The following is a 41,067-nucleotide window of genomic DNA, read 5'->3' on the forward strand; positions in this document are numbered from 1 at the left end:
CGCGACATCCCCCTGGTCACCGTGACGGTCACTGAGCACCGTGCCCATCGCTGCCGATGTGACGTGAGAAGGGGAGCTTCCATGGGGGAAGCCGGGGCCGGACGGACCGACAAGGAAGTTCTCCCTCGCGCTCATCGCGCGCTTCAGCGACGCCATCGCCGTGAACACGTGGAACACCTACCCCTGTGGAAGCCCGCGCTCGCCGAGGCCGGGATCATTCCACCGGGTGCCGAGGATGCGAAGCAGTGGCAGTGGGAGGCCGCGCCGAAGGACGGCTTCCACGTACTGCGCCACACCTGTGCCTCGATCATGTCGGAGGCGGGGGAGTCCGTGGTGACGTTGGCGCGATGGCTCGGGCACTCCTCGCCGGCCGTCACGCTCGGTTACTACGCTCACTTCATGCCGGAGGCCGGGAGTAAGGGGCGCACAGCGATCGACGGGCTGCTCGGGCAGCCGGGAGATCAGTGTGCCGGCCGAAACTCCCCGGATTCTTCCCGGGGCTGACCGTGGCCGACTTCCCGCACCACGGTGGTCCGGAGGAGGTCGTGGATTGCAAGGTCAAGGGATCGCGTAGCCTGGCGAAATGCTGACCGAGGTCACCGCAACCCGCTACATCACGCCCCTGCGCGAGGGCGGCTCGCTGCCGGGACTGATCGAGGCCGACGACCTCGGCACCTACGTCCTCAAGTTCACCGGTGCGGGCCAGGGCCGCAAGACCCTGGTCGCCGAGATCGTCTGCGGGGAACTCGCCCGACGGCTGGGGTTCAGGGTGCCGCGCCTGGTGACGGTCGAACTCGATCCGGTCCTGGGGCTGGGCGAACCCGACGAACAGGTCCAGGAACTCCTCAAGTCCAGCGGGGGCACCAATCTGGGCATGGGCTTCCTCTCCGGCGCGCTCGGCTTCGACCCGCTCGCCTTCGAGGTGAGCCCTGAGGAAGCCGGGCGGGTCGTCTGGTTCGACGCGCTGGTGAACAACGTCGACCGTTCCTGGCGCAACCCCAACCTGCTCCGCCGAGGCGGCGAACTCTGGCTCATCGACCACGGCGCGACCATGATCTGGCACCACAACTGGCCCGGTGTGGAGCGCTCCGTCGCCCGACCCTACGACGCCTCCGATCATGCCATGAGGACCTTCGGGCCGGACGTGGCCGCCGCGGCGGCGGAGCTCGCGCCGCACGTCACCGCGGACCTGCTTGCCGAGGTCACCGCAAAGATCCCCGACGTATGGCTGGCCGGTGAACCCGGATTCGACACGCCGGACGAGCTCCGCCAGGCCTACGCGCGCGCCCTGCTCGCCCGCGCGGCCACCGTCCACGAGCGCGTCCACGGTATCGGGGAGAAGGAGAACCAGTGAGCGACCGCAGCGACCGCAGCGACCGCAGCGACCGGATCGACCGGACCGACCGGCATGTCTTCGAGTACGCGCTGCTGCGGGTCGTGCCGCGGATCGAACGGGGCGAGTGCGTCAACGCCGGGGTGATCGTGTACTGCCGTCACGAGGCGTTCGTCGGGGCCGGCACTCACCTCGACGCGTCCCGGCTGCTGGCACTCGACCCGCTCGTGGACCTGGCCGGCGTCCGGGCCGCGCTGCGTGCCGTCGAGGGGGTGTGCGCGGGTGGTGACGCGGCGGGTCAGGCTGCCGGCGACGACGCCGGCCGGCGTTTTCGCTGGCTGATCGCCCCGCGCTCCACCATCGTCCAGCCCGGTCCCGTGCACACCGGGCTCACCGCCGATCCGGCGGCCGAGGTGCAGCGACTGCTCGACCTGCTTGTGCGCTGACCCGACGGGCCGGCACGGCGAACCACCACGGCGAACCACCACGGCGGGCTGCCGCAGCAGGAGGCTGCGGCGGCCCGCCGCTCAGAGGTGCACGGGAGTGGGACGGCGTACGGACGTACGGGTGTCGACCCGCGCGTCAGCTGCGACGGCGCTTCACCCGGTAACCGGTCGTGGCGAGGACGCCGGCCGCGAAGGCCGGGCCGACTCCCGTGTCCCAGTCGTTCGGTCCGGCGGCCGACGAGACGCCCAGCCCGCCCTCCACACCGTGCGTCGGCGCGACCGTGGCGGGGGCGGTCACCAGGGGGGCCCTCGTCGACGCGAGGGGAGTCGCGGGTGTGGCGGGTGCGGTCGGAGTCGGGGATGCGGCGGTGGTGGCCGCCGGACGGGGAGCGCTGGTGGAGGAGGTGAGGGAGCCGCCACGGCGGGGAAGGGCCTCGCAGGCGACGTTGTCGTCGGGGCCCTGGTCCTCGTCGGGTCGGTCGGGGTCACCCCGGTCCAAATGGAACAGGGCCTGCGCTTCTTCCCGGTAGGTGAAGTCCGCGCAGTCCAGGTCCTGGGCGTGAGCGGGGTGGGCCACCGGCAGTGTCGCGGCGAGCGCGATGAGCATGCCGAGGGTACCGGTGAGTCGGCGCATGATGTGCCTCCTTTCCGGCCGCGAGTGGCTTGCGCTTCGACGCTGGGCGCGCCCCCGTGCCGGGGCGCGCAGCTATAGGCCGATCGGGTGGTGTTCGCGGGACCCGGGCAGGGCACGGAACCGGGCGGACGTGGTCTGCCCGGTTCCGGCGGGCCGGGGAATGGATCACACAGCAGGGTGGACCGTTGACACCGGGTGCCAGGGCTTCTAGCGTCACGTCTGCTGAAGGTACTAAGCGGTCGCTCACCCATCTGGGCGGGTCGCAGGAGCCGCATCCCAAGGTCGAGGAGAAGCAGCGATGTCCACCACTGAGCAGCAGCGGGTCGCCGTCGTCACCGGTGCCGCGCGCGGTATCGGCGCCGCCACCGCCGTACGACTGGCCGCCGAGGGTCGCGCGGTCGCCGTGATCGACCTCGACGAGGGAGCCTGCAAGGACACCGTCGAGAAGATCACCACCGCCGGTGGCAGGGCGCTGGCGGTCGGTTGCGACGTCTCGGACGAGGCGCAGGTCGAGGCCGCCGTCGCAAGGATCGCCGAGGAGCTCGGCGCGCCGACCATCCTGGTCAACAACGCGGGCGTGCTGCGCGACAATCTGCTCTTCAAGATGAGTGCCTCGGACTGGGACACGGTCATGAACGTGCACCTGCGCGGCGCCTTCCTGATGTCGAAGGCATGCCAGAAGCACATGGTGGACGCCGGCTTCGGCCGCATCGTCAACCTGTCCTCCTCCTCCGCGCTCGGCAACCGCGGCCAGGTCAACTACTCCGCGGCCAAGGCGGGCCTGCAAGGCTTCACCAAGACCCTCGCCAAGGAACTCGGCAAGTTCGGCGTGACCGCCAACTCCGTCGCCCCCGGCTTCATCGCCACCGAGATGACCAAGGCCACCGCCGACCGTGTGGGCATGGGCTTCGAGGACTTCAAGGCCGCCGCCGCCACCCAGATCCCGGTGGCCCGGGTCGGCGAGCCGGAGGACGTCGCCAACGCCATCGCCTTCTTCACCGGTGAGGCCGCCGGATTCGTCTCCGGCCAGGTGCTGTACGTGGCGGGCGGACCGCTCGACTGAGGAACGCCGCGACCCGGGACCGCTCAAGCTCGCGCACGACCGCGCTGTGCGGCCCGGGACGGCCGGGGGGCCGCTCGCGGGCGGGCCCGGGGACGACAAGGAACGACTCGACAAGGCACGACCAGGGGACAGGGAACATGACTTCAGTGGAACTCTCGGGCAAGGTCGCCCTGATCACCGGGGCCAGCCGCGGCATCGGGCTCGGTGTCGCCGAGGCGCTGGTGGCGCGCGGTGACCGCGTCTGCATCACCGGCCGCAACGAGGACACCCTCAAGGAGGCCGTCGAGAAGCTCGGCGCCGACCGGGTCATCGGCGTCGCCGGCAAGGCGCACGACGAGGACCATCAGGCCGTCGCCGTCGAGCGCACGATGGAGGCCTTCGGCCGGGTCGACTTCCTCGTCAACAACGCCGGCACCAACCCGGTGTTCGGGCCGATCGCCGACCTCGACCTGAACGTGGCGCGCAAGGTGTTCGAGACCAACGTCATCTCGGCGCTCGGCTTCGCCCAGCGGACCTGGCACGCCTGGCAGAAGGACAACGGCGGGGCGATCGTCAACATCGCCTCCCTCGCGGGCGTCGCGCCCTCGCCCTTCATCGCCGCGTACGGCGTGAGCAAGGCAGCGCTGATCAACCTGACCGGGCAGCTGGCGCACGAGTTCGCGCCGATGGTACGGGTCAACGCGATCGCCCCGGCGGTGGTGAAGACCAAGTTCGCCCAAGCGCTGTACGAGAGCCGGGAGGAGGAGGTCGTCGCGTCCTACCCGCTGGGCCGGCTCGGTGTGCCGTCCGACATCGGCGGGGCCGCCGCGTTCCTCACCTCGGACCAGTCGGCCTGGGTCACCGGTCAGACCCTGGTGATCGACGGCGGCATCCTCCTGAACGCCGGCGTGTGCTGAGCCCGGCGCGCGGTGCCCCGGCGCGCGTGGAGCCCGCGGGTGCTGAGCCGTTGTGGTGCGGGCCGCAATGATTCCGGTAAGGGCGTCCGTTGACGAAACGGCGCCCGTTCCGGTGTTTTCGAAGACGGGTGGACCGATGACAACGTAGTCAACGCAGAGTGACAACATGATCTACAACGAGTTGATCTCGACGGGCATGCGAAGGAGGGTACGAGGACGAAATACCGCGGTATCGTCTGCCGACTCTTGGGACGGCAGATCGAGGAGCGTGCGCGTGTTCAAACGGAACCGATGCCTGCGAGGGGTGGCGGCCATCGCGTCGATATCGTCCTTGGCCACCGGTTGCGGTGTGCTGACGTCCGGCACGCCGGACAACGGGAAGCCGATCGTCGTGGGGACCACCAGCCCGCCGAGCACTCTCGACCCCGCCGCATCCTGGGACGGCTCCTGGGAGCTGTTCCGCAACATCTACCAGACGCTGCTGAGCTACCCGATCGGCGCGAGCACGCCCCAGCCGGACGCCGCCGAGGGCTGCGAGTTCTCCGACGACTCCCACCAGGTGTTCCGCTGCGAACTGCGTGAGGGGCTGAAGTTCTCCGACGGCAGCACGCTCGACGCCAAGGCGGTCAAGTACTCCGTCGACCGTATCCGCAAGATCAACGTCAACGGCGGTCCGGCCGGTCTGCTGGGCAGCCTCGAACGGGTGCAGGCGCCGAGCGACCGCGAAGTGGTCTTCCACCTCAACAAGCCCGACGCGACCTTCCCGTTCGTGCTCGCCACGCCGGCGCTGTCGATCGTCTCCCCGAAGGCATACCCGGCCGACGCCCTGCGCGAGGACTCCGGCATCGTCGGCTCCGGGCCCTACGACCTCCAGTCGTACGACGAGGGCAACGAGGCCCGGCTTGTCCGCAACGAGCAGTACGAGGGCTATGCCGAGCAGCAGAACAGCGCCGTGACGATCCGCTACTTCCAGGACTCCGCCGAGATGGTCAAGTCGCTGCGGGAGGACGGGATCGACCTCATCTACCGAGGTCTCGCCGCGGACGACGTCGTCGAATTCCAGGGCAAGGCCTCCAAGGAGGAGGAGATCAGGCTGGTGGAGGGCGTCGGCACCAGCATCAACTACCTGGTGTTCAACCCGAAGGACCCCTGGGCGGGCAAGAAGCCGGTGCGCCAGGCCATCGCCCAGCTCGTCGACCGGGGCGCGATCGCGCACAAGGTCTACCGGGACACCGTTGATCCGCTGTACTCGATGGTTCCCAAGGGGCTGACCGGCCACACCACCGGCTTCTTCGACGACTACGGCGACCCCAGCGTCGACAAGGCCCGGCGGATCCTCACCGAGGCGGGCATCACCGAGCCGGTGCCGCTCACCCTCTGGTACACCACGGACCGCTACGGCTCCGAGACCAAGCTGGAGTTCCAGGAGCTGGAGCACCAGCTGGAAGCTTCCGGGCTGTTCGAGATCACCCTCGAGAGCCGCCCCTGGAATACGTACGTCGAGGGTTACCAGAAGGGCGAGTACCCGGTGTTCGGGCGTGGCTGGTCCCCCGACTTCCCGGACGCCGACAACTTCATCGCCCCGTTCATCGGCGAGCAGAATGCGCTCGGCACGCCCTACGAGGCGCGCGAGATCAGCAACGTCCTGCTGCCCCGGTCCCGCCGGGAGAGCCACCGCGGCAACGTCGTGAAGGACTTCGAGGACGCCCAGCAGATCCTCGTGGACGACGCGCGGCTGCTGCCGCTGTGGCAGGGCCGGCAGTACGTCGCGGCGAGCCGGGACATCTCGGGTGCGGAGCAGGCGCTGGACCCGTCGACGATCATGATGATGTGGCAGCTCTCTCGCAAGACCAGCTGGTAGCCGGTCCGGGGGCTCGTTGTCAGTGGTCGCCTGTAGGTTCTGAGGCATGGAAGCGACCGCAATCGTGAGGACGTCGACGTGACCGACATCGCCATGCTGCCCGAGTCCTGGCGCGGGGTTCTGGGTAACGAGCTGCAGCAGCCCTACTTCAAGGAGCTGACCGAGTTCGTCGAGGAGGAGCGGGCGAAGGGCCCCGTCCATCCGCCCCGCGAGGAGGTCTTCGCGGCACTGGACGCGACGCCGTACGACAAGGTGAAGGTCCTGATCCTCGGCCAGGACCCCTACCACGGCGAGGGTCAGGGACACGGCCTGTGCTTCTCGGTGCGGCCCGGGGTGCGGATCCCGCCGTCGCTGCGGAACATCTACAAGGAGATGCACGCGGATCTGGGCACGCCCGCCCCGGACAACGGCTATCTGATGCCGTGGGCCGAACAGGGTGTGCTGCTGCTCAACGCGGTGCTCACGGTGCGCGGCGGCGAGGCCAACTCGCACAAGGGGCGGGGCTGGGAGCGGTTCACCGACGCGGTCATCCGCGCCGTGGCCGACCGGTCCGACCCGGCGGTGTTCGTGCTCTGGGGCAACTACGCGCAGAAGAAGCTGCCGCTGATCGACGAGAGCCGCCATGTGGTGGTCAAGGGGGCACACCCGTCGCCGCTGTCGGCGAAGAAGTTCTTCGGCTCCCGTCCGTTCACACAGATCAACGAGGCGGTGGCGGCGCAGGGCCACGAGCCGATCGACTGGACCATCCCGAACCTGGGCTGACGCCCGCCGGTCCGGGGCGCGCCCGGTTCCCGGCGGCAGGGGCGGTCCGGTGCGTCGCGGGGCGGTTCGACCCGGATCGCCCCTGCCTGCCGGTAGCGTCGGGAGCGACGATCCGGCGAGCGGTACGGAGGGCGTGGTGGCGGACGGGCAGAAGCAGGCGGCGCCGGATTCCGTACTGACGCGGATCGGGCAGGTCGTGATGCTGCACCACGCGGGGGACCGGGAGGAGGCGAGGCATCGTCTCCTCGGGCTGTGGAGGGAGATCGGCGCCCACGGCGACGCCATGCACCGCTGCACACTCGCCCACTACCTGGCCGACACCCAGGACGACCCCGAGGACGAACTCGCCTGGGACCTGAGGGCGCTGGCGGCAGCGAACGAGGCAGAGGGCGAAGCCGCCGGCGACCGCTCCGCCGGGTACGAGGGCATGCCCGCGGTGCGTGCCCTCTATCCCTCCCTGCACCTCAACCTCGCCGCCGACTACGCCCGGCTCGCCCGCCCCGACGCCGCCCGCACCCACCTCCACCGGGCCCGCGGCGCCGCCCGCGTCCTCGCCGACGACACCTACGGCGACAGGGTCCGGGCCGCCATCCTGCGCATGGAGATCCGACTGGACGAGGAGCGCGGGACGGCCGGGGGGTGGGGGCCGCCGAGGCAGCGTCCGTAGGGCAGGCATTGCGGCGGTCAACGCCCGTACGTCTCCTCGCAGATGGCCGCCTCCGGGCTGTCCGCGGGCCAGCGGCCGTACTTCCTGCCCAGGGCGCATACCCCCGCCCGCCCGCGCAGGTCGCGGCGGACCGCATCCGCGGCCTCGGAAACCTCCGCGGCGGATGCTCGTGGTGGGACGGCCCTGCCGTCGGCCGGGCCGCCGGGGGCCGGCCGCGGGTTCCGGTCGTCGAACGGCGCGGTCCGCTGCGGTGCGGGTGCCGTGGGGGTGGCACGGTGCGAGGAGGGCGCGGGCGGCTTCGTGGGCCGCGACGGAGCGATCATCTCCAGGGCCTCGCGCGCAGGTGCCTGGACCGCCTGCCGCGTCCGGCCGTCCGGGCGCGGCTCCGACAACCGGGCCGCGCCGGCGGGTGGGCCGGGCGCGGGGGGACGCTGAACCGTCACACAGCCCGCGAGAGCGGAAACCGCCACGGTCACCAGCAGTGCTGCTGTGGTCGTCTTTCGATGCACCCACGTCACTCTGCTGCCTCCGGCCGCCCGCGGGCCGGAGGACGGGCGGAGGATGCCCCGCAAGGGTGATCTCCGACCCCGTACGGGGGTCATGAAAGTGCCGAGGGTGACGCGCGGTCGGGCCCCGGCCGGAGAACGGAGGGGAGGCGGGCGTACTGCGATCAGGGACGCGCCCCGCCGGCCCGCCCGGTGCTGTCGTCAGTCGCCGGTGGCACCGTCGAGCCGCTCGCGGAGCAGGTCGGCGTGGCCGTTGTGACGCGCGTACTCCTCGATCATGTGGGTGTGGATCCAGCGCAGGGTGATCCGCTCGCCGAACCGGTGCCGCCCCGCGGCCAGGTCGTCCAGACCGAAGCCGGCCGCGTTGCGCCGGGCGATGTCGATCTCGGCCTGCCAGGTGGTGTACGCCTCCTGCCAGGTCTCCGCCCCGGTGAGGTGGAACTCGCCGTCCGGGTCGGCCTCGTTGTAGTGGAGCGGGTCGGCGTCCTCGCCCGCGAGTACCCTGCGGTACCAGCCGCGCTCGACGTCCGCCATGTGCCGTACCAGCCCCATCAGGGACAGCTCGGACGGCGGCACCGAGGCGGTGCGCAGTTGTTCGTCGGTCAGGTCCTCGCACTTCCGGGCGAGGGTTTGACGGTGGTAGTCGAGCCAGCCCTCCAGCATGGTGCGGTCGTCGGCATCCATGGCGGGTTCGTGGCGCTGGGTCGTCATACCCGCATTCTTTCCGGTCGCGGAGGTCCGCCGCCAGAGCTTTTCAGTCGTCAGGCGTCTGTCGGGCGGCGAGCATCCCGTCCAGCAGCTCCCGCAGACTCGCCCGCACCTCCTCCAGGGTGGGCACGCGCGCGCTGAACGAGCCGGCCACGCAGGAGAACATCAGCCCGTCCGCCCAGGCGATCAGCGACAGCGAGTGCCGGTCCGGATCCGTGGAGCCGAGCCCGGTGACCAGGCCGGTGAGCAGGTCGCGGAACTGGGCGCCGGCCGCGTCGAAGTGGGCCCGCAACTCGGGGCGGCGGGTGGCCTCCAGGGCCAGTTCGTAGCGGGCGAGGGTCAGTTCGCGGTTCCGGGCCAGGTCGGCGGCCAGCTGGGCAGGCACGTCGATGGCGGCGAAGTCCCGGCGGTGGCGGGCGGTCTCGGCGATCACGTAGGCGTCGCGGGCGTCGGTCTTGTCCTCGCCCCGGTAGGCGCCGGACATCCGGTTGACCGTGCGGCCGGGCACGTAGACGGCCCGCTGGCCGTGGGCTGCGAGCAGGGCCAGCAGCAGCGCGGAAGCCGTGCCGGAAATGTCCACCGCCCAGGACACCTCGTCGGCCAGGTCCAGGATCTCGCCCATGGCGGCCAGGATCGCCGTCTCGTCGTTCTCGATCTTCTTCGACCACAAGGTCGCGCCGGTCTCATCGACCACCGCAGCCCAGTGGTGGCCTTTACCGGCATCGACACCGGCCCATACCCGGGCCTGTCGCTCGCTCACTCGCCCCTCCTCGTTCCGCACGGCTTGCCGTCGGCCCGAGGAACACCCCGCTGTCATCTCCGTAATCAGCGACCGCACGAAGCGCGCACATCTCAATCAGCAGCCAGGGTGCCCCGGAGGGCCGGGCGGCCACTCCTCGGAAGCCACTGAAGGCAAGAAGCCATAAGCCACACCCGGCCCTCCCGGGCCGCCTAACAACTTACGGAGGAGCCATGGCGCAGGCACAGGTGAAGCGGGCCGTCGTGATCGGCGGGGGGATCGGCGGTCTGACCGCGGCGGCAGCCCTGCACCGGCGCGGGACGAGGGTGACCGTGCTGGAGCGGTCCGGCTCCCTCGAGCCGGTCGGCTCCGCCATCTCCCTCGCCCCCAACGCGCTGCGCGCACTGGACGTCATCGGGCTCGGCGACGACATCCGCGCCCTGTCCGCCTGGCAGGGCGACGGGGGACTGCGCGCCCCGGGCGGGCGCTGGCTCGCCCGGTCCAGCGCGGACGCCGCGGCCGAGCGCTTCGGCGGGCCTCTCGTCCTGCTCCACCGCGCCACCCTCATCGACCACTTGGCCGGACAGGTCCCGGCGGACACCGTCCGCACGGCCGCCGCCGCGCACCTCGTCGATCCGGGAGACCCCGGCGACCCCGCTCGGCCCGCCCGCGTGGGCACCGCCGACGGCGAACTCGAGGCCGACCTGGTGGTGGCCGCCGACGGCATCCACTCCGCCGTGCGCCACGCGCTCTTCCCGCACCACCCCGGACCGGTGTACTCCGGCTTCACCACCTGGCGGATGGTGGTCCCGCTGTCCGGCGTGCGGTTCGCCTCGCACGAGACCTGGGGGCCGGGCCGTCTCTGGGGCACGCATCCGCTCAAGGACGGTCGCGTCTACGCGTACGCCGCCGCCCTGGCCCCCGCCGGGGAGAACGCCGCCGACGACGAGCGCGCCGAACTGCTGCGCCGCTACGGCGACTGGCACGACCCGATCCCCGCCGTGCTGGCCGCCGTCCGGCCCGAGGACGTGCTGCGGCACGACGTCCATCACATCGCCGAGCCGCTGCCCGCCTACCACCACGGCCGGGTCGCCCTGGTCGGTGACGCCGCGCACGCGATGCCGCCCACCCTCGGCCAGGGTGGCAACCAGGCCGTCGAGGACGCGGTCACCCTCGCCCACCGTGCCGACGACCTGCCCGCGTACACCGCCGACCGGCTGCCCCGCACGACCGGCATCGCCCGCCGGGCGGTGAAGGCGGCCCGCCTCAACCTGATGACCGACCACGCCGGGATCGCCGTACGCGACACCGTGATCGCCGTGCTTTCGAGGACCGTCCCGGGACTGCTCCTGAGGAGCTTCGACGAGGTCGCCTCCTGGCGGCCGCCGACGTCGGACGCCGTATCCTTCGGGGCAGAACCACGACAGTGATCACGGCTGTGACGGTCACGGCGGTGACGGAGCCAGTGACCGCGGCCGTGCCCGTGACAGGCAACCGCTGGAGGAGAACACCCCGTGAAGGTCGGCTGCATCGGACTCGGCGACATCGCGCAGAAGGCCTACCTTCCGGTGCTCGCCACCCGGCCCGGCGTGGAGCTGCACCTGCAGACCCGCACCCCCGCGACGCTCACCCGCGTCGCCGACGGCCTCCACCTCCCGCCCGGACAGCGGCACGCCGACCTCGACGCCCTGCTCGCCCAGGATCTCGACGCCGCCTTCGTGCACGCTCCGACCCGGGTCCATCCGGAGATCGTGACCCGGCTGCTCGAGGCGGGCGTACCGACGTACGTCGACAAGCCGCTCGCCTACGAACTCGCCGACTCCGCGCGCCTCGTGGCCCTCGCCGAGAAGCGGGGCACGAGCCTCGCCGTCGGCTTCAACCGGCGCTTCGCCCCCGGCTACGCGCAGTGCGCCGACCACCCGCGCGAGCTGATCCTGCTGCAGAAGAACCGGATCGGGCTGCCGGAGGAACCGCGCACGATGATCCTCGACGACTTCATCCACGTCGTCGACACCCTGCGCTTCCTGGTTCCCGGCCCGATCGACGACGTGACCGTGCGGGCCCGCACCGAGGACGGGCTGCTGCACCATGTGGTGCTCCAGCTCGCCGGGGACGGCTTCACCGCCCTCGGCGTGATGAACAGGCTCAGCGGCTCGGCCGAGGAGATCCTCGAGGTCTCCGGCCAGGACACCAAGCGGCAGGTGGTCAACCTCGCCGAGGTGATCGACCACAAGGGCCGGCCCACCGTGCGCCGGCGCGGCGACTGGGTACCGGTGGCGCGTCAGCGCGGAATCGAGCAGGTGGTGCTCGCCTTCCTGGACGCGGTCGGCGAGGGCAGGACGCTCAGTGCCCGGGATGCGCTGGCGACCCATGAGCTGTGCGAGCGTGTGGTGCGTGAGGTTCAGGAGCGGGCCGCCGCCTGAGCCGCACGGCCCGTACGCCCTCGGTGGCCCCCCACGCGGCCAGGAACAGCAGCGCCGCGTGCAGCGGCCAGTCGCCGAAGCGGACGTAGGGCGTGGTGCCGTGGGCGAGCGGGACGTCGTACACCCGCGTGGTGCTCGCGTCCGTGCCGAGCCACGGCCCGACCCGTCCGCCGTCCGGGCCGTGGACGGCGGACACACCGGTCAGCGTCGCGTGCACCATCGGCCGCCCGGTCTCGGCGGCGCGCAGCGCGGCGAGCGAGGCGTGCTGCTCGGGCGCCCAGCTCTGCTGGAACGTCGACGTCGACGACTGGGCGACCAGGACATCGGCACCGTCATCGGCCAGATTCCGGCTCATGTCCGGGAAAGCGGACTCGAAGCACACCATCGGGCCGATCCGCAGCCCGCCGCCCGCGCCCATCACCACCTGCCCGGTACCGCGCCTGCGGTCCTCGCTCGCCGCCTCACCCACGGACGTCGCCCAGCCCAGCAGGGAGCGGGCCGGGATGTACTCCCCGAACGGAACCAGGCGCATCTTGTCGTACCGGTCCCCGGTGAGACCGTCGGGGCCGACCAGCACCGAACTCTTGTGGATGCCGGGCCGGTCGGAGCGCCGCGCGTCCACGTTGACCAGGATCTTGGCGCCCGTCGTGCGGGACAGCGCGGCGAGCCGCCGCGCCAGGTCGGGCCGGGCGCCGAGGTCGAATCCGACGCTGCTCTCGCCCCAGACGACCAGGTCGACGCCTTGGCCCGCGAGTCGGCGGGTGAGCCGCTCCTCGCGATCGAAGCGCCGGTCCGCACTGTCCGGCCCGGAGACGACGCCCGGCTGGACGACCGCGATCCTCGTCCGGCCGTCGACCTGCGCGACAGACGCTCCCACCCATGCGACGGACGTGACCACGCCCACGGCGACCAGACCGGCCACGGCAGGCACCCTCGCCTGCCGCACGACGAGCAGCACGGCCACGGCGACGTTCAGCAGCACCACCAGGAAGCTGAGCAGCCATACTCCGCCGACCGACGCCAGCCGCAGCGCCGCCGTCACCTGCCACTGACTCGCACCGAGCACGCCCCAGGGGCCACCCAGCGCCTCCCAGGAACGGACCAGCTCGACGGCCGACCAGGCCGACGGCAGCACGACCAGCGCGGCCGTGACCCGCCCCCGCGACGGCACCCCGCCCAGCAGCCGCCGCACCAGCCACCCCCAGGGCGCCCACAGGAGGCCGAGCAGGGCCGCGAGGACGAACGTGAACACATGCAGGTTCGGCAGCAGCCAGTGGTGCATCGCGAGCATGAAGCCGAACCCACCCCACCAGCCGTCGAACGCGGCGCGGCGGCCGGTGGGCGCGGTGCGCGCCAGCGCGATCCACGGCACCAGCGCGACGTAGGAGAACCACCACAGGGACGGCGCCGGGAAGGCCAGTACGGGCAGGGCACCCGCGACCGCGGCGACGGCCGAGCGCCCCCACGGGGAGGCGAGCCAGTGGCCGAGCGTCTTCAACGGCGCCTCCCTGCCCCGTGCGTGCCTCCAGTGTGCGCCCCGGACAAGATCCGGGACAGGGCGTGTCGGCTCAGTGGACCACGGGTGCCGCGGACCGGGCGGGAAGGCACCGCCACTTCTCGCGCACGACCACCTCGTGCAACCGCCAGCCCTCGTCCGTGCGCAGCATCCCGAACGCGTACCGCCCCCCGCACACGAAATCCGGCGCGGCGGACCCGTCCCCGCCACCGGCAACCGCGCCCATCGGTTTCACGTAGTCCGCCTGCACCCGGGCGGTGTCACCGGTGTCCTGCTCCCAGACCCCGAAGCGCACCCGCCGGTTCACGATCAGATGCTGCCGCATCGGAAACACCCGCAGGCTCTCCGCGAGCCAGGCCGCCACCTTCCCGACGTCGCCCTCGATGCCGCCGGCCGAGCGGTAGTCGGCCCGCCCGTCCGACGTGAACAGTCCTCGGTACGTCTCCCAGTCCCCGTCGTCGACCGCCACCGCGTACTCGGTGACGACCTCGTCCACGGCCAGCCTGTCCCGCACGGTCGCAAGCTCCACACGCTGCGTCATCGGCTCAGTGTTGGCCATCGCAGGCCCGGAACCAAGAGCCCTGCGCGGATATTCACCCGACGTGAATGTCTGCTTCCACCCGCCCGGCAGCAGGCACGGGTGCGGCCGTGCGTGTGTCAGGCTGTGGATCTTCGGTTGTCGGGGTGGGCTGCTGCTCGGAGGTTTGTATGAAGAGGCTTGTCACTGTGGTGACCGGCGGTGGTCGGGGGATCGGGGCCGCTGTCTGCCTGCGGCTCGCGGGGGAGGGGCATGACGTGGTGGTGGGGTACGTGCGGGACGCCTCGGCGGCGGAGCGGGTGGCGGAGGGGGTGCGTGCGGCCGGTGCGCGGGCCGTCACCGTGCGGGGGGACACGTCCGACGAGGCAGATGTCGAGCGTCTGTTCGATGTGACGGAACGGGAACTGGGGCCGGTGACGGGGCTGGTGAACAACGCGGCGGTGACCGGGCCGCTGGGGCGGTTCACCGATGTCGACCCCGCGACCCTGCGCCGGGTCGTCGATGTCAACCTGATGGGGACACTGCTGTGCTCGCGCCGCGCCGCACAGCTCATGACGCCCCGGGGCGAGGGAACGATCGTGAACATCTCGTCGGGGGCCGCCACTCTCGGCAGTCCCGGCGAGTACGTCCACTACGCGGCGACCAAAGCCGCCGTCGACACCCTCACGGTGGGACTCGCCAAGGAACTCGGACCGGTCGGCATCCGCGTCAACGCGGTCGCGCCGGGCGTGATCGACACGGGGATGCACGCCGCCATGGGCGCCCCGGACCGGGCCCGGCAGGCCGGCGCCGCGGTGCCCCTGTGCCGCCCGGGGCAGCCGGAGGAGATCGCCGCGGCGGTCGCCTGGCTGATGTCGCCGGACGCCTCGTACACGACGGGGGCGGTGCTGCGGGTGGCGGGCGGGCGCTGAGCGTGTGCCTGTCCCGGCGCGTGGCCGGGGCCGACGCGACGGCGGGGGTTCAGGCCGCCTTGACGACCTGGTCGCGAATCGCCGCCGCCCACTCGACCACCAGGAGTTCGTACTCCGCGCGCTCCTGGGCCGACAGGGAGCCGCCCGCGCGCAGCCACAGCGCTCGGATGCGCTCGTTGACCTCGGCGGCCGACCGCACGGAACCAGGGGTCACGCAATCGGGGGACATGCCGAACAGCCTAGGGCCACGCGCTGACAGCGCGCTACCGGACGACTACCCGTCACCTATGGGTTCGGTCACGTCTCCCACGGACGGCCGGGTCACGGACGGCCGGGTCAGCCCGCCGACTCCGCCGCGTGCGGGCTGAGGGCGCCCACGGCCACCAGGACGAGGATGACGATGCCGAGCGCGATGCGGTACCAGACGAACGGCATGAAGCTCTTGGTGGTGATGAACTTCATGAACCACGCAATCACCGCGTAGCCGACCGCGAAGGCCACGACCGTGGCGAAGATCGTCGGACCCCAGGTGACATGGCCGCCCTCGGTGGCGCCCTTCAGCTCGAAGAGACCGGAGGCGAGGACGGCGGGAACCGCGAGCAGGAAGGAGTAGCGGGCTGCTGCCTCGCGCCTGTACCCCATGAACAGGCCGCCGCTGATGGTCGCGCCGGAGCGGGAGACACCCGGAATGAGCGCCAGGGCCTGGCAGAACCCGTAGATCAGACCGTCCTTGACGGTCAGGTTGTCGAGCGACTTGAGCTGCTTCGGCGAGCGGTGCCGGCCGCCCTGCTCGTCCCGCGCCGCCAGCCGGTCGGCGACACCGAGGACGATGCCCATGCCGATCAGCATCACCGCGGTGAGCCGCAGGTCGCGGAACGGTCCCTCGATCTGGTCCTTCAGCGTCAGACCGAGGATTCCGATCGGGAGCGAGCCGACGATGACGAGCCAGCCCATCCGGGCGTCGGGGTCCCGGCGCATCTCCTTGTTGGTGAGCGAGCGCGTCCAGGCCGACAGGATCCGCGCGATGTCCTTGCGGAAGTAGATCAGCACGGCGGCTTCCGTGCCGATCTGGGTGATCGCGGTGAAGGCCGCGCCCGGGTCCTCCCAGCCGGAGAAGGCCGCGGTCAGCCGCAGATGCGCGCTGGAGGAGACGGGAAGGAACTCGGTCAGCCCTTGGACGAGTCCGAGGATGAGAGATTCAAACCAAGACATGAGGCAGTGGTGTCCAAGTGCGGATCGCGGGAGGGGATGACGCAAGCATGCCGAAACGCCATGTGCGATGAATGGTGATCAGGCGTGCCGAGGGGGAAGCGTAGCGCCCCAAGATGACGACCTTGACGCCAGGGGCCGGGCCGAGCGTCGGACCGGCGCCCCTGCCCGGCCTCACCGTGTCCGCAACCGGTGCCGCTTGCGCCAGGCCACCACCGCGCCCACCAGACCCGGCACGGTGATGCAGGCCAGCGCGATCAGGAAGGCCGGGGACGTCGGCGTGGAGGCGCGGGCACCGGCGACGGCGTAGGCGGCGGTGTTCGGGATCGAGCCGAGCCCCGTCGCCAGCAGGAACGGCAGCAGACCCATCCGGGAGACGGCGGCGCAGTAGTTCGACGCGGCGAACGGCACCCCCGGGAACAGCCGCGCCGCCAGCATCGAGCGGAAGCCGTGCCGGCTCAGCTGGTTGTCCGCCGCCTTCAGCCAGCGCCCTCGCAGCAGCGGACGCAGCGCTTCCTGGCCGAGCGCCCGCCCGAGGCAGAACGCGAGCCCGGCACCGAGCACCGTGCCGCCCAGAGCGGCGCCGAGTCCCAACTGGCTGCCGAACAACGCGCCCGCGGCGAGGTTCAGGATCGGGCGTGGTACGAACGCCACCGTGCACACCCCGTAGGCCACCGCGTACGCAACGACCGCCGCGGCACCGCCGAGCTGTGACGGCAGACCGTCGGTCAGCAGCTTCTGCGGCTCCAGGAGCAGCATGGCCGAGGCCGCGGAGGCGAGCAGCACGACCAGCAGGGACAGGCGCGACCAGGGGGACAGCAGGACTCCAGCGCAGCGTGCGGTGAGACCCGCCGAGGGTGGCGCCGCGGGGACGACGACTACGGCGGTGGTGAGCTGTGCGGCGGAGGCCCGGGGAGAGGCCGTAGCGGTGCCCCCAGAGCGGTTGGTGGCATCGAGCATTCGGTGACACTAACCGACGAAGGTGACCGGCCGCCGTAGTCTGCGTCTCAGAGGTGCCACAGCGGCCGGAACACCCAGGGCGTGACACGCCGCGTGGGAGGGCCCGACCGCGTACCGCGGAAAACCATTCGACGCCGGGCGCGGTGCACGCCAGGATCGACGACATGTTCCGGCACGCAGCCTTCCCCCTCGCAGCATCCGCCACCGCGGATGCCTCGAAGGCTGCCGTCCGTGCCCTCGCGGTTCTCGCAGTCGCAGTCGCAGTCGCAGTCGCAGCCGCTGTCGACGGCGCCCGAAGCTGACCCTCCCCGGATCGTCCGGCGGACCCCCCAGGGGGAGGGTCGGCAGGTTCCTCGGGGTCCCCGTCCCGGCCGCGCGCCCATCCGACCGCGCCGGGGCCGGTCACACGTCATCACCGAGAGACCTCGAGGTACCGCCATGTCCAAGACGGCGTACGTCCGCACCAAACCGCATCTGAACATCGGCACGATGGGCCATGTCGACCACGGCAAGACCACCCTGACCGCCGCCATCACCAAGGTCCTCGCCGAGCGAGGATCCGCCGGCTTCGTGCCGTTCGACCGCATCGACCGGGCGCCCGAGGAGGCGGCGCGCGGCATCACCATCAACATCGCGCACGTCGAGTACGAGACCGACACCCGGCACTACGCGCACGTCGACATGCCCGGCCACGCCGACTACGTCAAGAACATGGTCACCGGCGCCGCGCAGCTCGACGGGGCGATCCTCGTGGTCTCCGCGCTCGACGGGATCATGCCGCAGACCGCCGAACACGTGCTGCTCGCCCGGCAGGTGGGCGTCGACCACATCGTCGTGGCCCTCAACAAGGCCGACGCGGGCGACGAGGAGCTGACCGACCTGGTCGAGCTGGAGATCCGCGAGCTGCTCTCCGCGCACGGCTACGGCGGAGACTCCGCGCCCGTCGTACGGGTCTCGGGGCTGAAGGCGCTGGAGGGCGACCCGCGCTGGACGGCGTCGATCGATGCGCTGCTCGACGCGGTGGACACCTATGTGCCCATGCCCGAGCGGTACGTGGACGCGCCGTTCCTGCTCCCGGTGGAGAACGTGCTCACCATCACCGGCCGGGGCACCGTGGTCACCGGCGCGGTGGAGCGCGGCACGGTCCGTCCCGGCGACCGTGTCGAGGTGCTCGGCGCCGGGGTGGAGTCGGTGGTGACCGGCTTGGAGACCTTCGGCAAGCCGATGGAGGAGGCGCAGGCCGGGGACAACGTGGCGCTCCTGCTGCGCGGGGTGCCGCGGGACGCGGTGCGACGCGGGCATGTGGTGGCCGCGCCGGGCAGTGTGGTGCCGAGCCGGAGTTTCACGGCGCGGGTGTACGTGCTGTCGGCCCGTGAGGGCGGCCGTACGACTCCGGTGGCGACCGGCTACCGGCCGCAGTTCTACATCCGCACCGCGGACGTCGTCGGCGACGTCGACCTCGGGGAGACGGCGCTCGCGCGACCCGGCGGCACGGTCACGATGACCGTGCGACTGGGACGCGACGTACCCCTGGAGCCCGGGCTCGGGTTCGCCATCCGTGAGGGCGGGAGGACCGTCGGGGCCGGCACGGTGACGGCGGTCGGCTGAGTGCACGCGGGTGCCCGCTCCGGAAGAGGGTGGGCACCCGCGTGCACAACCGGACAGTCGCACGACGACGGCACAATGGGACGTCGAACCCTCCCTGGTTGAAGCAGGGGGAATCCCGGCTCAAGCCGCTCGTTCGCTCAGCGAGCGCACGAGTCCGACGCTCTCGGCGCCGGCCGGGACGGAACCTGCCCGATTGCCCTTCAGGACAAAGGAGTTGCGCGTGCTTGGCCCTCACAACGCACGACGGTCAGCCTACCCGGCCGGGTGGGCGATTCTGTGCTTTTGGGGAGGTTTCCGGTGAACGAGTCCCTCCCCGTGACCCGCGCCGTCGGTCACGGCACCGCGAAGCTGATGCCCGACGTCGACCGAGAGCGGGCCTGGCTGCTGACGGTCGACGGGGCACCGCAGTCCTACGTCGACCTGGACGAGCCGGCCCATCTGGAGTTCGAGTACATCCGGCGGCTCGGGCACGTGCTGGACACCCTCGCCGAGCCGGGGCACCCGCTGGACGCGCTGCACCTCGGCGGCGGCGCGCTCACCCTGCCCCGCTACCTGGCCGCGACCCGCCCCGGCTCCCGGCAGGACGTCGTCGAGTTCGACCGGGAGCTGCTGGACCTGGTCGCCGAGCAGTTGCCGCTGCCGAAGGGGGCGGACGTCACGCTGCACGCGGCGGACGCCCGTGCCTGGCTGGAGGCCGCCCCCGACGCCTCGGCGGACGTCCTGGTCGCCGATGTCTTCGGCGGCTCACGCGTCCCGGCGCACCTGACCTCCGTCGCCTACGCCCGTGAGGCCGCCCGGGTCCTGCGGGCCGACGGCGTCTACCTCGGCAACCTCGCCGACGCGGCCCCCTTCGCCTTCCTGCGCTCCCAACTGGCCACGCTGGGTACGGTGTTCGAGGAACTGGTGCTGATCGCCGAGCCGGGAGTGCTGCGCGGGCGCCGTTTCGGCAACGCCGTCCTCGCCGCCGCGCACCGTCCCCTCGACATCGCGGCCCTGGCCCGGCGCACCGCCGCCGACGCCTTCCCCGCCCGCGTCGAGCACGGCGCGGCCCTGCGAAACTTCACCGGCGGGGCACGGCCGGTGCGGGACGCGGACGCCGTACCGTCACCCGAGCCCCCCGACGGGGCGTTCGGCATCGACTGACCCCTTGCCGCCGGCGTCCGGGGCCGCCCCGGTGACGGGCACCGTCCGGCGCCGCAGATTGCGTACGTCCGGCACACACAGCACCGCCGCCGTGACCACGACGACCAGCGCGGCGCAGCCCCACAGCGCCTCCGTGCGCCCGAACGCGGTCTCCGCGGGGCCCGCCAGCGCCATCGCGGCTGGCACCAGGGCGACGGACCCGAACCAGTCGTAGGCCGACACCCGGGACAGCTTCTCCTCCGGGATCTCCTGGTGAAGCGCCGTCATCCAGGAAACTCCGAACACCTCCACGGTCACTCCGGTCACGCACATCACCGCGCACAGGACCGCCACCGGTACCGGCACGGCGAGCGCGGCGGACGGCAGGGCCAGCGGGAACACGCACAGGGTGCCGACGAACAGCAGGCGGCGCGGTTTCCAGCGGGTCATCAGCAGCGCGCCCAGCACCGTGCCCGCGCCGAAGAAGGCGAGGGCCAGACCCCAGGGCGCCGCGCCGCCCAGATGGTCCCGGGCGACGAGCGGACCGTAGACCGCGTCGGCGGCGCCGACCACGGCGTTGGCGAGGGAGAACTGGATGACGATGCCCCACAGCCAGGGCCGGCCGGAGAACTCCCGCCAGCCGTCGCGGAGGTCGGAGAGCAGACCACCGCCCGGGGCGCGCGCAGGTATGTGCTTCACGTCGAGGAAGGCCCGCAGCGCCGCCGCGACCGCGAAGGCCGCCGCGTCCGCCGCGAGTACCCAGCCCGGCCCCATCGCCGCGATCATGAGGCCGCCGAGGGCGGTGCCGCCGAGTGTCGCGCCCTGCATCGCCATCCGGAACACCGCGAACGCCCGGCCGGCCTGCTCGCCCTCGACCGAGGAGAGCAGCATGCCCTCGGCGGCCGGCCCGAAGAACGCCTGGCCGACTCCGCCGAGCGCGCTGAGCAGCATCATCTGCCACAGTTGGGCCTCGCCTGCCAAGACCAGCGTCGCGAACGCGGCCTGCGAGACACAGTTGAGGACATTGGCCGCGACCATCACATGGTGGCGCGGCAGCCGGTCCGCGACGGCGCCGCCGATCAGCAGGAACAGCACCAGCGGCAGGGTGCGGGCGGCGGCCACCAGGCCCACGTCGCCGCCGTCCCCGCCCGCCCCCAGCACGGCGAACGCGGAGGCGATCAGCGCGCCGTGACTGCCCAGGTTCGTCACCACGGCGGACGCGGTCAGCAGTGTGTAGTTGCGGCCCGCCCAGGCGGGGCGGCGGGGGGAGGAGACGGTGGTCGGCACCTCGTGACTATCGCCGGGGCGGGGCCGACTTGCCAAATGTGTCGCCCCGTGCGCCGAGGGCTCCCCCGCCTGCTACGACTCGGTCGGTGCTTCCTCGGTGAGGCGTACCGTGCTGAGGATCTTCTGTACGGTCTTCTCCGGGATCTCGTCCTTGACGCCCTTGGCGCCGTACAGGTTCCAGGTGACGAAGTCCCCGGCACCGTTCTTGAACCCGAAGGCGATCGCCTTGCCCTCGCTGTCGCACTTGCCGTTCTGGGGCGTGTTCTCCGAGTGCGCCGTGGCGACGCTTCCCTTGAGGCCCGAGGCGGTCGTGTACGCCTTCGGCTTCTCGAACTTCACGCTCTTCTTGTCGGGCTGGGTGTAGCCGCCGTAGATCCACCACGGCACACGGGTCTCCGCGGCCTGGTCCGTGGTCTTGGCGCCGTTCTCACCCCGGGTGCCGGCGGTGACGAGGGCGGTGTCGTCCTCGCGGCCGTCCTTGTCGTCGTCGCTCGTGCACCACTTGGACTTCAGATAGGCAGGGGCGGTGACGGTGGTGCGGTCCAGCTCACCGTCCTTCTCCTCCCATTCGAAGCCCACGCTGGTGCCGGGATCCTCGATCTCCCAGTCGGCGGGGACGTCGAACTTGGTGCCGAAGCGTGTGTTCGTGACGACCTGCCAGCCCGGAACCGTCGCCTTCTCGGCGTCGCCGCCCCGCGGATTGTCGTCGGAGCCGGAGGCGGAGGCGCTCGGCTCCGTGGAGGGCTTCTCGGACGCGCTCACGGACGGCTTCGCGCTCTTCTCGTCGGCGGTGTCGTCCTTGTCACCGCCCAGCACCAGGAAGCCGGTGACACCGGCGGCCACGAGCACGGCCGCCGCGGCCACGATGGCCACGATCTTCGTCTGCTTCCCGCCGCCCCCGCCCTGCGGCGGCTGAGGTATGCCCACAGTGTCCGGCGTCCCCCACTGCTGCGCGTAAGGGTTCGGCTGCTGGGTGCCGGGCTGCTGATACGGATTCGGCTGTTGGTACCCCGGCTGCTGATACGGATTGTTCGACTGCGGGTTCTGCTCGCCCCCGGGCGGCTGGTTTCCTGGCCACATGGTGAGCCACCCTAGCCCGGCCAGTGACACGATTCGGTCACTGCCCGTTGACAGGGACGTAGCAACCCGGAGCCGGAGGCAACCCGGAGCGACCGCACCACGCCGGGTCCCCGTGCGGCCGCGCATCCCCTGCCGGTCTCCACCGATCCGGTCTGCGTCGGCACGGATCGGAGCGCGGCGCGAGGGTGGGGCGGCGCATGGTCGGCCACCGACTTCGAGACCTGGCCAAGAATGCCTACCCGCGAGTAACATGCGCTCATGAGCCACGACCGGATGACCATCGGCGAGATGCTCGCCGCCACGGTGCCCATGGCCCGGACCCTCAACCTCGAGTTCCTGGAGACCACTGCGGAACGGGCGGTGGTGTCCCTGCCGGACCAGGACGACTATCACAACCACGTGGGCGGCCCGCACGCCGGCGCGATGTTCACCCTGGGGGAGTCGGCGAGCGGTGCCGTCGTGCTCGCCGCGTTCGGGGAGCAGCTCGCACGGGCCGTGCCGCTCGCGGTCCGCGCCGAGATCGCCTACCGGAAACTGGCGATGGGCCCCGTCACCGCCACCGCGACGCTGGGCCGTCCGGCCGCCGAGGTCGTGGCCGAGCTGGACGAGGGCCGGCGTCCCGAGTTCCCGGTGTCGATCGCGATCCGGCGCGAGGACGGCGCCATGACCGGCGAGATGACGGTCGTCTGGACCCTGCGCCCGGGCGGCTGACACCTGCCCGCGGTGGCCTGCCGCACCGGGTCCCGGGCCCCGGGTGCCCGCTTCAGACGCCGCTGCCCGCCCCGTAGGGGCCGTACAGGTCCAGCAACCGGATCCGGGCGGAGTGCAACCGGTGGGCGACCACATGGCCCACCCACTGGGCGAGGTCCCGCCCGAGGGCCGGCTCGTCCTCGCCCAGAGCGCGGACTGACGCGGCGTCGAGCTCGTAGGCCCGTACCGGGGTGGCCGCCTCGGCGCCCAGATGCCAGACGTGCGGGCTGTACAGCCAGGACCAGCCGACGAGTTCGTTGTGCCCGAGACGCTCGATGACGGCGGCCCGGCGGCCGGGGACGTGCATGTCGAGTTCGACGGTGCCGGTACGGATGACCCAGAACCGGTCCGCGTGGCCACCCTCCTCGAACAGCCGGGTCCCTTGCGGGAAGGACACCTCTCGGGCGGTCTCCAGCAGCTTCGCCCGATGCTCGGCGGGCAGGGCGCGCGGCATGCTGGGGGACGGGGGAGCGAACATTGCGGGCCTCCCTTACGGGATGGGCGGACTGCCGGTGCGGTGTGCGGGGTGGTTCCGGTGCGGTTCCAGCCTCCTGCGGAATCCCGGCCGGGGCCATGGGCCATATGGCCCTGATCGAGGGCGCCCCTCACGACGCCGGTGCGCCCGGACCGGGACGGGCCCGTCGGCACCCGGACGTGACTCCGTACCCTGGGGCGGGATCTTCAGCCCCGTGGGGACCTGTGGCCCATGTCGGCAGGCCGCCCGGCCCACCGATACTGAAGGTATTCGCAGCGACAGAAGTCCTGACGGCAGTTCTGACGGCAGCTTTGACGGCAGTTCTGACGGCAGCTCCGACAGCAGGAGGTACACGCCATGCCCCGCACCATCACCATCGGCCTCGACGGTTCCGCCGAGAGCCGGGCCGCGGCCGAGTGGGCGGCCCGCGAGGCGAAGCTGCGCGGCCTGCCGCTCCGGTTGATCGAGGTCCGAGAGCCCCTTCCGGAGCCGGTCGCGCAGGCACCGTTCCTCGGCGCGGAGACCGGCCGGCAGCGGAACGGGGGCGGCGAGGCGGAGGCGTCTTCGGCCGACGGCTGGGGGACGACGCCGGATGAGACCGCGGCGGGGCTGCGGCTGCGCCACCCCGGGGTCGAGGTCACCGCGGAACAGGTCACCGGCCGGCCCCACGAGGTGCTGATCAAGGCCGCGGAGGACGCCGAACTGCTCGTGCTGGGCTCCCGCGGGATGAGCGGCTTCGCCGGATTCCTGGTCGGCTCCGTCGGTCTCGCCGTCGTGGCCCGTACCGAGCGGCCCGTCGTCCTGGTCCGCGCCGGGGAACAGGCCGCCGACGAACACGAGCCGGACCCCGCGGGCATCCCGTCCGCCGCGACCCGTTACCGGCCGGTCCTGCTCGGCGTGGACGCCGACCGGCCCGACGACGCGGTGATCCGTTTCGCGTTCGCCGAGGCCGCCCGGCGGGGCACCGGACTGCGCGTCCTGCACGGCTGGAACCTGCCGCCGTACTACGTCCACGGACTGCCGGCCGACCCGGAGGTGTACCGGGCTGTCGCCGGCCGGCAGACCGCGACGCTCGCGAAGGCGCTCCGCCCCTGGCGAGCGGAGTTCGAGGATGTCGACGTCGTGGAGGAGTCCTTCGGCGGCAGCCCGTCCATCCGGCTCATCGACGCGTCACGGGAGGCCTCTCTCGTCGTGGTCGGGCGGCGCGTCCGCCGCAACCCGTTCGGCATCCGCATCGGGCCGATCGCCCATGCCGTGCTGCACCACTCCGCGGCCCCGGTCGCGGTCGTCGCACACGACTGATCCGGTCATCCGGAGGAAGAGCACGGGACGGGGGAGGAGGACGGGAGGGCCCCGTGCTCCGATTGCGCCATATGCCGTCGTCCGGCCTCCCCGGAAAACGGGGCAGGCGGAAACTGGTACTCCCTGCCCCTGACACCACCCCTGATCCCGTGCGCGCTCCCCTCTCCCGTCACCCCTGCTTCTCCCCGCCGCTCGTCCCGCGCGCCTGATCGCCTCGACCACCCGGATCACCCCCCGTCGATCACCCACGGAGCCAGCCATGCCCGAGGACCAGGACACCCGGACCGCACCGACCGACGAGGATCTGCGCACGCTGGACGCCCACTGGCGCGCCGCCAACTACCTGGCTGCGGGCCAGATCTACCTGCTGGCGAACCCGCTGCTCACCGAGCCACTCAGGCCCGAGCACATCAAGCCGAGGCTGCTCGGGCACTGGGGCACCTCACCCGGTCTGAACCTGGTGTACACCCACTTGAACCGGGTGATCGGCGCCCGCGGACTGGACGCGCTGTGCGTCTGGGGACCGGGCCACGGCGGCCCCTCCGTGCTGGCCAACTCCTGGCTGGAGGGCAGCTACAGCGAGAAGTACCCGGACGTCGGCCGGGACGCCCCGGGCATGGCACGGCTGTTCCGGCAGTTCTCCTTCCCCGGCGGTGTCCCCAGCCACGTCGCCCCGGAGGTCCCCGGCTCGATCCACGAGGGCGGCGAACTCGGCTACTCCCTCGCCCACGCCTACGGCGCCGCCCTCGACAACCCCGGCCTGCTGGTCGCCTGCGTGATCGGCGACGGCGAGGCCGAGACCGGACCGCTGGCCGCGTCCTGGCACTCCAACAAGTTCCTCGACCCGGTGCACGACGGTGCCGTCCTGCCGATCCTGCACCTCAACGGTTACAAGATCGCCAACCCGACCGTCCTGTCCCGCATCCCCGAGGCCGAACTCGACGCGCTGCTGCGCGGCTACGGGCACGAGCCGATCCATGTGGCGGGCGACGACCCCGCCACCGTTCACCGGGTGATGGCCCAGGCCATGGACACCGCCCTGGACCGCATCGCGACGGCGCAGCGCGCCGCCCGTGAGGGCGGCGCGACCGGACGGGTGTCCTGGCCGGTGATCGTGCTGCGCACCCCGAAGGGCTGGACCGGGCCGGCCGAGGTGGACGGCGTGCCCGTGGAGAACACCTGGCGCTCCCACCAGGTGCCGCTGCCGGGAGTCCGCGAGAATCCGGAGCATCTGCACCAACTGGAGGCATGGCTGCGGTCGTACCGGCCCGAGGAGCTCTTCGACGCGGAGGGCCGGCCCGTCGCGGACGTCCTTGCCTGTGTTCCCGAAGGCGCGCGCAGACTCGGTGCCACCCCGTACGCCAACGGCGGGCTGCTGCTGCGCGAACTGCCGATGCCGGACCTCGGCGACTTCGCCGTCCCCGTCGACAAGCCCGGCACCACCCTCCACGAACCCACCCGCGTCCTCGGCGACCTCCTGAGGCAGGTCGTGAAGGACACCGCCGGCCGACGGGACTTCCGGCTCGTCGGCCCCGACGAAACGGCGTCCAACCGGCTGCAGGCCGTCTACGACGTCAGCGGCAAGGCCTGGCAGGCCGGCACCCTCGACGTCGACGAGCACCTCGACCCGCACGGCCGGGTGATGGAGATCCTCTCCGAACACCTCTGCCAGGGCTGGCTCGAGGGCTATCTGCTCACCGGACGACACGGCCTGTTCTCCTGCTACGAGGCGTTCGTGCACATCGTCGACTCGATGGCCAACCAGCACATCAAGTGGCTGAAGACCTCCCGCGAACTGCCCTGGCGCGCACCCATCGCCTCCCTCAACTACCTGCTCACCTCGCACGTGTGGCGCCAGGACCACAACGGTTTCTCCCATCAGGACCCCGGCTTCGTCGACCACGTGCTCAACAAGAGCCCCGAGGTCGTACGGGTCTACCTGCCGCCGGACGCCAACACCCTGCTGTCGGTCGCGGACCACGCGCTGCGCAGCCGCGACTACGTCAACGTCGTCGTGGCCGGCAAACAGCCCTGCTTCGACTGGCTGTCCATGGACGCGGCCCGCGTCCACTGCGCACGCGGTGCCGGGATCTGGGAGTGGGCCGGCACCGAGAACGGCGGTACACCCGACGTGGTGCTGGGCTGCGCGGGGGACGTGCCCACCCAGGAGGTGCTGGCCGCGGCCCAGCTGCTGCGCCGTCACCTGCCGGAACTGGCGGTCCGCGTCGTCAACGTCGTCGACCTCACCCGGCTGCTGCCCCGCGAGGAACACCCCCACGGCATGACCGACTTCGAGTACGACGGCCTGTTCACCACCGACAAGCCGGTCATCTTCGCCTACCACGGCTACCCGTGGCTGATCCACCGCCTCGCCTACCGGCGCACCGGGCACGAGCACCTGCACGTCCGCGGCTACAAGGAGTCCGGGACGACCACCACGCCGTTCGACATGGTGGTCCGCAACGACCTGGACCGCTACCGGCTGGTCATGGACGTCATCGACCGCGTCCCGGGCCTCGCGGTCCGAGCCGCCGCCGTACGCCAGCGGATGGCCGACGCCCGCACCCTGCACCACGACTGGATCCGCGCACACGGTACCGACCTGCCCGAGGTCGCCGAATGGAGCTGGAACGCCTGAGCGCCGCGGCCCACCCACCGTTGCCCCGGACAGGCCCTTGGAGTGAGCCTTTGAACAACACGCGGGTCCACGCCCCGGTAGTGCCGGCCTCGGCGCCTGCTCGGTGCGACGTCGCCGCAGGTCAGCCACTTCCAGCACATGGCGCAGGCGCAGAACCGAAATCGGCGTGTTACTGATCCGCACGCCTTTAGGGGTGCTTTCGGAATGCTGGGTGCTTGCGGGTGAGGGGCATGCAGGGGGTGAGTCGGGGAAGCCGTCGTGCCTGTGGTCTCGGGTTTCCGGCGGGTCCGTGGGCGGCGGGTCCGTGGAGCCGGGTGAGGGCGGATTCGGCGACCCGCCGGGCGTGGCCCGGGTTTGAGCCGTGCGGCTGTCCGTGCCGGGCGAGCTTCGGGACGATGCCGTGCTCGCGCGGGCGGCGGCGGTACAGCTTGTGGTCGTGGCCGCGGTCGGCAATGCGGTGCGCGGGGCTTGCGCCGGGGTCGGCCTCGTTCGTCCCGCACGGGCGGCATGCCGTCGGTCAGTGGTGGGAGGGTCGTGTCCCGCGTCGTGGTGGAGGGGATCAGGCGTGCCGCGTTCCGGTACGAGGCCCCTGCCGGTCTCCCAAGAGGCGGCGGTCCACGAGGCGTTCCGCTGAGGCGGGTTGGATGGTGTCCCGCCAAGTGGTGTAGTGGATCAAGGTGGCGGAATCCGCAGGCCAGGGACGGTGCCCACGTCCTGTCGGGAGTCCAGCGTCCGACCGGCGGCTTCCTGGGCTGCTTCCTCCACAGAGAACGCCACGGACTCCGACCGGAACGCGTAGTGCCTTGATCCGCTCCACCACGACGCGGGACACGACCGCGGGCTGAACGCCCGGTCCGGCGGAGCCGCCGTCCCCGGCTCGCGGATTCCGGCACCTTGACCGTCCGCACCACCCGGCGGGACGCCACCGTCCGTATCGGTCACGATCGCGGTACAGGGACTGACGAGAACAGCAACTGCCGCACCAGGCATGACGTCTCTCACCGCGAGGTGCCCCGCCCGCCGCGCTGCGAACGAACCCGGATGCCGGGGCACCGGTGCGGGCCCGCAACTGGCCGACCCCTCGCCGGCCGCGCATCGGCACCACAACGTCCGTCTCACCCTCTGCCGCCCCGGCGGCTGACGCGCCCGGAAGGCCGCGCGTGCCACCGTTCGGCCAGCCAGGAGGCAGTGAGGAGGACCGCCAGAGTCACCCCGATCAGCAGCGCACAGCCGGTGAACGCGCTCGCCAGGAAATGGCCGCCCACCCGCGCCACGCCTTGGTAGTAGCCGACGACCACGCTCATCAGCAGCACGTAGCCGCCAACAGCGGTGCCGACCACCTGGCGGATCAGACCGGGCCAGCCCCGCTTGCCCGTGGGCACGGGCCGTGCCGTGTCTCGACGCAGGATCCGCAGGCCGAGGGCCAGATACCCCATGACCAGCAGATAGCCGACCAGCATGAGGATGACGATCAGGTGCAGAGGGATCAGGGCAGGTCCCTCCGATGCAGGAGCTGATTCGTACACCCCTCACTGTCCGTCCCGGAGCAGGAAGTGCCACCCGCGGACAAAAGCATGCCAGCCGAACCACAGCCACAGCGCGAACAGAGCCCACCGCCCCACCGGATAGCGCATGACCGCGCGCAGGGTGTCACTGAGAGTGGGGAATGCGTCATCGGCCCGCAGCAGGCCGATGCCCTCCCAGGCGAACAGGGCGCCGAACAGAACCGCCCAGACCAAATAACCGATCACCGGATGCTCCGCCACCGCGACCTCCCACATACATGCACGCCTGTCCGGCGGCCGCCCCCATGGTTCCGCCTCAGCAAGCGTTTTATCGGTTCCAGCAGCGCGTGGCGGGTCGGGCAATGCCGTGATCAGGAGGCCCGCGCCTGTCTCCTCGCCCCGGACGCTTGCGCCGCCCCCTGCGCGATTCGATTCACACCGCCTTCATCGCCACCGGCCGGAGGCGTCGCGGGCGGCATCGACGCCGGCGGGTAGTGCGGTGAGGGGCGGACTTCGTCCGGCCGACGGGGCTGTCGGCGTCGCCGGTGCGGGACCGGCCGGGCATCAGGCCCCTCCCTGGTGGCCGGAGGCGTGACGCTCGCTCACTATTGCGACGAGAGCACGCGAGACCTTCGGCGCATGGGACGGTCGCGATGGATGGTCCGATGGACGCGGAGCGGGAACGCTCCGGGGACGACGGTGACGGCACAGGCCTGGACCGCAGGCGGTTCCTCGGGGCGACCGCGGCGGCCGGTGTCTGGGCCGCGGGCACGGCGCTGGCAGGCTGTGACACGGCGTCCGGCGGCGACCCGGGCGCGTCGGCCGGCCCGTCCGAGGCTTCCCGTCCGGGCGACTCCGGCTGGCGCATCCGTTCGGCGGGTCCCCCCGAGGCGGTTCTCGGCTATACCGACAAGGTGAGCGTGCTGCCGGGCGAGGACTTCGGACTGTACGTGTCCACCACCGCGCCGGGGTTCCGTGTTTCGGCGTACCGGACGGGCTGGTACAAAGGCGCGCAGGCCCGCCTGGTCTGGCGCTCCGGGAGGGTGGCCGGGCGCGTCCAGAGAGAGCCGGCTCTGGCCCCGAGGACGCGCACGGTGCGGGCGGACTGGGAGCGTACGGTCCTCGTACACACCGACGGCTGGCCGGAGGGCGCCTACCTGCTCCGCCTCGACGCGGAGAACGGTCACCAGCGGTACGTCCCCCTGATCGTCCGCTCGGCGACCGCCAGGGGGAAGACCCTGCTGATCCATGCACCGGCGACCTGGCAGGCGTACAACCTGTGGGGCGGCTACAGCCTTTACGAGGGCGACGACGGATCGTACGGGATGCGTGCCCTGGCCGTCTCCTTCGCCCGGCCCTACGACAGGGACGGAGCCGAGAAGTTCCTGGTGTACGAGCGGGCCGTGGTCGTCCTCGCGGAGCGGCTGGGCATACCGCTGGCGTACACCACCGGCGTCGACATCCACCGCGACCCGGCGGTGCTGCGGGGTGCCGTGTCCGCGGTCACGCTCGGCCACGACGAATACTGGACACCCCAGCAGCGGCAGTCCATGACCCGGGCCCGCGATACCGGAACCAACCTGGCCTTCCTCGGCGCCAACACCTGCTTTCGCCGGATCAGGCTCGAGGACGGGAACCGCACCGTGGTCTGCTACAAGACCGACTACCGCCACGATCCCCTGTATCCCCGCCACGGCGCCCTGGTGACCACCGACTTCCGCCAGGCACCCGACCCCGACCCGGAATCGTCCTTGACGGGAGTCCTCTACGAGGGCTATCCCACAAACGCCCCCTATGTCGTCCGCAACGCCGGTCACTGGCTCTTCACGGGCACCGGAGTGAAGCGGGGCGACTCCTTCCCCCACCTCGTCGGCGTCGAATACGACCGTGTCACGCCGGGAGCGCTTCCGGACGCGCCGCTCGAGATCATCGCTCACTCTCCCCTGGTCTGCAACGGCAGGAGAAGCCACTCCGATTCGGCGTACTACACGGTGCCGAGCGGGGCCGGCGTCTTCGCGTCCGGGACGATGCGGTGGGTCGAGGGCCTCATGGCCGGGACGGGGGAGAACGGCCGCAACCACCACATGGACGCGCGCACCGGAACCTTTGTGACCCGCACCACCGAGAACCTGCTCCGGGCCTTCGCGGAGGGACCGGCCGCCAAGACCAGGCCGGCACCCCGCGACAACGTGCGCGAGGTCTACGGCTCGACGTGAGACGGACGCGCACGCGCCGGCCGACCGGCCCGAACCACGCTAAACGATCATTCTGAAGTCAAGCCGGTGGATTCGGGTTCAGTCTTGGAGCGAGCCTCCGAACAACACGGTGTCCACGCCCCGGTAGTGCCCGCCTCGGCGCCTGCTCGGTGCGACGTCGCCGCAGGTCGGCGACTTCCAGCACATGGCGCAGGCGCAGAACCGAAATCGGTGTGTTACTGATCTGCACGCCCTAAGGCGCACCGTGCACGTCGCGATGCGCCTTCGCCAGCTCCGCGTACATCGTCCCGTTGAGCGTCAGCCCCGCGCGCTCCTCCTCGGTCAGCTCCCGCCGGACCTTCGCCGGGACCCCCGCGACCAGCGAGCCCGGCGGCACCTCCATGCCCTGCGGCACCAGCGCCTGCGCGGCCACCAGGGAACCGGCGCCGATCACCGCGCCGTTGAGTACCGTGGCCCCCATGCCGATCAGGCAGTCGTCCCCGACCGTCGCCCCGTGCACGACGGCGTTGTGCCCGACGGAGACCCGCTCGCCGACCGTGACGGGGAAGCCGGGGTCGGCGTGCAGCGTGCAGTTGTCCTGGACGTTGCTGCTCGCGCCGACCGAGATCGTCTCCACGTCACCGCGCAGGACCGCGCCGTACCAGACGCTCGCGCCCGCCCCCAGCGTCACGCCCCCGATCACCGCGGCCGTGGGTGCCACGAAGGCGGTCGGGTCCACCTGCGGTTGCCTGCCGCCGATGCCGGTGATCAGCGCCTTGTGCGTCATCGTCGCCTCCTGGTCGGGTGATGACAGGCACCGTACGCCAGAGTGGTGGGGTGAAGATCACAGGGAGCACGATGCGTGGGTGCCACGCCCGGCGACTACGGTGAGCGGGTGCCGAAAAGCAGGAACACGTTCTCGTCCTGGCCGCGCCGCCTCGCGCAGCGCGCGGTCCACACGGGCTGGGCCTGGGTGCAGCGCACGGGCTCGGTGACCGCCGAGCGCCCCGGCCGCCTCCGCTTCGGCGCGATGGGTACAGGCACCAGGCTCGCCTTCCCGCTCGGCACCGTCTTCGGCGAACCCTGGATCCATCTCGGTGCCCACTGCATCATCGGCGAACAGGTCACACTGACCGCCGGCCTGATGCCCGGCCTCGAGCTGGGACCCGACCCGATCCTCCACCTCGGCGACGGCGTCGTCCTGGGCCGAGGCAGCCATGTCATCGCCGACACCACCGTCAGCATCGGCAGCGACTGCTACTTCGGGCCGTACGTCTACATCACGTCCACCAACCACTCCTACGACGATCCGCACGAGCCCATCGGCAAGCAGTGGCCGCGGATGGACCCGGTGGAGATCGGCCCCGGCTGCTGGATCGGCACCGGGGCGGTGATCCTCCCGGGCGCGCGGATCGGGCGAAACGTGGTGGTGGCCGCGGGCGCGGTGGTGCGGGGCACGGTTCCCGACCACGCCGTGGTCGCGGGCGCCCCGGCCCGGGTCGTACGCCGCTGGACTCCCGACGAGGGGTGGCAGCCGCCGCTGCGCACGCCGGCGCCGGTGCCGATCCCCGAGGGCGTCACACCGGAGCAGTTGCGGGCGCTGTCGGCGCTGGAAGAGGAGGCCGTGGCCCGGCTCGCCGAGCTGGACGATCACGGCCCGTACCGGCCGGCCGGGGGCGGCGCGGACCGGCTGGTCGAGCTGGAGCCCGGCAGCTGAGGCCGGTACCCCGCACACCTACGGCAACCGCGGCGGCGAACCGACAGAGATGATCATGACGGTTCCGATCCCACCCGTGCGCTGAGACCCCCCGCCCGCAGCCGCCGCACGGCTGTTACCGTGCCGCCATGCGCGCACCCATCGGCACCTTCGACCACGCCACCCCCGCCCCCGACTGCCTCGACGAACTCACCGCGCCGGTCGCCGCGGCCGTCCGCGCCTGGAGCGGCAGCGTCCCCGCCGAGCAGATCCTCTACGTCGACACGGACCCGCGCTGGGCCGACACCGCCGTCTTCGTCGAGCACTACGGCCAGGACCTCCTCGAACGCTCGGCGAACTGCGTGGTCGTGGCGGGCAAGCGGGGCGGCGAGAGCACCCTCGCCGCCTGCGTCGTCCTGTCCACCACCCGGGCCGACGTCAACGGCATCGTGCGCCGCCGGCTCGGTGCCCGCAAGGCGTCGTTCGCCCCGATGGACACGGCGACGGAGGAGACCGGCATGGAGTACGGCGGCATCACCCCGATCGGGCTCCCCGCCGACTGGCCGGTGCTCGTGGACGCGGCCGTCGTCGACCTGCCGTACGTCCTGGTCGGCAGCGGGCGCCGGCAGGGCAAACTCCTCGTGCCGGGCAAGGCCTTCGCCGAACTGCCCGGCGCGGTCGTGCTGGAAGGGCTGGGAACGGCCTGATCTCCGGTTGCTCACGGAGATCGCGTCGGGCCGGCCGAGTCGCATCGGCCGCACCGGTCATGCCGCCGCGTGGTGGGCCAGGAGCAGGTGCGGGTCGTGCTCGCCCGGGGCGGGTTCCGGGTCGGCGTGGACCAGGGCCGCGGCCAGCTGGGGTACGGCGTGCAGCAGGGCGTGCTCGGCGTCGACCGTGATGCGGTGGGCCTCCCGCACGGTCGCCCCGCCGTCCACCACGACCGCCACCTCGGCCCGCAGTCGGTGTCCGATCCAGCGCAGCCGCAGCTCGCCCACCCCGCGCACACCGGGAACCTGCCGCAGTGCCTGCTCGGCCCGGTCCACGAGCGCCGGGTCGACGGCGTCCATCACCCGCCGGAACACCTCCCGCGCCGCGTCCCGCAGCACCAGGACGATCGCCGTCATGATCGCCAGTCCCACGATCGGGTCGGCGAGCTGCCACCCCAGGGCCGCCCCGCCCGCGCCCAGCAGCACGGCGAGTGAGGTGAACCCGTCCGTCCGGGCGTGCAGCCCGTCGGCGACCAGCGCGGCCGAGCCGATGGCCCGGCCGACCCGGATGCGGTAGCGGGCCACCCACTCGTTGCCCGCGAACCCGACGAGTGCGGCGACGGCGACCACCGGTACGTGGTGCATCGGACGCGGGTCGAGGAGCCGGTCCACCGCCGTCCAGCCCGCGAAGGCCGCGGAGGCGGCGATCGTCAGCACGATCACGATGCCCGCCAGGTCCTCGGCCCGGCCGTAACCGTAGGTGAAGCGGCGGGTGGCGGCCCGTCGGCCCAGCACGAAGGCGATCCCGAGCGGTACGGCGGTCAGCGCGTCCGCGGTGTTGTGCACCGTGTCGCCGAGCAGCGCGACCGAGCCCGAGACGGCCACCACGACCGCCTGCGCCAGCGCCGTCGCGCCGAGCACCGCCAGCGAGACCCACAGCGCCCGCAGACCGCGGGCCGAGGACTCGAGGGCGGAGTCGAGCTTGTCCGCGGTCTCGTGGGAGTGCGGGGTGAACAGATGGCGGAGACGGTGGCCGAGCCGGAGACGGTCATGGCGGCGTGAGGACGCGCCGGGGTGCTCGTGGGGGTGCCCCGGCGGCTGCTCATGACCGTGGCTGTGTCCGTGCCGGTGTCCGGACTCCTGGTCCTGGCGATGCTCGTGCCGGTCGCTCACGTGGATCCCCTTCCGGTCGCGAGGTGGACGGGCTGCCGCCCACAGGACCATTATGTGCGTATGAGCGCACGCATGCACCTATCACCTGCGCACGATGTGCAGCCACGCACTCCCGGCGACGAGCAGTTCGCGCTCGCGGCGGAACTCCTCGCCCTGCTCGGCGACCGCACCCGGCTGGCCCTCCTGCATGCCCTGACCGGTGGCGAGGCCGACGTCAGCACACTCACCGAGGTGTGCGGGGCGGCGCGACCCGCGGTCAGTCAGCATCTGGCGCGGCTGCGCCTCGCGGGGCTGGTGGACACGCGCAAAGAGGGCCGCAGGGTGATCTACTCACTGCGCGACGGACACCTGCGGCGGCTGGTGGAGGAGGCGCTGAACGTCGCCGACCACCGGCTGAGCGACCGGCCCCCGCACGACTGACGGCATCAGCGGGGCGCCCCGTGCCGTTCCGGTGCCGCTCAGTGCTCAGGGTGCAGGTCCGCCCGGACCAGCAACGGGTGTGGGTAAAACCGGTGATGGCTGCCCGTCAGCTCCTGGTGAGGGAGGCGGCACCGCTCCCCGCCGAAGCGGAATCCGAGCCGTGCACCCCGGTCCGGTCCGGCAGGTTCCGCGCCGGGCCCCGCCGTCCCGGCGGGACCCGCACCCGACCTGGACCAAAGCCCCTCCCGGCCGTGCGGGGAAGGAGCACACTTGCAGGAGAGGGATGTGCAGTGTGGCAGTGCATGTCCGCTGGAGGTGATCCGGATGCCCAAGACCCGGTCGCAGTCGCGGTACGCCCCGGACCGAGGACTCACCACCCGCATGGTGACGACGATGTTCCTGATCGGGCTGCTCTATGTGGTCTTCGTCGGCGTTCTGCTGGCCCTCCTGAAGAACGCGTGGCCCGTCATCCTGCTGATCGCGGGCGTCCTGTTCATCGCGCAGTTCTGGTTCAGTGACCGGATCGCGGCCTTCAGCATGGGCGCGCGCGAGGTCACCCCCGAGCAGGCTCCCGGGCTGCACGGCACCGTGGACCGCGTCTGTGCCCTCGCCGACATCCCCAAGCCGCGGGTGGCGATCGCCGACAGTGATCTGCCGAACGCCTTCGCCACCGGCCGCAACGAGAGAACGGCCCTTGTCTGCGTCACCACGGGTCTGCTCCGACGCCTGGAACCGGAGGAGCTGGAGGGCGTCCTCGCCCATGAGCTGTCGCATGTCGCCCATCGGGACGTCGTCGTGATGACCATCGCGTCGTTCCTGGGTGTGCTGGCCGGTGTCATGACCCGCGTCGCGCTCTACGCCGGGCTCGGCCGCACCAGCCGCGACAGCACCACCGCCCTCGTGGCACTCCTGATTCCCCTGGTCAGTGCCGTCGTGTACGTGATCAGCTTCCTGCTGACCCGGCTGCTGTCCCGCTACCGCGAACTGTCCGCCGACCGCTCCGCGGCGTTGCTCACCGGCCGTCCGTCCGCACTCGCGTCCGCGCTCACCAAGGTGACCGGCGAGATGGCGAGGATTCCGACGAAGGATCTTCGCCGGGCAGAGCCGTTCAACGCCTTCTGGTTCGCACCGGCCTTCTCCTCCGGGGAGAGCCTGAGCCGGCTGCTCTCCTCCCACCCCACCCTCGAACAGCGCCTCGACCAGCTCGGCCGGATCTCGGCCCAGCTCGGCCGGGCCTGACGATCCATGGAGGTGCCGCCTCGTGGGGCTCCTGGACACCATCCTCGGCCGCAGCAAGCCGGTTCGCCCGGACCTCGACCAGCTCTTCAGCCTGCCCTCGGCCGCGATCACCGTGCAGGCGGGGGCGGGGTTCACTCCGACCGGGACCGGGTCGGTCTGCTTCGCGAGCGTGGAGGGCGGCGCGTTCGACCGGCTCCAGCAGGAAGTGCAAGAACTGCTCGACGCCGACACCGATCGGGGCGGCACGCCCGTCGAGTACACCAAGGACGCGTACGGGTACACGTGGCTCCTCGCCCGTCACACAGCCGACGACACCGCCTCGCTCGTCAACGATCTGCACGCCGTCAACACGCTTCTCCAGGACGCGGGCTTCGGCCCGCAACTCCTCTGCTCCCTGGTCGGGTTCCGGGCCACATCGGACCACCGGGCCCTGGCACTGGTCTATCTCTACAAGCGCGGCACCTTCTACCCCTTCGCGCCGCTCCCCGACGGCACGGAGCGGCGCGACAACGCGTTGGAACTTCAGATCAGGGCACTCCTCGCGGACGACCTGCGCATTGAGGACGACCTGGCCCGCTGGTTCCCGGTGTGGGGCGCCCCGGGTCTCGCGGGGCCCCGGCCCTGAGGCCTGCCGTCGGCCCGGCCCCGGCTAACCCAGGCGCGGTATCTCGATCGCCGGGCAGCGGTCCATCACCATGTCCAGGCCCGCCGCGCGGGTCCGCTCGTAGGCTGCCTCGTCGATGACGTCCAGCTGGAACCACACCGCCTTGGCGCCCTTGGCGACGGCCTCGTCCGCGACCGCTCCGGCCAGGTCGCTGTTCATGAACACGTCGACGACGTGCACTTCGAAGGGGATGTCCGCGAGCGAGGCGTACCCCTGCTCGCCGTGCACCGTCTCGGCCTTCGGATGCACCGGCACCACCCGCTTGCCGAAGCGCTGCAACACCTGGGCGACACCGTACGCCGCGCGCTGCCGGTTCGACGACAGGCCCACCACGGCCCAGGTGTCGCCCGTCTCGGACAGGATTCTGCGGACCGTGGCACTGTCACCGTACATGGATGCCTCCTGCGGATATGTGATCTCGATGCTGTGACAACCCCACGAGTACCGCGACTATTTCGCTTCGGCGAGCAGCGACCGGTGCCCTTCACCGGGCGGTGGAGGCCGCCTGCCCGGAGCGACGTCCGTACCACGATCCCGCCGTGCCCGCGCCCGTCGCCCTCGCCGTCTACCGGATCGTCCAGGAGTCGTTGACCAACGCCGTCCGGCACTCCGGGGGCACCCGGGTCGCAGTCCGGCTGGGGTACGGCGCCGAGCAGGTGAGCGTGGAAATCATCGACGACGGCCCGGGGAGGGCCGGTGACGACGGGGAGGCGGCGGGCGGGTCCGGGCACGGCGTCGGCGGGATGCGCGAGCGGGTCTCGGTGCTCGGCGGGGAATTCGCCGCGGGGCCCGATGAGAAGGGCGGTTACGCCGTCCGGGCCCTGATCCCTGTGCCAAGCCGGCGATCATGACGATCTCGGTTCTGCTCGCCGACGACCAGTCACTGGTGCGGGCAGGCTTCCGCAGCCTGCTCCGCCGGACCCGCGACATCGAGGTGGTGGGCGAGCGGCCTCCGGCGACGAGGCCGTACGCGCCGTTCGCACCCTGCGCCCCGACGTCGTACTGATGGACATCCGGATGCCGGGGACCGACGGGCTGACGGCCACCGAGACCGTCACCCGCGACCCGGAGCTGACCGGCTGCCGGGTGATCGTACTGACGACGTTCGAGACCGACGAGTACGTGTTCGCGGCGCTGCGGGCGGGTGCGAGCGGCTTCCTCACCAAGGAGATCGAGCCGGACGACCTGCGGCAGGCGATCCGGGCGGTGGCGGCGGGCGACGCGCTGCTGTCACCGAGTGCGACCCGCCGGGTGGTCGAGGAGTTCGCGCACCGGCCGGCCGCCCCAACGGTGATCCCGGCCCGGCTCGCGGCCCTCACCGCCCGTGAGCGTGAGGTGGTGGCCCTGGTCGCGGCCGGGCTGTCGAACGACCAGGTCGCCACGCGGCTGGTGATCTCACCGCTGACGGCCAAGACGCACATCGCCCGGGCGATCACGGAACTGGGCGTCCGTGACCGCGTCCAGCTTGTCGTCCTGGCCTACGAGACCAGGCTGATCCAGCCCGGCCACACGGCCGGGGACACCCTGCCGGAAGGCCGCTGACCTGCAAAAGCTCCAGGCTCGGACCGAGGATCGTGCCACCGTCGGCACCCGCGCGAAGCCGGCCCGCCGACTCGGCACCACAGTCACGGACTCCTGCCCGGCCCTGCCCCCGGACGTTCGACCGGCAGGGCACGGCAGTGCGGTGATTCCCGGGGGAGGGTACGCCCCGGAGCCACGCCGGTCCCGAAAAGCGTGCGAGATGCCTGCGCGGGCCCGCTTGTGCGCCTACGCTCGGCTCGTGCTGCGCATCACCGACGCCCGGACCGGCGAACCCGTGGACGCAACCCCCGCCCGGCGGGGTCTCACCCGCGTCGAGGCCCACACGCGCGGATTCGATCCGACGAACCTGCGGGTGCTGCTCGTCGCCGACCTGCTCGTGCGTGCCCTGGAACTCGGCGGCACCCCGGTGTGGGCGCTGCTCGTGGGCGAACGGGACCTGCCCGAACTGCGTGCGGCGGGCGCGGCCCTCGGCGTACGGCCCTTCGAGGACAGCCGGGACGCCGGCACGGGGCTGGGCGAGGCCCAGGTCCTGCACGTGGTGGGCGAGGGCGGCGAGACACCCGACGGAGTCCGGGTCGCCGTCGCGCCCGTCCGTCCGGAAGGGCCCGGCGCAGCGGACGGCATCGACCCGACCGTTCTGCGTCTCGCCCTGCTCGCGCACCCCAGGAACAGCACTCTGCGGCTCGACCAGGCCGCCCTGGACGACGCCACCGGCACCCTCGCGCGCTGGCGCGGCGCGGTCGCCGCCTGGGCGCACCGGCCCTCGCGGCCCATCCCCGACGAGGTGCGCGCAGACCTGCGCACCGTCTGGGAGGACGACCTGGACGCGGTCGGCGTGCTCCGCGTGCTGCGGGACGTGGAGACCGCACCGGACCTGCCGGACGGCGCCCGCTTCGAGACGTACGTCTACGCGGACCGGCTGCTCGGCCTCGACCTCGCCCGAGACCTGGGAGCCCCGGCGTGAGCGGGGCGGCAGGGACGACCGGGGCGGCCGGGCGCAACGGCGCGGGACGGGCGCGACGGCTGGTCGTCCTGCGGCACGCCAAGTCCGCCTGGCCCGACGGCGTCGCCGACCGGGACCGCCCGCTGGCCGCGCGCGGCCGCCGGGACGCGCCCGCCGCCGGACGTGCGATCGCCGAGACCGTCGGCCTGCCCGGTCTCGTGCTGTGCTCCACCGCCGTCCGCACCCGCGAGACCTGGGAGCTGGCAGCGGCGCAATGGGGCACGTCCGTGCCGGTCCGGCACGAACCGAGGCTGTACGCCGCCGACGTCCCCGCCCTCCTGGCCGTGCTGCACGAGGTGCCCGCCGATGTCGGCACCCTGCTGCTGATCGGCCACAATCCGGGCCTGGCGGACCTCGTCGTGGCGCTGGCCGGCGAGGGCGTGGACGACACGCTCGACCGGGTCCGTACCAAGTTCCCGACCTCCGCGATCGCCGTACTGTCCTGGCGCGGCGCCGGCTGGCCGGACCTCGTTCCCGGCGCCGCCCTGCTGACCGCCATGACCGTGCCCCGGGGCGCCGCATAGGCTGGCCGGATGCAGGACGAGTACCGCACCGTCGCCCGCGCGGGTGTGCACGAGACCGAGATCAACCGCTCCCGCTTCCGGTGCGCGCTCGCCCCGGCGGCCACCGAACGGGAGGCGCAGGAGTTCGTCGCCGCCGTCCGCAAGGAGCACGCCGACGCCACCCACAACTGCTGGGCGTACGTCATCGGCGCGGACGCCTCCGTCCAGAAGGCCAGCGACGACGGCGAACCCGGCGGCACCGCGGGCGTCCCCATGCTCCAGATGCTGCTGCGCCGTGACATGCGGTACGTCGTCGCCGTCGTCACCCGCTACTACGGCGGCGTCAAGCTCGGCGCGGGCGGGCTGATCCGCGCGTACGGCGGCGCCGTCGGCGAGGCGCTGGACACCGTCGGCACGCTCACCCGGCGCCGGTTCCGGCTGGCCACGGTGACGGTCGACCACCAGCGGGCCGGCAAGATCCAGAACGACCTGCGCTCCACGGGGCGCGTGGTGCGGGACGTGCGCTACGCCGAGGCGGTCACGATCGAGATCGGACTTCCCGACTCCGACGTGGACGCCTTCCGGTCCTGGCTCGCGGACGCGACCGCCGGGACCGCCCGCTTCGAGCTGGGCGGCGAGGCATACGGGGACGCGTGACCGTCATCACGCCGCATTGCGGCCATCGGACTCACAACGGGCGTACAGGCCCCGGGTCATGGCGGGGTGATACAGGAGTTACCGGCCGTGATGTCGGACCCGGCCGATACTCTTGGGATCATGAGACTGCTGCACAAATTTTCGAGGCGCCGCTTATCATAAGTTCGCCAACTTGGCAAAGGTGCAGGTCGGGCGGGTGTGGCTCTCTCGATGAGAGGCTCGCTCATGGTGCCGGTGCTGGTTCGGTGCTGACCTGTGGGCACCTCTCGGCCAGGGCTTGATCAAGTTCCGTAGCTGTCCGGATCGTTGGTGATGCCCAGGATGGGGAG

At 71.9% G+C, this 41,067-nt stretch carries 43 protein-coding genes and 2 pseudogenes; 27 read left to right on the plus strand and 18 right to left on the minus strand.

The annotated features are described in order from the left end of the window. Positions 1-168: 168 nt before the first annotated feature. From ACFP2V_RS33460 to ACFP2V_RS33470, 3 genes are all read left to right on the plus strand, one after another. Complete coding sequence (locus ACFP2V_RS33460; RefSeq protein WP_381219034.1) at positions 169-504, plus strand: tyrosine-type recombinase/integrase; 336 nt, start codon at positions 169-171, stop codon at positions 502-504. Positions 505-583: 79 nt separating this feature from the next. Then, positions 584-1,354: a HipA family kinase gene (locus ACFP2V_RS33465; protein WP_381219035.1), complete on the plus strand. Its 771-nt coding sequence runs from the start codon at positions 584-586 to the stop codon at positions 1,352-1,354. Then, positions 1,351-1,779, plus strand: a complete 429-nt coding sequence (locus ACFP2V_RS33470; RefSeq protein WP_381219036.1) for a DUF3037 domain-containing protein — start codon at positions 1,351-1,353, stop codon at positions 1,777-1,779. Before ACFP2V_RS33465 ends, ACFP2V_RS33470 begins: the two co-directional genes overlap by 4 nt. A gap of 136 nt (positions 1,780-1,915) precedes the next feature. On the opposite strand, the gene ACFP2V_RS33475 is transcribed toward ACFP2V_RS33470, so the two are convergent. Next, on the minus strand, positions 1,916-2,413 hold the full coding sequence (locus ACFP2V_RS33475; protein ID WP_381219037.1) for an excalibur calcium-binding protein: 498 nt from the start codon (positions 2,411-2,413) through the stop codon (positions 1,916-1,918). Between the two features lie 298 nt (positions 2,414-2,711). Here ACFP2V_RS33475 and fabG point away from each other — a divergent pair, with 298 nt between their 5' ends. From fabG to ACFP2V_RS33500, 5 genes are all read left to right on the plus strand, one after another. After that, positions 2,712-3,476: a 3-oxoacyl-ACP reductase FabG gene (gene fabG, locus ACFP2V_RS33480; RefSeq protein WP_381219038.1), complete on the plus strand. Its 765-nt coding sequence runs from the start codon at positions 2,712-2,714 to the stop codon at positions 3,474-3,476. 137 nt (positions 3,477-3,613) lie between these two features. Beyond that, positions 3,614-4,372, plus strand: coding sequence for an SDR family oxidoreductase (locus tag ACFP2V_RS33485; protein ID WP_381219039.1), 759 nt, complete (start codon positions 3,614-3,616; stop codon positions 4,370-4,372). A gap of 274 nt (positions 4,373-4,646) precedes the next feature. Further along, positions 4,647-6,233 carry an ABC transporter substrate-binding protein gene (locus tag ACFP2V_RS33490; protein ID WP_381219040.1) on the plus strand — a complete coding sequence of 529 codons (1,587 nt, stop codon included), beginning with the start codon at positions 4,647-4,649 and terminating at the stop codon, positions 6,231-6,233. Positions 6,234-6,311: 78 nt separating this feature from the next. Continuing rightward, positions 6,312-6,995: a uracil-DNA glycosylase gene (locus ACFP2V_RS33495; RefSeq protein ID WP_381219041.1), complete on the plus strand. Its 684-nt coding sequence runs from the start codon at positions 6,312-6,314 to the stop codon at positions 6,993-6,995. A gap of 136 nt (positions 6,996-7,131) precedes the next feature. Continuing rightward, positions 7,132-7,662 (plus strand): hypothetical protein, encoded by a 531-nt coding sequence (locus tag ACFP2V_RS33500; RefSeq protein WP_381219042.1) that lies wholly within the window; start codon positions 7,132-7,134, stop codon positions 7,660-7,662. Positions 7,663-7,679: 17 nt separating this feature from the next. Here ACFP2V_RS33500 and ACFP2V_RS33505 read toward each other — a convergent pair whose 3' ends face one another. The 3 genes from ACFP2V_RS33505 to ACFP2V_RS33515 form a co-directional block, all read right to left on the minus strand. Next, positions 7,680-8,171: a hypothetical protein gene (locus ACFP2V_RS33505; protein ID WP_381219043.1), complete on the minus strand. Its 492-nt coding sequence runs from the start codon at positions 8,169-8,171 to the stop codon at positions 7,680-7,682. Between the two features lie 198 nt (positions 8,172-8,369). Then, positions 8,370-8,879 carry a DinB family protein gene (locus ACFP2V_RS33510; RefSeq protein WP_381219044.1) on the minus strand — a complete coding sequence of 170 codons (510 nt, stop codon included), beginning with the start codon at positions 8,877-8,879 and terminating at the stop codon, positions 8,370-8,372. Positions 8,880-8,922: 43 nt separating this feature from the next. Further along, a complete protein-coding gene (locus ACFP2V_RS33515) occupies positions 8,923-9,636 on the minus strand; it encodes an IS110 family transposase (RefSeq protein WP_381219045.1) in 714 nt (237 codons plus the stop codon). Positions 9,637-9,848: 212 nt separating this feature from the next. On the opposite strand from ACFP2V_RS33515, the gene ACFP2V_RS33520 reads away from it, so the two are divergent. Both ACFP2V_RS33520 and ACFP2V_RS33525 read left to right on the plus strand, forming a co-directional pair. Beyond that, positions 9,849-11,045, plus strand: a complete 1,197-nt coding sequence (locus ACFP2V_RS33520; protein ID WP_381219046.1) for an FAD-dependent monooxygenase — start codon at positions 9,849-9,851, stop codon at positions 11,043-11,045. 84 nt (positions 11,046-11,129) lie between these two features. Beyond that, on the plus strand, positions 11,130-12,038 hold the full coding sequence (locus ACFP2V_RS33525; protein ID WP_381219047.1) for a Gfo/Idh/MocA family protein: 909 nt from the start codon (positions 11,130-11,132) through the stop codon (positions 12,036-12,038). Here the strand turns inward: ACFP2V_RS33525 and lnt are convergent. Together lnt and ACFP2V_RS33535 are read right to left on the minus strand one after the other, a co-directional pair. Beyond that, positions 11,959-13,536, minus strand: coding sequence for an apolipoprotein N-acyltransferase (gene lnt, locus ACFP2V_RS33530; protein ID WP_381219048.1), 1,578 nt, complete (start codon positions 13,534-13,536; stop codon positions 11,959-11,961). The genes ACFP2V_RS33525 and lnt overlap by 80 nt on opposite strands. A gap of 70 nt (positions 13,537-13,606) precedes the next feature. After that, a complete protein-coding gene (locus ACFP2V_RS33535) occupies positions 13,607-14,095 on the minus strand; it encodes a nuclear transport factor 2 family protein (protein ID WP_381219049.1) in 489 nt (162 codons plus the stop codon). Positions 14,096-14,262: 167 nt separating this feature from the next. Between ACFP2V_RS33535 and ACFP2V_RS33540 the strand changes: the two genes are divergently transcribed. Next, positions 14,263-15,003 (plus strand): SDR family NAD(P)-dependent oxidoreductase, encoded by a 741-nt coding sequence (locus ACFP2V_RS33540; RefSeq protein WP_381219050.1) that lies wholly within the window; start codon positions 14,263-14,265, stop codon positions 15,001-15,003. Between the two features lie 49 nt (positions 15,004-15,052). Here the strand turns inward: ACFP2V_RS33540 and ACFP2V_RS33545 are convergent, their stop codons facing one another. The 3 genes from ACFP2V_RS33545 to ACFP2V_RS33555 form a co-directional block, all read right to left on the minus strand. Beyond that, positions 15,053-15,232, minus strand: a complete 180-nt coding sequence (locus ACFP2V_RS33545) for a hypothetical protein (protein WP_381219051.1) — start codon at positions 15,230-15,232, stop codon at positions 15,053-15,055. Positions 15,233-15,339: 107 nt separating this feature from the next. Continuing rightward, positions 15,340-16,215: an undecaprenyl-diphosphate phosphatase gene (locus ACFP2V_RS33550; RefSeq protein ID WP_381219052.1), complete on the minus strand. Its 876-nt coding sequence runs from the start codon at positions 16,213-16,215 to the stop codon at positions 15,340-15,342. 171 nt (positions 16,216-16,386) lie between these two features. Next, on the minus strand, positions 16,387-17,172 hold the full coding sequence (locus tag ACFP2V_RS33555) for a TVP38/TMEM64 family protein (protein ID WP_381219053.1): 786 nt from the start codon (positions 17,170-17,172) through the stop codon (positions 16,387-16,389). A 438-nt stretch (positions 17,173-17,610) separates the two neighbouring features. On the opposite strand from ACFP2V_RS33555, the gene tuf reads away from it, so the two are divergent. Both tuf and ACFP2V_RS33565 read left to right on the plus strand, forming a co-directional pair. After that, positions 17,611-18,780, plus strand: a complete 1,170-nt coding sequence (gene tuf, locus ACFP2V_RS33560; protein ID WP_381219054.1) for an elongation factor Tu — start codon at positions 17,611-17,613, stop codon at positions 18,778-18,780. A gap of 297 nt (positions 18,781-19,077) precedes the next feature. Next, positions 19,078-19,923 carry a spermidine synthase gene (locus tag ACFP2V_RS33565; RefSeq protein WP_381219055.1) on the plus strand — a complete coding sequence of 282 codons (846 nt, stop codon included), beginning with the start codon at positions 19,078-19,080 and terminating at the stop codon, positions 19,921-19,923. On the opposite strand, the gene ACFP2V_RS33570 is transcribed toward ACFP2V_RS33565, so the two are convergent. Both ACFP2V_RS33570 and ACFP2V_RS33575 read right to left on the minus strand, forming a co-directional pair. Further along, positions 19,885-21,189, minus strand: a complete 1,305-nt coding sequence (locus ACFP2V_RS33570) for an MFS transporter (protein WP_381219056.1) — start codon at positions 21,187-21,189, stop codon at positions 19,885-19,887. The two genes, ACFP2V_RS33565 and ACFP2V_RS33570, sit on opposite strands and share 39 nt — an antisense overlap. A 72-nt stretch (positions 21,190-21,261) precedes the next feature. After that, complete coding sequence (locus ACFP2V_RS33575; protein ID WP_381219057.1) at positions 21,262-22,269, minus strand: DUF8017 domain-containing protein; 1,008 nt, start codon at positions 22,267-22,269, stop codon at positions 21,262-21,264. Between the two features lie 258 nt (positions 22,270-22,527). On the opposite strand from ACFP2V_RS33575, the gene ACFP2V_RS33580 reads away from it, so the two are divergent. Beyond that, positions 22,528-22,980 carry a DUF4442 domain-containing protein gene (locus ACFP2V_RS33580; RefSeq protein ID WP_381219058.1) on the plus strand — a complete coding sequence of 151 codons (453 nt, stop codon included), beginning with the start codon at positions 22,528-22,530 and terminating at the stop codon, positions 22,978-22,980. A 52-nt stretch (positions 22,981-23,032) separates the two neighbouring features. On the opposite strand, the gene ACFP2V_RS33585 is transcribed toward ACFP2V_RS33580, so the two are convergent. After that, a complete protein-coding gene (locus ACFP2V_RS33585; RefSeq protein WP_381219059.1) occupies positions 23,033-23,497 on the minus strand; it encodes a cyclic nucleotide-binding domain-containing protein in 465 nt (154 codons plus the stop codon). A gap of 354 nt (positions 23,498-23,851) precedes the next feature. Between ACFP2V_RS33585 and ACFP2V_RS33590 the strand changes: the two genes are divergently transcribed. Together ACFP2V_RS33590 and ACFP2V_RS33595 are read left to right on the plus strand one after the other, a co-directional pair. Beyond that, positions 23,852-24,796: a universal stress protein gene (locus tag ACFP2V_RS33590; protein WP_381219060.1), complete on the plus strand. Its 945-nt coding sequence runs from the start codon at positions 23,852-23,854 to the stop codon at positions 24,794-24,796. Between the two features lie 259 nt (positions 24,797-25,055). After that, a complete protein-coding gene (locus ACFP2V_RS33595; protein WP_381219061.1) occupies positions 25,056-27,434 on the plus strand; it encodes a phosphoketolase family protein in 2,379 nt (792 codons plus the stop codon). A 187-nt stretch (positions 27,435-27,621) separates the two neighbouring features. On the opposite strand, the pseudogene ACFP2V_RS33600 reads toward ACFP2V_RS33595, so the two are convergent. From ACFP2V_RS33600 to ACFP2V_RS33610, 3 genes and pseudogenes are all read right to left on the minus strand, one after another. Then, a pseudogene (locus ACFP2V_RS33600) lies at positions 27,622-27,970 on the minus strand (IS5/IS1182 family transposase); the annotation flags it as partial. 579 nt (positions 27,971-28,549) lie between these two features. Beyond that, entirely contained in the window at positions 28,550-28,894 is a 345-nt protein-coding gene (locus tag ACFP2V_RS33605) for a DUF6256 family protein (protein ID WP_381219062.1), read from the minus strand. Positions 28,895-28,963: 69 nt separating this feature from the next. Then, complete coding sequence (locus tag ACFP2V_RS33610; protein WP_381219063.1) at positions 28,964-29,185, minus strand: DUF6186 family protein; 222 nt, start codon at positions 29,183-29,185, stop codon at positions 28,964-28,966. A 419-nt stretch (positions 29,186-29,604) separates the two neighbouring features. Between ACFP2V_RS33610 and ACFP2V_RS33615 the strand changes: the two genes are divergently transcribed. Beyond that, positions 29,605-31,155 (plus strand): N,N-dimethylformamidase beta subunit family domain-containing protein, encoded by a 1,551-nt coding sequence (locus ACFP2V_RS33615; RefSeq protein ID WP_381219064.1) that lies wholly within the window; start codon positions 29,605-29,607, stop codon positions 31,153-31,155. Positions 31,156-31,387: 232 nt separating this feature from the next. Here ACFP2V_RS33615 and ACFP2V_RS33620 read toward each other — a convergent pair whose 3' ends face one another. Next, complete coding sequence (locus ACFP2V_RS33620; RefSeq protein WP_381219065.1) at positions 31,388-31,921, minus strand: gamma carbonic anhydrase family protein; 534 nt, start codon at positions 31,919-31,921, stop codon at positions 31,388-31,390. Between the two features lie 108 nt (positions 31,922-32,029). Between ACFP2V_RS33620 and ACFP2V_RS33625 the strand changes: the two genes are divergently transcribed. Together ACFP2V_RS33625 and ACFP2V_RS33630 are read left to right on the plus strand one after the other, a co-directional pair. After that, the gene (locus ACFP2V_RS33625; protein WP_381219076.1) at positions 32,030-32,851 is read left to right on the plus strand and encodes an acyltransferase; all 822 of its coding nucleotides are present in this window, start codon (positions 32,030-32,032) and stop codon (positions 32,849-32,851) included. A gap of 128 nt (positions 32,852-32,979) precedes the next feature. Beyond that, positions 32,980-33,537, plus strand: coding sequence for a YbaK/EbsC family protein (locus ACFP2V_RS33630; protein ID WP_381219066.1), 558 nt, complete (start codon positions 32,980-32,982; stop codon positions 33,535-33,537). Positions 33,538-33,594: 57 nt separating this feature from the next. On the opposite strand, the gene ACFP2V_RS33635 is transcribed toward ACFP2V_RS33630, so the two are convergent. Then, positions 33,595-34,710, minus strand: a complete 1,116-nt coding sequence (locus ACFP2V_RS33635; RefSeq protein WP_381219067.1) for a cation diffusion facilitator family transporter — start codon at positions 34,708-34,710, stop codon at positions 33,595-33,597. Positions 34,711-34,770: 60 nt separating this feature from the next. Here ACFP2V_RS33635 and ACFP2V_RS33640 point away from each other — a divergent pair, with 60 nt between their 5' ends. The 3 genes from ACFP2V_RS33640 (at position 34,771) to pspAB (ending at position 36,994) form a co-directional block, all read left to right on the plus strand. After that, a complete protein-coding gene (locus tag ACFP2V_RS33640) occupies positions 34,771-35,130 on the plus strand; it encodes an ArsR/SmtB family transcription factor (protein WP_381219068.1) in 360 nt (119 codons plus the stop codon). 324 nt (positions 35,131-35,454) lie between these two features. Beyond that, positions 35,455-36,369 carry a zinc metalloprotease HtpX gene (gene htpX, locus ACFP2V_RS33645; RefSeq protein WP_381219069.1) on the plus strand — a complete coding sequence of 305 codons (915 nt, stop codon included), beginning with the start codon at positions 35,455-35,457 and terminating at the stop codon, positions 36,367-36,369. Between the two features lie 22 nt (positions 36,370-36,391). Continuing rightward, positions 36,392-36,994 (plus strand): PspA-associated protein PspAB, encoded by a 603-nt coding sequence (pspAB, locus tag ACFP2V_RS33650; RefSeq protein WP_381219070.1) that lies wholly within the window; start codon positions 36,392-36,394, stop codon positions 36,992-36,994. 24 nt (positions 36,995-37,018) lie between these two features. Here pspAB and ACFP2V_RS33655 read toward each other — a convergent pair whose 3' ends face one another. Further along, complete coding sequence (locus tag ACFP2V_RS33655; RefSeq protein ID WP_381219071.1) at positions 37,019-37,426, minus strand: CoA-binding protein; 408 nt, start codon at positions 37,424-37,426, stop codon at positions 37,019-37,021. Between the two features lie 146 nt (positions 37,427-37,572). On the opposite strand from ACFP2V_RS33655, the gene ACFP2V_RS33660 reads away from it, so the two are divergent. The 5 genes and pseudogenes from ACFP2V_RS33660 to ACFP2V_RS33680 all read left to right on the plus strand — a co-directional run bounded on the left by ACFP2V_RS33660 (position 37,573) and on the right by ACFP2V_RS33680 (position 40,738). Then, entirely contained in the window at positions 37,573-37,884 is a 312-nt protein-coding gene (locus ACFP2V_RS33660) for a sensor histidine kinase (RefSeq protein WP_381219072.1), read from the plus strand. Then, positions 37,881-38,575, plus strand: a pseudogene (locus ACFP2V_RS33665) (response regulator transcription factor). Before ACFP2V_RS33660 ends, ACFP2V_RS33665 begins: the two are co-directional and overlap by 4 nt. 199 nt (positions 38,576-38,774) lie before the next feature. After that, on the plus strand, positions 38,775-39,539 hold the full coding sequence (locus ACFP2V_RS33670) for a hypothetical protein (protein ID WP_381219073.1): 765 nt from the start codon (positions 38,775-38,777) through the stop codon (positions 39,537-39,539). Further along, complete coding sequence (locus ACFP2V_RS33675) at positions 39,536-40,102, plus strand: SixA phosphatase family protein (protein WP_381219074.1); 567 nt, start codon at positions 39,536-39,538, stop codon at positions 40,100-40,102. Before ACFP2V_RS33670 ends, ACFP2V_RS33675 begins: the two co-directional genes overlap by 4 nt. A 9-nt stretch (positions 40,103-40,111) precedes the next feature. After that, positions 40,112-40,738: a YigZ family protein gene (locus ACFP2V_RS33680; protein ID WP_381219075.1), complete on the plus strand. Its 627-nt coding sequence runs from the start codon at positions 40,112-40,114 to the stop codon at positions 40,736-40,738. The last annotated feature ends 329 nt before the right edge of the window (positions 40,739-41,067 follow it).

Source organism: Streptomyces incanus, assembly GCF_042656345.1.
In the GTDB taxonomy this organism is placed as follows: Bacteria; Actinomycetota; Actinomycetes; order Streptomycetales; family Streptomycetaceae; genus Streptomyces; species Streptomyces incanus.

What these genes read in the sequence shown, in the direction of transcription:
- ACFP2V_RS33545 (WP_381219051.1), bottom strand. Translation starts at nt 15,232, where the DNA reads ATGTCCCCCGATTGCGTGACCCCTGGTTCCGTGCGGTCGGCCGCCGAG.
- ACFP2V_RS33520 (WP_381219046.1), top strand. Translation starts at nt 9,849, where the DNA reads ATGGCGCAGGCACAGGTGAAGCGGGCCGTCGTGATCGGCGGGGGGATC.
- ACFP2V_RS33640 (WP_381219068.1), top strand. Translation starts at nt 34,771, where the DNA reads ATGAGCGCACGCATGCACCTATCACCTGCGCACGATGTGCAGCCACGC.
- ACFP2V_RS33670 (WP_381219073.1), top strand. Translation starts at nt 38,775, where the DNA reads ATGCCTGCGCGGGCCCGCTTGTGCGCCTACGCTCGGCTCGTGCTGCGC.
- ACFP2V_RS33585 (WP_381219059.1), bottom strand. Translation starts at nt 23,497, where the DNA reads ATGTTCGCTCCCCCGTCCCCCAGCATGCCGCGCGCCCTGCCCGCCGAG.
- ACFP2V_RS33510 (WP_381219044.1), bottom strand. Translation starts at nt 8,879, where the DNA reads ATGACGACCCAGCGCCACGAACCCGCCATGGATGCCGACGACCGCACC.
- ACFP2V_RS33680 (WP_381219075.1), top strand. Translation starts at nt 40,112, where the DNA reads ATGCAGGACGAGTACCGCACCGTCGCCCGCGCGGGTGTGCACGAGACC.
- ACFP2V_RS33575 (WP_381219057.1), bottom strand. Translation starts at nt 22,269, where the DNA reads ATGTGGCCAGGAAACCAGCCGCCCGGGGGCGAGCAGAACCCGCAGTCG.
- fabG (WP_381219038.1), top strand. Translation starts at nt 2,712, where the DNA reads ATGTCCACCACTGAGCAGCAGCGGGTCGCCGTCGTCACCGGTGCCGCG.
- tuf (WP_381219054.1), top strand. Translation starts at nt 17,611, where the DNA reads ATGTCCAAGACGGCGTACGTCCGCACCAAACCGCATCTGAACATCGGC.
- ACFP2V_RS33580 (WP_381219058.1), top strand. Translation starts at nt 22,528, where the DNA reads ATGAGCCACGACCGGATGACCATCGGCGAGATGCTCGCCGCCACGGTG.
- ACFP2V_RS33655 (WP_381219071.1), bottom strand. Translation starts at nt 37,426, where the DNA reads ATGTACGGTGACAGTGCCACGGTCCGCAGAATCCTGTCCGAGACGGGC.
- ACFP2V_RS33615 (WP_381219064.1), top strand. Translation starts at nt 29,605, where the DNA reads ATGGACGCGGAGCGGGAACGCTCCGGGGACGACGGTGACGGCACAGGC.
- ACFP2V_RS33550 (WP_381219052.1), bottom strand. Translation starts at nt 16,215, where the DNA reads ATGTCTTGGTTTGAATCTCTCATCCTCGGACTCGTCCAAGGGCTGACC.
- ACFP2V_RS33605 (WP_381219062.1), bottom strand. Translation starts at nt 28,894, where the DNA reads ATGCTGGTCGGCTATCTGCTGGTCATGGGGTATCTGGCCCTCGGCCTG.
- ACFP2V_RS33590 (WP_381219060.1), top strand. Translation starts at nt 23,852, where the DNA reads ATGCCCCGCACCATCACCATCGGCCTCGACGGTTCCGCCGAGAGCCGG.
- htpX (WP_381219069.1), top strand. Translation starts at nt 35,455, where the DNA reads ATGCCCAAGACCCGGTCGCAGTCGCGGTACGCCCCGGACCGAGGACTC.
- ACFP2V_RS33630 (WP_381219066.1), top strand. Translation starts at nt 32,980, where the DNA reads ATGCGCGCACCCATCGGCACCTTCGACCACGCCACCCCCGCCCCCGAC.
- ACFP2V_RS33475 (WP_381219037.1), bottom strand. Translation starts at nt 2,413, where the DNA reads ATGCGCCGACTCACCGGTACCCTCGGCATGCTCATCGCGCTCGCCGCG.
- ACFP2V_RS33620 (WP_381219065.1), bottom strand. Translation starts at nt 31,921, where the DNA reads ATGACGCACAAGGCGCTGATCACCGGCATCGGCGGCAGGCAACCGCAG.
- ACFP2V_RS33540 (WP_381219050.1), top strand. Translation starts at nt 14,263, where the DNA reads ATGAAGAGGCTTGTCACTGTGGTGACCGGCGGTGGTCGGGGGATCGGG.
- ACFP2V_RS33485 (WP_381219039.1), top strand. Translation starts at nt 3,614, where the DNA reads ATGACTTCAGTGGAACTCTCGGGCAAGGTCGCCCTGATCACCGGGGCC.
- ACFP2V_RS33555 (WP_381219053.1), bottom strand. Translation starts at nt 17,172, where the DNA reads ATGCTCGATGCCACCAACCGCTCTGGGGGCACCGCTACGGCCTCTCCC.
- ACFP2V_RS33535 (WP_381219049.1), bottom strand. Translation starts at nt 14,095, where the DNA reads ATGACGCAGCGTGTGGAGCTTGCGACCGTGCGGGACAGGCTGGCCGTG.
- ACFP2V_RS33595 (WP_381219061.1), top strand. Translation starts at nt 25,056, where the DNA reads ATGCCCGAGGACCAGGACACCCGGACCGCACCGACCGACGAGGATCTG.
- ACFP2V_RS33465 (WP_381219035.1), top strand. Translation starts at nt 584, where the DNA reads ATGCTGACCGAGGTCACCGCAACCCGCTACATCACGCCCCTGCGCGAG.